Consider the following 43,361-nt stretch of genomic DNA (forward strand, 5'->3'; position numbering starts at 1 on the left):
CTGTTGCAAACCAGTGATGCGGTCTGCGCCCTATCGGAATCAGTCGTGCGCGACCACGTGAAGGCGAAGTTGCTAAAGACATTGCCTGTTCCGGTCGGCAGAGATCTGAAGGGCTTCGGCGTACTGACCCACTTGGCGACCCCATTGTCGGAAACGGCATCCGCATTTATTTCCCAGCTGCATCGATTCGCCCGCTCTCAGCGCGGCTCCTCCGGCATTGGCTAACTTCGATCCGCAATCAAATCTCAGGTCGGCCGTCTTTCGGTCAACCGACATGCGGATCATCTACTGGCTTGACGTGACGAGCCGATCCACTAGTTGACTTCCGTTCCGCACCAGGCCTGCATCGTTTCCATTTAGAGTCCTTGCAACGTCGGAGGTGAGCTTCGGATGGCTGCCTATGGCCGCACGCAGGCGGTCATTGCCTATTCATCGCGGAGTTCGAGCATGCGGTCTTCGACGCAATCTGCAAGTGTCTCCAATGGTTCAACCTCGCCGGCTGTCGCGGTGTCCACACGGAGTCGTCCAGCCGCGCAACCCGTCCATATCGACTCCTTCTTCAAACGAGTCGATCAACGCGAAAATTTCAGCCCGGCGATGCCGCATCGACTCATGACGCCGACCAAGGATCGCGATGTCGCCGGGACTTGGCCGGTCTTCTTGTACGAAGCGTAATCCTTGATCGTTTGAGAGGAGAACGCCTCGGCGGTGTCTTCGGTGATCTCATCGATCGACGGCTGAGTGCATTCGCAGAGTTTCGCGACGGCCGAACTGTCCGCGGTTGCTCCCCGCCCGTCATCGCCCCACTCCCTCACGATGAGCGGGCAGTTGGCCGGATAGCTGGCTTTAAGCCTGGGAACGGTGCACTGCGTGCTGGAGCGCTCCAAGAGTGCGGCCAACTCCTGTTCGCTTCCCTGACCGAGTAATTCGGGGGACATTTTTTTGACGGCCGTCTCGGCGAAACAGGCGCAATGCGCCGACCGGTCCGAGGTGCCATCCAACCACTGCACGATGGCAGGCATGGCCACTCCTGACTGCTGCCAGAACGTGGACATGAGTTGATGCGGTGCCCGACAGCTTGTTTCGAGTCTTGCACGTAGCTCTTCCAACGATTCACGCTCTGCCGGTGTGAATTCTTGAGCCGCCGCTCCGGTTGCCAGGAAGACCGCCATGATGGTCGCGAGTACTCGGCGCCCGCGAGCGCTTCTTGGGTTCATTGGAGAACGGTTTCGGTAATAGGTCATGGAGGAAACGCAAGCATTGCCTGCACGAAGACTTGCGCCGGAGCTTGCATCTTGGCGGCGGCTGCCAATGCTCAGTCCCTCACCGACGCCTTGAATGCCTCGTAGGTTTTCCACTCAGGGTCTCGCTCCGAGCGCACCTCGAGTGGAAGGCCGGGCATCTTCTGCAAGGTCACTTTCAGGCGATCGACAAATTCCTGCCTGGACTGCACGTAGTAGATCCACTGTCTCACGTTGTTCCCTGTCGAGACGATCACTGGGGTCACTGAACTGCCAGTTCCATCTGCTGTCTCCAAAGCATCCTCCATCGCGTCCATATGCTCCCGCTCGGCGATTGCGGGCATGCCTCGATTCCCTTGGTATTTCCAGACGATGGTGAATCGTTCCGGTTGGGTCGCCTTGTCAAAACCGGGAGCGAATTCCTTGAGGAAGCGATACACGATGACGCGATCGCCCTCGCGGCTCTTTGCAGTCGCCGTTGCCCAGATTTGGGCCGACGAAGCCAAAGACATCACGAGCGCTGCGGCCCCAATAAAGAGTCGATGTTTCATGGATTGCAAAGAAGCAGTGGTTGCCTGGTCTTGGCTGTGCGGTACGGCAATTTCTTTCCCTATGCGAAGCGGTCCCGGCGAGCTCAGGCCAAGCGCGCACGCTTGACGTCATGGGGTCCCAATCGGAAAGATGCCAGAACGCCTTGATGCCGACCTTCTCATAGAGAGCGAGCTCAGTGCTGTACAGGGGATAGACACCTGCGATGAAGCAATCGAACGAGTTCATCTTCACCAGCTTCTGGTCTCGGTCGAGATGCGGTGGGGCGAAGATCAGAAACGCATCCATGCCGGACTCGTCGCTTATCTGTTCGCGGAAGTTGATCGTGTTTCCGTAACTGAACGTGCAGTCTCCTCTCAGCCGACTCGCCAGATAGCCGATGGAGAACGGCCATGCTGGATCGAGTGACTCCATCGAGATCATCAGCTCGGCACGTCCATGCTTCCAGTCCGCGTGGGTAGCTAGCGACAGCCCGAAGGTGAAGCCGGTGATGAAGCCTGGGCGCGGCCAGTTCTCATAGGTAAACACTGCGATGTCCGCCAACGACGGATCTCCGGAAGGAACCTGGCGAATGACAGGCTCTCGTCCTTCTGTGATGTTGTCCAGGTGCGCCAGGTAGATCTCTGCGTCTGTCATCGAAGCTCCAATGTCCGCTCCCGGGCGACTGTAGTCGATGAGTTAACAGTCGCGAGGCTCGGGACGGGAGTCTCCCCTCCCCTCTTTTTTCGCTGCCACAGCGAGAGTGGATGCCATAGCGAGGCTTGCCGTTCGGTGGTCAATGCGCCATGACGGTCACTCCAAGATCCTGGTGATGTTGGCATTGGCTCCTGGGCCTGGATCTCCTCATCCCTGGCGGGTTCCGCAATGCGTTTGCCTTGCTGCGGGGTGCTGAGGTGCTGAGGTGCTGCAGGGATTCTTTCCAGGGCTGCACTGGTTTTTTTGTGTGTGGCGTCATGCGCGTCTCCGGCTTGGCCGGCCGCTGTGTCGTGCTGCGCATCGAGCCTGCGCTGCGCTTGTCTCGCCCTCTTCGACTTTGTCTCGGCTTCCGTCGCTGACGCCTTCGCACCTGCGGTGCTGCGCCCTTTCGGTTGCCTCCCGGGAGGCGGCTGGCGCCCTCTCCCGCCGCCCTGCGGTTGGCCCCCCACTGAATCCCCTCGACCAGCTGGTGCAGCTGCTCGAGCTGCGCGGCCGCGGTGCAGCCGCTGCGCGCTGCGCTTGCCTTCCTGATCAGGCGTGTCGTTGCACGCGGTGGCGCTCGCCGCGCGGCGGTGTGGTCCGCGATCGGCCGCCCCGTCCGGGCTCCCGCTCCCCTGACTCCTCTCGCTTCTTTCCGGTGACTTTGCTGCGCGCTGTCCCGAGACCGGCTGCGCCTGCAAGGGGGTGTTCATAACGCGGCCGCGTTACGAATTCTTCCTCCCTTGCTCTCCTGCCATCGCTTCGCTCCCGTTCACCGGGCGACAGGACTCAGGGGAACGGCGGCAGGGCTGAAAGGCAGGCCGATTGCGATCCACACCCTCATTGAGGGGCTTCTGGATCTTGGGGCCCGGCAGCTCTTCAACACTGAAAGGAATTCAATGCTCGCATCTCGTTTTGGCCGTAACTCTTGTGCATACCGCAGCCCGTCGCCGTTGACGGACGAGCAACTGCGAAAGGTTGCTCCCTCCATCTTTGCCGAGGCCGCGCATCAGAGCCGGTCGGAGCGCTACACCTACATACCAACATCGAACGTGCTGGCCGGCCTGCGCGCGGAGGGGTTCCAGCCGTTCATGGTGTGTCAGACGCGGGTGCGGGATGAGAGCAAGCGCGAGTTCACGAAGCACATGCTCCGGCTTCGACATGCATCGCAGATCGAAGACGGCGAGGCGAACGAAGTGATCCTGCTGAATTCGCACGACGGGACCAGCTCCTATCAGATGCTTGCGGGGATGTTCCGGTTCGTCTGCAGCAACGGGCTGGTGTGTGGCGACATCGCGTCGGACGTTCGCGTGCGTCACAAGGGGCCAGTGGTCGATGGGGTGATCGAGGGTGCGTTCGAGGTGCTGGAAGGCTTTGAGCTGGTTCGTGAGCGTCGGGATGCGATGCGCGCGATTGAACTCAAGCCCGATGAGGCGCAGGTGTTTGCACGTGCGGCACTGGCCTTGAAGTACGAACCCGACACGACGAAGCCTGCCCCCGTGAGTGAAGACCAGGTTCTGGCGCCGCGTCGCCGCGAGGACCTGAAATCCGACTTGTGGAGCACTTTCAACGTCGCTCAGGAGAACCTGGTGCGCGGGGGTCTTGTCGGGCGGAGTGCGAGCGGCCAACGCCGCCGCACCCGTGAGGTGCAAGGCATCGATCAGGGGTTGAAGCTCAATCGCGCGCTCTGGCTGCTGGCCGAAGGCATGCGGGCGCTGAAGGCCTGAGGATGCCGCCCGCCGGTGCTTCGCCCCGGCGGGCATCAGCACCGCATTTCAGATGAAAAAACGCATGGCCAGGACGCCACAGGCAGGCGCGGATGCGCGCAAGAAGGAATTGATTTCGCTGCTTCGCGACAACGCGCGGCCCCATCGCTTGCACGAGGTCTTCAGTGATTTCGTGGAGCTCAGTGCGCTCACGATAAGCAACGCGGTCGACCGAATCCAGTACGAGCCGCGAGAGGCTCGCTATCTGCAGATCGTGCAGCGCTATGAGCGCGAGGAAGTCGAGCGGTTCCCGCGCATGTTCGCCGCGCTGGTCGAATGGATGGAGGAAGGCTTTGCCGACAACCTCGGGGATCTCTTCATGTTCCTCGACATGGGTGACCGCTGGAAAGGACAGTTCTTCACGCCGTTTTCGATCGCCGCGTTGATGGCCCGGCTTTCACTTGGCGAAGTGCGGGCTCAGATCGAACGGGATGGGTTCGTCTCGATCAATGAGCCGGCCTGTGGGGCAGGGGGGATGCTCGTCGCCTGTGCTGAAACGCTGCACGAACAGGGCATCAACTTCCAGCAAGCGATGCACGCCACCGCTATAGACATCGACGCGACAGCGGTGCACATGACCTATCTGCAACTGTCGTTGCGGCATGTGCCGGCGATCGTGATTCACGGCAACGCGCTTGCGATGGAAGAGCGGGCGCACTGGGTTACGCCGGCGCACGTGCTGGGCGACTGGGACAGAAGACTGAGACAACGTGACGCAGCGCACGAAATGGCGACGCCGCCTTTTATGCCTCCGCGACTATCGGTTGAAGATGCACCGGTTGCTGCTTTGGACAGTGTGGCGCGGCAGATCGTTGCGCTGCGCGCCGAGCAGCTTGGATTGTTTTAAGGCGATGCAACATCCTGGCCTGCTGATCCACAGCCAGGACTTGCTGGACCTCAATGAGGAATGAAGAAATGCTCCCGGTCTTGATACTCATAGGCATCATTGTTGTGCTCTTTATCGTCGTCAATCTTTCGGCGGGCTCGGACGAGTACAAGGCGCGCAGGTACTTGGCTGACAAGTACGACGAGGAGAGGCGCTCGCGCGGCCGATGAGCGCGTCAGCAAACCGCAACTTCGGGATCTCTGCCGTCAGGTAGCGGACCTCTGACGCGTCGGTGTGTCGTGAACGCCTCAGATGCGCGAGGCTCTTTCGCTTCTGCCGTTGCACAGAGCGGACGTTACCGCTCGCGTTTCAGCAGGTATCGCCGAAGCGGCTCTGGAGAGATCGCTGCAGCAAAACAGGTCTATTCGGACGGATGCCGGGTTAGTCGGACATCAGCGGACCATGTCCGAGCAGCAATTGCTTGGCGGCTTCCATCGCGATCTCGTCTTCTTCAATGGGCAGCTTCTGCTGCGGGTCTGCCCGGAACCGGAACTCCAGGCTGGTCACACGGCGGCTTCCGGATCGCACGGGCTTCCATTCCACCAGCATGCCGGCCTTCGCGCTGATGGCTTGCACCGCTGGCTCTAGCACCCTGACCCGCAACGCCTTGAAGTCCTTGCGGCAACTCGGTGGAGCTTCCATGGCATCCCAGAAATCCTCGATCGCGGTCGTGTAGAAGCCTGTGCTCTGCCAGGACTTGAGCAGCTCGAAGAGGCGCCACGCGTAGACACTGTCGAAGGCTGCAGCCTGACGCAGCTTGTACGTCGTGAACTGGCTTCGAAGGCCCAGTAGGTGGGGTGCGATTTCAGGACTGAAATTGAGCTCCACGTAGCCTTCGCCAGGCGCGTAGTGAGCACCAGAGACCCAGCGGAATTTCTTCTGGTCGGTCTGGCCGCGGCGGCCGCGCACTTCGTAGCGCACGTACCGCTCGAAGAGTTTTTCCGAGGCTGACTTCAGCTGTTCGTAGGCGGTTGTGGGATCAACCTCGAATGTCGTCGCGTACTCCATGGCCGTCACCTTCATCTTCCAACCCGCGTTTGCGGCGAGCAAGAGGTGATTGAGGGGAACCGAATCGGTCCCTGCCAGGCCAAGTGCGACGAGACGCTTCTCGGCGAGGTTGAGACCTTGCGCCGAACGCGCGAGCCGATTGCTCATCGATACGTGACGAGCCTCTGCCTCTTCGGGCAAGACCATCGAGTGTTGTTTTTGTCGGGGAGGATTCTTGCTCATTCGGTCCGTTTGCGATGCCGCACATGGGCATCTGCCGTCCGGATGATGAGTGAACATGCCTGGACGACGCGGTCTCGATTGAAGAAACAAGCACAGAGCGCGGCATATGTCCGAGCCTCGGAAAGGGAGCAACCCGGCGTTTGTCCGAATGCGCTTTCGGGGCAACCCGGTAGCTGTCCGAATAGGGCCTGTGGATAACGACCGGTAGATGTCCGACTCACCCGGAAAACTGTCCGAATGCGACCGGTGGATGTCCGAATGGCGCGGAATCTATCCACAGGCGATGGCAAGGGATGGCGCGGCTTGTAGCCCGATTTTGGAAGAGCAGCGAGCTGTAAGAAAGAAAGAAAAGATTAAAAACCGCGCGCGCGTCGATGAGCCATCGATCGCGCTTCCGGACGCTTCGTCTTATCACTATGAGATGAACCCAACCCCCTCGCCCAGTCGCCGCCCGCCTTCTGACCGACGGACCACGGCGCGAAGCACAAATGGTCTCGCGCTGGTCAAACAATCGGTCTCGACAGCTCTTCGCTATCCCATCGGAACATTCAGAGACCCGACCTTTACACCCGAACGTCGCTGCGCCGCGCGTGTAGAGGTGTTTGGTATTCGTTTTAAAGTCAAATCAAAACTATTGATTTATTCACCTGCATCGACGTGCAGGAAGCCTCTTTTTTTGTATCTGCATTCGATGCGTTATGTATCGATACGAAGCGATCCTTCTTCCTAAACTGCAACGGCAAAAAATCGCAGAGCTCGCTGCGAGATCGAAGACGTTGCCAACTTCATTCGATTCCGTATCTCCCCGACTCTGCGATCACTTGTGGCGGCCCGTGCTCGGAAATATGAAAGTCGAGCCGACCGAGAGCAAGTCAATCTGCCCGCTGCAGTGGCGGTAAAAAAATAAACCAGGCGCTGCATCAACGCGTGCGCTTCGAGGAGGAATCGTGAACATCTATCGCCGAACCGCGGTCGCACTTGCTTTTCTTGCGACAGGATTGCTGGGCCTGCAAGGCATGGCGCGCGCAGAACCTGGAGACGAGATCTGCTTTCCGCGATATCAGCAAGCCGGAGCCGTCCCAGGGCAGCCCAGTTGCCCTGCGGCCGCTTCTGGCGCATCGGTGGGGCTTGGCAGTTTTTTCTGTACCGCCGAATCCGATCGCATCGCACGATATTGCGCCGGTGATCTCAATGGCGACAAGGAAGCGCCAGCCGAACCACAGAGCTGCCCCGCAGACGGGCAGCAAGCCGGTGCGCCGATCATTCCTTCGCGCGCCGAGAAGTTTCGCGAGGAAATCGACTGGTCCGATTCAGGGCCGGCCGCCTTGTCCCTCGTGCGCATCTACCGCAGCACCTGGGAAGGCGACACCCATCATGCGGACGTCGGCCTTGGCCAGGTCTGGGTCCACAACCACAGCACCCGCCTGAAGCTCAGTCCTGAGAACGCGCCCACGGAAGCGACCGTCTCCAGCGCCGAGGGCTACGAACGCAAGTTCGCCAAGAACTCGCAGAGCGGCGTGTGGGAGCCCAGGAACAGCAGCGACACACTGACTCCGAATGGCGCCGCCTGGGTCTACAAGCGCAGCGACGACGACAGCGTGCTGGTCTTCGATGCCGGCGGCAAGCCGCAAACCCGCACCGAGCGCAACGGCTGGACCACCACCTACACCCACGACGGTTCGGGGCGACTGAGCTCGGTGAGCAACGCCTTCGGGCGCACGCTCGGCTTCACCTACACCGGCAACCAGCTCGCCTCGGTACTTGCTGCCGACGGCCGTGTCATTGCCTACACCTACGACAGCCAAGGCCGCCTGATCGGTGTTGCCTATCCGGACGGCAAGCATCGGGATTTTGTCTACGAGAACAGTGCCCATCCCCATGCGCTGACCGGCATCCTCGACGAAGCCGGTGAGCGCTGGGGCATATTTGCGTACGACGGCCAGGGACGCGCGGTGACCACGGAACTGGCCGGTGGTGTGTCACGCTACCAGGTCAGCTACCCCTCGACGGGGACCGCCACCGTCATCGATCCGCTGGGCACCAGCCGCAGCTACGGCTATGCCACCAAAGCCGGCAGATTGGCCGTCACCAGTGGCAGCCTGCCCTCGGGCGAAGGCAACAGCGACGCGAGCAGCCGTGTGCAAGATGCCAACGGGCTCATCAGCCAGGAAATCGACTTCAAGGGCGCACGCACCGATTGGACATGGGACGCAGCCCGGCGCCTGCCCACCTCCGTCGCCGAAGCGGTGGGTACGCCCGATGCGCGCACCACGGCCTACCAATGGCATGCACAGTACAGCTTGCCGGTGCAGGTGAGCGAAGCTGGCCGCACCATTGCGTTGACTTATGACAGCGTCGGGAACCTGCTCAGCAGAGCCGTGACAGACACGGCGTTGTCGCCCCACACCACCCGCACCTGGAGCTGGACCTACAACGCCCAGCAGCTTGTCCAGACTGCGACCGAGCCCAACGGCGCGGTGACCAGCTATACCTACGACACGCGAGGCAACGTCCTCACCAGCACCAACGCCCTGGGGCATGTCACCAGCCATGCCTACGACAACGCCAATCGCGTCGTCAGCCGTACCGCGCCCAACGGCCTCGTCACCAGCTACGGCTGGGATGCGCGGGATCGATTGCTGACCCAGAGCGTGAACGGTGGTCCTGCAGGCACGCAGACCACTGCCTTCACCTACAAGCCCTACGGCAGCGTCGAGACCATCACGCTCTCCACCGGCCTTGTCCTCACCTACGACTACGACGTCGCCCACCGCCTCACAGGCTGGAGCAACAACCGCAGTGAGAGCGGCACTTACACCCTCGACGGCATGGGCAACCGTACCGCCGAGCAGATCAAGGACAGCGCCGGCAACATCGCGTGGAACGCGGCGCACACGATCAACAGCATCAACCGTCTCAGCGCGAGGACCGAAGGCCCCAACCAGACCAGTTCCTTCGGCTACGACGCCAACGGGGAACTGAGCCAGGAGACCAACGGCCTCAACCAGAGCACCCAGTACGGCCTGGACGACCTGCGCCGTGTCAGCGCCATCACCAACGCGGCCAGCGACTCTGCGATCTTGAAGTACAACGCCCTCGACGCGATCACCGAGGCAAAGGACTTCAAGGGCGTGGTCACCAACTACGCGCGTGACGCCCTGGGAAATGCCACCGCCGAGAGCAGCGCCGACACCGGTGGCGAGGCCACCCAGTACGACAACCTCGGCCTCCCATCCCAGATCACCGACGCCCTCGGCCAAGCGACGACGATCACGCGCGACGCCTTGGGTCGTCCCACCAGCCTCGTCTTCGCCGATGGCAAGACCACCACACTGCGCTACGACCTCACGGCCAACAGCAAGGGCTACCTCTCCGAGGTCATCGATCGCAGCGGCACCACGGAGTACACGCGCGATGCCTTCGGCCGCGTAGTCGTGAAGAAGCAGACCCTCGCCAACGGCAGCGTGCAGCAGGTCAGCTACGTGTACAACCCCAACGGCACGCTTGCGCGCTTCGCCTATCCCGAAGGTTCGATCCTCAACCACGCCTACGACAGCACCGGCCGCCTCACAGGCCTGAGCCTCAACGGCACCCCGCTCGTCACCAACATCACCTGGAACCCGCTGGGCCAGCCCACCGCCTGGACCTGGGCCTTCGCGTCTCCTGCCGTGGCCGCCAGCCGCAGCTACGACACCGCAGGCCGCCTGACCGCCACAGAGTTCAGCAGCTACGTCTACGACGCTGCCGGCCGCATCACCAGCCTCACCCAGAACCTTTACCAGCCCGGCGACGCCGACCCCACGCACAGCACCATCGGCAGCGGCAACGTCACCTGGACCGTCGGCTACAACACGGTGGGCCGCATCACCGGCTTCAACGCCACCGGCAACACCGCCGGCTTCGGCTACGACGCCAACGGCAACCGCTCGAGCAGCACGCGCGTGCTCGGCGGCCTGAGCACCAACCGCACCTACACCGTGGGCGCCACGAGCAACCGCCTCGCGGGCTTCACCCAGAGCATCAACGGCGCGAGCAACACCAGCGTCACCTACGGCTACAACGCCAACGGCGACCTCCTGAGCGATGGCCTTCGCAGCTACACCTACGACGCCGAAGGGCGCCTGGCAGCCTCCACCACCGGCGCCACCGACACCAGCCCGACCACGCGCTACGCGCACAACGCGCTGGGCCAGCGCGTCTTCAAGACCGAGCCGCTGTACCCACCCAGCCAGGGCGACGAGGCTGACCCGGGCTTCATGCAGAGCCTGATCGCGTTCTTCACCAAGCTGTGGAGCCCGTCGACCACGCAAGCCGAGCAACTGGGCTATGCGTATGTCTACGACGAGCAGGGCACCCTCATCGCCGAGGTGGGCAGCGGCGGCACGCAGAGTGCGGGCCAGGCGCAATACATCTACCTGCCCACGGCCAACGGGCCGATGCCGATTGCGGCGGTCATCGACGGCGCCACGTATGCGGTGCACAGCGATCACCTGAACACGCCGCGCAGGCTCACGAACGCAAACGGGCAAGCGGTCTGGCAGTGGAGCTACAGCGCGTTCGGGGAAGATAAGCCGACGCTGGCGACGAACCGGTTTGCGAACTTGGAGGCGACGCCGAATCCGGGCACAACCAGCATCTCCGAGGTGAAGTTCAACCTGAGGTATCCGGGGCAGTATGCGGATGAGGAGTCGGGACTCTTCTACAACTACTTCAGGAGCTATGACACGAGGACGGGGCGATACAGCCAGCCGGATCCGATCGGGCTCAATGGTGGATGGAATCGGTTTGGCTATGTGAATGGAAATTCGCTAACTGGATCTGATCCATTTGGACTTGACACGATTGTTGTAATTGGTGGCAGTACAGGTGGAAATCCATTCGGACATGCGGCTATTGGATTTACAGGACAAGGCGTATACAGCTACGGGACCGGAACACCATTGGGTGGCAGCCTTACCGACTACCTTGCTTCTCAAGCCGGATATAGAGATTCGACGGCTTACATCATAAAAACGACGCCTGAGCAAGAGGCAAAGATGCTGAAGGAGATACTAAAATACCGTAGCACCCCACTACCTGATCCGCGAAAAGATCCTTGGGGATCCGCAAATGACACATGCGCGACTCGAACACAAAATGCACTGGAGGCAGGAGGAATAAGCTCCTTGTTTTCTCCTTTTACCAGCCCATTTCCCTCGTACACAGCGGGAATCGCATCGCGCAACGCCACGTCGTCTGTACCTATTCCGAAAGGTGGGACTATTCCCAGTGATTTTTCTTCTTTTAACAGGTGATTGCGATGATGAGGAAAATTGTACTGGTTACTCTGGTTTTGTTAAGCGGATGCGATAAATCAGCAATGAACCACGACCTATCGAATAAAACGGAATACTCCGTGCTGCAGTATTACGAATATGAACTCAGAAATAGCGAACACAATAAGGAATACTTGGTATTCAACAATGCGCTGAGCACTAAATTTACCGTTCTGGCGTTTCCCATTAAGGGAAAATCGATAGGCTACGTCGCAGTACTTGTCAATTCGGAAGGCACTCCCGAAACGAAGGTTGTACCGCAAGCCGATTTCGTTGTCACCGAGAAGGCGTATATCGCGGTCAAAAAAGAAACTGTCCTCCCGTCGGAAATTGATAAGTTCATTGCTGCACACGTGCGATAGCGGTGTTAAATTCCACCGATTCTTACCCGAGGGGGTACGGATAAAAATCTGGACTGGTTTTATGTCGAAAGTCCGCGGCTCTTGCGGTCTCGATGGGGCTGAGAGAGCCAAGGGAGATCGTGATTCGCTTCGCAGCACGTGCTTTGGTGGAGGCCGATGCGTCGAAAATCGCGTTTTTATGCATTAAGAGCGAACGTGCGATTTACGGAGGCGATCTGCCCAAGAACAGGTAATGAGAACGTGTACGAAGCAGTTGCAGTTCCTGCCTTGCCTGCGACCAGCGACTCGCTCCCTTCTGATCTGGCAGTCCTAGCTGCGACGCTGAGGTTTTCGGGCCTGGTTTTTTCGGAGAGAAGTGACATAGACGTCCGCGCGTATTTGGAGTGCGTCAACTTGGAGGCGCCTAGCGCACCTTGATTTCCCAGAGGGGCTGTGGTGACACACCACGGTGCTGGCCGAACGCAGTTCGTCTATCCGCCGGCTGCCAACGGACCAATGCCGACGGCAGCACAATCATGTGGGCCACTCGACCCCAAAGGATGTGCGGTGGCGGTGTGGAGAGATGCCGTCATACGACCTCGACCACGCCCGGCAAAAGTCGCTCGTAACGTTTCATCTTTACCGGGTCGATGCCCAACCATCGAGCCACTTGGTCCGGTTGTGTCCCCCGGCGCATTTGCCGGAGCGCAAACGTGTGGCGCAGTCGGAACGACCCGCCTTCGCGCGAGTCGACGCCTGCTTCCTCAAGTACACGACTCGCGCACTCGTGTTGCGATGCTTTTCGCCACTGGTTGCCAGTGCGTGAAGACGGAAAAAGGTACGAACCCGATATACCCGCCTCCGCGCGGACGGTTAGCCAGTGCTGTAGCAACTCCGCGGCCCAAGGCGCCATCGGCGTCTCGCGCGCTGGCGAATTGCCGTTCCCAGGTACCTGAAGCTTCCACAGACGCTCGCGCACGCGGCCGCCTTGCGCGACGGGTGCGTCCAACGTCAATGCACGCACATCTCCCGGGGTGAGTCCCGCACCAAGCTGCAACGCGACCGAGGCTCGGTTGCGTACGTCCTGCCAGGTCAGGGCTTCCCGCGCGTGCCGCAAAGCGCCGGGGCGCGGTCGGGCTGCCGACAGAAAGGCAATCATCAGTCTGGCCTCGCTCGTCGAGAGGTACTCCGGCTTAGGGTCGGCGTGCGCGGCACCGGCAAAACGGACTTCTGGATTTGCGGTGATCCAGTCCGAAGCTGCAGTGTTGACTGTGATGGCAGTGCGCGCCGCATGGTGTCGGAGTACGCGATCGATCAACCTCGTCAAACGCAACGCGTAGCGATGCGTGAGCGAAAGATCGGCCGCTTTGCGGCCAAATCGCGCCGCCTGAAACGCTTGCAGATCAGCCAGATCGAGGTTCGACAGGGTGACAACAGGCGACTGCCCTAGACACCAGCCCTCGAATGTTTGCCACATGTCCTCATAGAGCGACACCGAACCATCCAGGCGCAAGAGGCCCGCAGCTCGCTGATCGGCCAGCCAAGCGTTGAAGGCTTGCTCGAACTCAGCAACGTGTCCCCCTATTGGCGGCTCATCGAACAGAGGAAGGGAGAAATTAGCCATAGACATACCGAACTAAAAATGGACTAACAGCACACGAATGATACTCTGTATGTTGCTGGGCAGGTAAACTAGAGCGGTTGCTTAGAGGGGGATTGTTTGGACTAATCCGATGCTGTTAGTCCATTTTTCAATTCGGCTTGCAACTCATGCCTATGAGCAGTGGCAGGGCTGTTAATGCAGCCCGCCAGATTGACAGCGTTGCGGCTTCTGCGGTTTTGCTTCGCTGTTCATCTCGCAGCCGGCAGTGACGCGATTGCTCGCCGACCTCGAAGAAAGCGTGGGCTTCCAGCTCTTCGAACGATCACGCGGGCGGCTGCATCCCACTGTGGAGGCGCATACGCTCTACGAAGAGGTCAACCGCTCGTTGATCGGCGTGGAGCGCATCGCACGCGCCGCCCATGAGATCAGGACGCAACAGCGCGGCGCGCTGCACGTTGCAGCGCCGCCGTCCATCGCGCTTTCCTTCATGCCGCGCGCGATCCCGCACTTCCTTAAGCGCCACAGAGGAATCCAGATCTCGCTGGGCGCCTATGACTCGCGCACGATCGTTGACATGGTGATCGGTCAGCGCTGCGACGTGGGCATCGTCAACCTCTCCATCCACAACACCGGCACACACGGCGGCAGCCTGCTCACGGTGGCGCACACATGCGCCGTTCCTGTGACGCACCGTCTGGCGAGCCAATCGGTGGTCGTGCCGGGCGACATCGAGGGTGAGCTGTTTCTCGCCCACCCAAACGAGATCGGCACGCGGCTGCTGATCGACACTACGTTTGCGGCGCATGGTGTGAAGTACAGTTGGCTCAAGTGGAGAGCTAGGTCTCGGCCGCGCTTTGCTAGCTCGTGGCGGCGGGTCAGGGCATCGCCCTGGTCGATGCGATCACCGCTATGGAATACAAAGGGCGCGACCTGCGCTTCATTCCATTCGAACCTTCGGTCCCCCTTGAGTTCTCGGTACTCACCCCCTTGCAGCGCGCACCATCCGAACTGGTTGACCCGCTCATTGCGCACTTGCGGGAGTTCGCCGTAGCAGAGTTGGATCCCCGGTTGGTGATGAAGTAATTTTTGGTGGAGCTGACAGCTAGCCCGCGCTGCGCACGTGCGAGTTTCGGCTTTCACCTACAAAGGCGGGGAAGCATTCGCGTGTCCGTCCGGCTAGCATGGCGTGCCCTTCAATGACCTACGCTGTATGCCATCCGCCGAAGCAGAACGAGTCCTTGCATTTTTTCGTCAAGAGTATTGGCCAAATGAGGAGCGTTCAGCAAACGCTCTTCAACTTAGCCGGCGAGTTGTCGGCTCCAGCATTGGCATTCAGCAACTCATGGACGAAGGGTTGCTGACGCAGTCTTTAGACAAGGCCTACTTCCGGCTGACGGACAAGGGCGTCGAAGCGCTGGGCTTTAACTTGAGAGATTGAACGCGAGGCGGCCGTGGCCTTCGCTAGAAGCTCTGTCCACTCGGTCAGGCTGTCAGTTCAGTGCGGTAGACGCTCGACGCCAGTTGTCGCGAACCAGGCTCGGTACGCGCGCGAAGTGCTTCGTGCTGTCCGTAACGACCACGGCGTCGACCGCCAGCGCGTGGGACGGCGCGGTCTTCCAGCGTCGCTGAAACCGCATGTGGTGCATGTCAAGTCCTGCACCATCTACGAAGATTGCCCTTGTCAAAATGGGCTCGCGCCCGCATACGTACCATCAGTAGATGAGCACATCTTCGATAGGTAATCGACCCCAGTTCGTCGACATTGGCGTAAATTTCCACTCGACGCAGCTAGCCTCGATCACGGAGGCAGTGCTGACCCGTGCAAAGGCGGCGGGCGTGACGCAAATTCTGGCCACGGGCACTTCGCTCACCTCCAGCCGCCTTGCCCTCGACCTCGCAAAAGCGAATCCCGGTGTTGTATTCGCGACCGCGGGTATTCATCCGCACGGGGCAAAGTCGCACGACTCAAACGCACTTCGCGCACTTGTAGAGCTTTGGAAGGTTGCCGAAGTCGTAGCTGTCGGGGAGTGCGGCCTTGACTACAACCGCAACTTTTCGACCCCACCGTTACAGCGCATCGCATTCGAGCAGCAGTTGTCGATGGCAGTCGAAACGCGCAAACCTCTCTTCCTCCACTGTCGCGACGCGTTTGCCGATTTCCACGACATGCTCACCGCTGTTGTTGCGGGCGGAATCCGTGGTGTCGTTCACTGCTTCACCGGCGACCGCGCGGAAGCGGAAGCGTTCCTCGACATGGGACTAGACATCGGCATCACGGGATGGGTGTCAGATCTCAAACGGGGCGGGGCGCTTCGCGAAGCTATACCGGCAATCCCCTTGAATCGACTTCACCTTGAAACTGACGCTCCTTATCTTCTTCCGAAAAACGCAGGAATCCGCAGCGGACGCAACGAACCCGCCAACCTGCCTTTGGTCGCTATCAGCGTGGCGGAGCTCATGAACAGGGATGTCGAAGAAATTGCTCGAGTCTGCAGCGACAACAGCCGCCGCATGTTCGGTCTTCCAAGCGCCTGAAACGGCCAGGAGTCGCATACTTTCTGCGGGACCCCGCGCGTTCGGAATGCCGGTACTTTTGCTGGTCGGACTCCATCGCCGAAGATGAAAGACTGGCCTTATCTGACACAGCGATTTGTCCTTTCGAAGAACATCCGGAGCCTTCTTGATGCAGCCCTCCAGCCGCCCTCTTCATGGCCGAAGTAGCGGGTTAGTCACAGTCGCGGCATCTGACCGTCCATTCTTGCAATCACATGGCGATATCGTTTCATGCATCGTTTCATAAAATGATGCAAAATTCGATTTTCTAGCAGGAAGAGGGCATAGATGGTAATTTTCAATATCGTTTCATATGGCTGCTGATCCCGTCGGAATTCTCCGCGCTAAAGGGCCGATTCAGGCAGGCGAACTTGCTGACGCGATGGGCGTGAGTCGTCCCACATTGAGCCGGGCCATCCGCGCTGCAGGAGCGGGCGTTATCGTGCGCGGAAACGCCAGACGCACGAAATACGCCGCACGCCGAGCGCTGAGAGGGGACAGCGATCCGATCCCGCTTTTTCGAATTGATCGCCTTGGAACTCAACACCAGGTTGCCTTGCTGGATTTGGTGTATCCCGATGGCACAGCCGCGGAGTTTTCCGAGGAGATTGGGTGGCCCTTGGACGATGAAATGAAGCAGGGCTGGTTCGAAGGTCTGCCGTACATGATGCAAGACATGCGGCCGCAAGGTTTTCTCGGGCGAAACTTCGCGCGACACCATGGGGCCCTGCTGAAGGTGAGCGATGACCCGGCGAACTGGTCAGACGACGACGTGCTGTACGCACTCTCGCTGCTTGGCAGTGACGCCCCAGGAGACCTGCTAGTGGGCGAAGCGGCGGCCAGGAAATGGCTCGAGCAAGTGCAGGCGTTGAATGACCGCGCAGGACCACATGGAATAGCTGACGACCAATTGGTCCAGTCGTACCCCAGGCTTGCGGCTCAAGCTCTAGAACTTGGAGTGGCGGGCTCATCGGCGGGCGGCGAATTTCCGAAGTTCACTGCCATGCGGAGCACCGCCGAAAGCAACAAACACGTGCTGGTGAAGTTCTCTGGATCTGATGATTCCCCGGGCACTCGGCGCTGGGCAGACCTGCTTGTCTGCGAGCATCTTGCTGCTCAAGCGCTGGCGGAGCGCGCAGGCATCGACGTGGCCAAATCCAGAGTCCTCATCCTTGCGAACCGAACGTTTCTCGAGGTCGATCGATTCGACAGGCATGGGGCCATCGGTCGTTCCCCGGTCGTCTCCTGGAGCACGTTGAACTCGACTTTCGTCGGTGCCGGCGGGCGCCCTTGGGTGGAGGGAGTCCGTCCCCTGGCCAAGATGGGATGGATCACCGACGATGATCTTGGTCGTATTGGTCTTCTTGGGCACTTCGGGCAGCTCATCGGCAATTCCGACATGCACGATGGCAATCTGTCCTTTCAGCCCGTCAAGGTTGGCGACCAAGCGAAGCTGCAATTAGCTCCGATCTACGACATGCTGCCAATGACCTATGCACCGGTGCGCGGCGTGGAACTGCCCCCTAGAACCTATGCACCGCGGCTGCCCTTGCCATCGGAGAAAGAGCGTTGGAAGCGAGTTGCAGTGGCTGCGGTCGCATTTTGGGACAGCGCGGCTGCCGATGATCGCATCAGCGCTGAATTCCGAGCGGTGTGCGCTCAAAACTCACGGACACTTCAAAAAACACGTGGTACGTGAAGGTTGACGAAGCAACGCATGGCGCAACTCGACGCCAAGCAGAAGACTTCACTGGATTTTTAGGAATTCTCGTTTCACAGTGAAATTCCTCCGGTTTTAATAAACCTTATGTTAAATAAAATGGTTTGAGTTCGTTTTTGCGTGCCCATAGCGCCCACATGTCTAACTTGCCTTTTCCCTCGTTTTCTTCACGGGAATAGGCTTGCCGGAAAGCGCTCGGCTTTGCCTTGGCATACACACCGACGCTGAGTTTGACCAACGCGCCCTTGCTCTGCAACTCGGCGAGCGCACGGCCCACCTGCGCCGGACTGCCGAAGCTCTCAAGGAGAGTGGCGCAGTTGTACCGGCGCGGCGTGGTTGTGGATTGTCCTATTCGTATCCTGTTAGTAGGCTTTAGAGAGAGATGTGGCACTGCTGCCACCTAGCGCTGCGGTACGCCATTCAGGCGACCGCTCGCCGCAAAGGACTGAAGCCGGAGCTTGGCTGGGCTACCTCAGGGACTGGAGCCTCTGCGCACGGGTGATTTGCGCATGAGCAAATCTGAAATGCATCGTTGCTGCAAGCCCTGGGGCCTTTCAAACTGCACGGCTTTGGTCGCGTTGCCACCATGCGCACTTTTTCCACCACAAACCCCGACGACGACGCACAGCAAGCACTCCGCCTGCTCGGCCCCGCGCCCGCCAACTGGGTGCCCTCGCACCCCGGCATCGATCACAACCTGCTCATCATCGGCGGCGGACAGACCGGCAGTGCTTTCGCGTTCGCGCTGCAGCGCGCAGGCATCGGCGGCGTCAGCGTCATTGATGCAGCAGCCGAGGCTTCCCAGTCCGGCGTGTGGCTTACGCATGCGCGCATGCACACGCTGCGCACGCTCAAAAACCTGGTTGGCCCCGAAGGCCCGGTCACGGCGCTGGGCTTCCAGGCCTGGTACGAATCGCGGCATGGGCAGGAGGCCTACCTAGCCATCGACCGCATTCCGCGCACCGCTTGGGCCGAATACCTCGACTGGTTCCGTGGCATCACGGGCACCGCGGTGCGCTACGGTACGCGGCTCGTTCGCTTCGAGCCAGTCGCGAGCACCGCGCTGCCGCATTTCAGGCTGCACCTTGAGGTGAACGGCGAGCCGCGCACTGAGACCGCACGCAAGCTGATCTTCGCAAATGGCGTGGCCGGCAGCGGTACGCCCTTCGTTCCCGACCTGCTGGCGACTGCCGTGAGCAAGGGCCTCGCGGCCCACACCGGCCATGCCATCGACTTCGCTGCACTCGCAGGTAAGACCGTAGCTGTGATCGGTGCAGCTGCTTCGGCTTTCGATGCGGCGGCGGTGGCACTCGAGAACGGTACCGCTGAAGTGCATTTGTTCGCGCGCCGCAGTCAATTGGCAGCCACGCCGGTGGCGCGCGTGCGTGGTTACCCAGGCCTCTACGACAACTACCTCGCTCTGCCCGATGCAACGCGCTGGCACCATGCGGCACGCTACCGGCGCCTAGGCACCACGCCGCCGCCGGACTCGGTGCAGCGCGTGCTGAAGTTTCCCAACTTCCACCTGCACCTCGCGGCTTCATGGCAGGGCGCGCAAGTGCGCGACGGCAAGGTGATCGCTTCGGTGCACGACGAGACCTTCCGCTTCGACTTCGTGATCGCCGGCACCGGCTACACACACGGGTTGTCGCAGCGGCCTGAGCTGGCCGGAGTGGCAGACCTGGTGCTGCGCTGGCGTGATCGCTTCGAGCCGCCGGCGCACGAGCGCGACGACGAACTCGGTGCGGCGCCCTATCTGGGCGCAGGGCTCGAATACCTCGAGAAGACGCCTGGCACTGCATCCTGGCTGCGCGACATCCACACCTACAACCCGGGCGGCTTCGCCAGCACAGGCCTGCCGCTGGGCGACGTGCCCAGCATCCGTGGCTACGTGCCCGCGGTGGTGCGCCGCATCAGCGAAGACCTCTTGCTGGCCGATCTCGCGCTGCACGAGGCGCGCACGCGCGCCGAGGTGCCGGTGGATTTCGACGAGACGCTTTACGCCGGAGCCATCTGGCAAGCCGGCGCGCAACGGCTCGAGGCCTGAGGCGCTCGGTCGCTACGTGCTGTCGGCAGTCCGCTGATGAGGGTGGGACGGCGGCACTCTGGACGCGCGGCGGGCTGACCACTATGCAGAAAACCTGGGCACAGCCGCCGCCAGCGCCGCCGTGTACGGGTGCCGTGGCTGGTCGAACAACTGGCGAGCGGGGCCTTCATCGACGATGCGGCCTTCGCGCATCACCAGCACGCGCTCGCACAACAGGCGCACCACTCCGAGGTCGTGCGAGACGAAGAGCATCGCCAGGCCCAGCTCGCGCCGCAGGCGGTCGAGCAGGGCCAGCACGCCAGCCTGCACGGACACATCGAGCGCGGCCGTGGGTTCATCGAGGATCAGCAGATCCGGACCGGGCGCGAGCGCGCGTGCGATGTTTACTCGGGCGGCCTGACCACCCGAGAGCTCATGCGGCCTGCGCTGCAGCAATTCGGGGCTCAGCTGAACCCGTCGAGCGGCTTCTAGGACGCACTGGTGCAGTGCATCTGCGCCCAGGCCGAGCAGATGACGCAGGGGCAGCGCGATCGTCTCGAAGACGGTTCGCCGTGGATCCAGGCTGTCAAAGGGGTCCTGGAAGACCATCTGGATGCGATGCCGCCACGGTGCATGCGCGGCGCTGGCGGCGGTGCGAGTGGCGAGTTCGGCGCCGTCGAACAGGATGCGCCCCGACAGCGGATCGCCCAGCCGCGCAATGAGCGTTGCCAAGGTGGACTTGCCGCAGCCCGATTCACCCACCAACCCCAGCGACTCGCCGCGCGCAATCTGAAAGCTCACGCCATCGACGGCCCGCAGCCAGCGCTGCCGATGGAACAGTCCGCCGAGCACCGGCGTGCCCGCGAGCGCATAGCGCGCGGCCAGGTCTTCGACGACGAGCAGTGGAGCAGTGGCCATTGCGGGTTCAGCGCAGCCCAATGCCCTGGGCCGTGAGCGCCTCGACCAGCCGGTGGCGTCCGCGCAGCTGGGCGGGGTCGCGCAGCCGCGCCAGCGAATGCGCGCTCCAGCGCGAGGCCGCCATGCCTTCGGCCGCATAGAAGGCCTGCATGGTCGCGTCGTAGCGCGCCACGTCGCCCGCGGGGTCGGCCGCCGCATAGCGCTCGCGCGAGAGCACCGCGCTCTGCGGCAGTCGCGGCTTCACGCTGGCCGGCCGCGAGGCGTCGGCGTACCCGACGCACAGACCGACCACCGCGAACGCGCCGGGCGGCAGGCCCAGCTCGGCCGACACGCGCTCGGGCTGGTTGCGGATCGCGCCCAGGTACACCGTGCCCAGGCCCAGAGAGGCCGCCGCCGTGACCGCGTTCTGTGCAGCGAGCACCGCGTCGATCACCGCCATCAGCGATGAATCGAGAAACTCCGTGCCCTCGACCGGCACCGCCGCATCGCGTGCCAGGCCGCGAAGCCGCGCGAGGTCGGCCAGCCATACCAGCACAAGCGGCGCCTCGCGCACCTGGGCCTGGTTGCCGGCATATTCGGCCAGCCGCGCCTTGCGTTCGGCGTCCTTGACCGCGACCACGCTCCAGGTCTGCAGGTTCGACGAACTCGGTGCCGACTGGGCCGCGGCCACCAGCCATTCGACGGTGCCTTCGGGCACCGGCTCGGGCGTGAACGCGCGCACCGAGCGGTGTGCGAGCAGGGTCTCAAGCACCGGGTTCGGCGCGGGCACGGGCAGCGCGGCCGGTGCTGCGTCGTCGCCGTAGCGGGTGCGCAGCAGTTGCCGCAGGCGATCGGCGTCGGGGTGAAGTTCGGGTGTGGTCATGCGGCGATGGCGAGGGGTTGCGGGTCGGTATGTCCGCCGGTGCGCGCGCGGGCGGGCACCCAGCAGCGCAGCACATGCTGCGCGCCGTGGCGTGTTGGTGCCGGCGCATGGGTATGGCAGCGCGCCTCGGCCTGTGCGCAGCGCCCGGCGAAGCGGCAGGCCGGCAGGTCGTTGCGCGACAGGTCAGGCAGCGCGCCGTCCACGCTGCGAAGGCCGCTCAGCGTCGACACCGACTGCGGCGTGGCGCGCAGCAGCTGCCGCGTGTAGGGATGCGCCGCGCCCTCGCGCAGCGTGCCGGCGGGCAGCGTTTCCACGAGCTGGCCCGCGTGCATCACTGCGATCCGTTCGCAGCGCTGCGCAGCCAGTGCCAGGTCGTGGGTGATCAGCAGCGTCGCCAGGCCGCGTTCGCGCGCCAGCCCGGCCACCAGGTCGAGCACGCGCGCCTGGGTGCTCACGTCCAGCCCTGTGGTCGGCTCGTCGGCGATCAGCAACTCGGGTTCGCCCGCCAGGGCGAGCGCAATCATCACGCGCTGGCATTGGCCGCCCGAGAGCTGATGTGCGAAAGCCTTCATGCGGCGCTCGGGGTCGGCGAGGCCCACGCGGTCGATCCAGCCCAGCGCGGCCCGGCGCGCCTCGGCGGCCGAGAGCTTTCGATGCGTGCGCAGCACCTGCTGCAACTGGTAGCCGATGCTGCGCAGCGGATGCAGCGCGCGCCGCGGGCTCTGGAACACGAAGCCAATGCGGCGCCCGCGCAGCCCCTGCCACGCTGCGGCATCGGGCCGTCCGTCGGCGGCCAGCAGGTCGCGGCCCTGAAACGACAGGCGTCGCGCCTGCAGGTGCGCCCCGCCATCAAGCAGGCCGGCCAGTGCGAGCGCGGTGACCGATTTGCCCGAGCCGCTTTCGCCGACCAGGCCCAGCGTCTCGCCGGCCCGCAGCGTGAAGCCGACCTTGTCGAGCGCATGCACCGCGCCACCGGGTGCGCCGAAGCGCAGGCTGAGGTCTTCGACTTCCAGCAGCGGCGTGCTCATGACCTGGCCGCCTCCGCTGCGCCGCGCGGATCGAGCCGGTCGCGCAGCGCATCGCCCAGCAGCGTGAAGCAGCCCACCGCGGCGAACAGCGCGAGGCCCGGAAAGAACGCCAGCCACCACTGCCCCGTGATGATGTAGGGCGCGCCTTCGCTCACCAGCACGCCCCATTCGGCCGTCGGCGGCCGCACGCCCAAGCCGATGAACGACAGCCCCGCGCCGTTCAGCAGCGCCCAGCCCAGGTTGATGGAGCCCTGCACCGCGAGCATCGGCAGCACGTGCGGCAGCAGCACGCCGAACAGCAACTGCGGCGCCCGCGCACCGCCCAGCCGTGCCGCGAGCACGTAGCCAGCGTTGCGCCGCACGGCCACTTCGGTGCGCGCAAGGCGGATGTAGAAAGGCAGGTTGATCAGCGCCGTCGCATACACGATGTTGACCACGCTGTTGCCCCAGGCCGCGACCAGTGCCATCGCCACGACGAAGAGCGGAAAGGCCATGAGCACGTCGACCAGCCGGCCCACGCCGCGATCGAGCGCGCCGCCGACAAAGCCGCAGAGCGCGCCGATGGCGCTGCCCGCCGCGAGCGACAACACCACCGCGCCGGCCGCCATGGCCAGGTCCAGCCGCGTGGCCACGAGCACGCGCGAGAGCAGATCGCGGCCCAGCGCGTCGGTGCCGAACCAGTGCGCGGCGCCGGGCGCCTGCAGCCGCGCGGGCACGTCGGTAGCCAACGGGTCGAAGGGCGCGAGCGCGGGGCCCAGCAGGGCGGCACCCAGGAACAGCGCGAGCAGCACCAGGCCCGCGATGCCGGCGGCATCCTTGCGGCGCGTGCTCATGCGCCGGCTCCAGCGCGTGGATCGATACGGCCGTGCAGCACATCGACCAGCAGGTTGACGAACACGAAGAGCAGCGCCACCAGCAGTACAAAGCCCTGCAGCGGGGCATGGTCGGCCGCCATCAGCGCGTCGAGCGCATAGCTGCCGATGCCGGGCCAGGCGAAGACCTTCTCGATCACCACGTTGGCGCTCAGCATGTACGAGAACACCATGCCGGCGCTGGTGACTACCGGCAGCAGCGCCAGGTGCAGCGCGTTCGCGAGCGCCGCGCGCGGCGGCAGTCCGAGCGCGCGCGCGGTGCGCACCGGGTCGCTGCGCAGCACGCCCAGGAGCGACGCACGCGTGAGCCGCGCCACCGGCGCGAGCGAAAAGAAGGCCATGGCCACGCTGGGCAGCAGCAGCCGTCCTGCGGCCGAGCCCAGCGCGTCCCAGCGCCAGGCCAGCAGCGCATCGACGAACATGAAACCCGTCACCTGCGGCGGCGGCGCGAGCATCGCGTCGATGCGCCCCGTGGGCTCCGGCGACCAGCCGAGCAGGAAGTAGAAGACGTAGATCAGCAGCAGCGCAATAACGAAGCTGGGCATGCAGCTGCCGCCCACGGTGAGCAGCGTGCAGGCGCGGTCCCAGATCGAGCGGGGCCGCAGTGCCGCGGCGGCGCCCAGCGGCAGCGCCACGGCCAGCGTAAGCGCGAAGGCGGCGAAGGTGAGTTCCAGTGTGGCCGGCAGCCGCTGCCACAGGTCGGTCAGCACGGGCTGCCCGGTCATGTGCGACTGGCCCCAGTCGCCGTGTACCAGCGCGTAGAGGTAGTGCTGCAGTTGCACCGCGAGCGGCTGGTCCAGCCCCATGCGCGCGCGGATCTGCGCGATCTCCTCCGGTCCCGCGCTGGGCCCCGAGGCCAGGAAAGCGGCGGGGTCGCCCGGCAACACGTGCGTGAGCAGGAAGGTGAAGACCACGGCGCCCAGCAACACAGGTACTGTGGCCAGCACCCGATTGGCGGCGCGTCCTGCAATGCTCATGCGCGAACGAGGGGCCGGAAATCGACCTGCCCATGGATGTAGTAAGTGAAGCCTTGCAGGTCGGGCTGCAGAGCGGCCTCGAAGGCGGGCAGCCACAGCGGAACCAGCGGCACCTGGTCGAACGCGATCTCGATCGCGCGCTGGATGCCGCGGTCATACTTCGCACGGTCTGTTTCCCATCGCGCTTGGTCCACCAGCTTGGCGAGCTCGTCGTTCTTGAACGAGCCGAAGTTCCAGCGCCAGTCGCCCTGGAAGAAGATGCGGAAGAAGTAGTCGGGATCGTTGAACCAGGCCGACGAACTGTCGATGAAGAAGGGCAACTTCTTCTCGGTCTGCAGCGTGCCCCACTGTGCGCTCGGCACCTTCTCGATGGACAGCTCGACACCGATCTTGCCCAGCGCTTCCTGGATCAGCAGCGCCGCGGGCTCGGCAAGCGTGGCGTCGCCCACGTTGTAGCTGAAGCTGGTCTTGAAGCCCTTGGCCAAACCCGCTTGCGCCAGCAGCTTGCGGGCGCGCAGCACCTGCGTCTCGTACGGGTAGGCCTGCGGAAAGCGACTGCTGGCCGGCTTGGCCGAACGCGCGCCATACAGCGGCTCGCCGCGTCCCAGATTGGCGCCACGCAACAGCGACGTGTAGGGCAGGGCGTAGGCCACGGCCTGGCGCACGCGCACGTCGTCGAAGGGCTTGGCCTGCGTGTTGAAGGCCACGAAACGGAAGCTGGTAGTGACCGGCACCGAGACCACCTTGGCGCGGGTGGTGTCTGTGAGTGCGTCTAGGTCCTTGGGCGGCAGCTGCAGCACCACGTCGGCATCGCCCTTGAGCAGCGCCGCCACGCGGTTCGATGCGGAGGGCACGACCTGGAACACTGCGCGCCGGATCTGCGGCTGCGTGCCGCTCTTCCACGCGTCGAAGCGCGCATAGATCACCTGCTGGCCAGGCGCGAAGTTCTCGATGCGGTAGGCGCCGCCACCGGCCTCGTTGCTCTTGACCCACTCGGTGGCCCACGGGTCGGCCGCGGTGGCGTGTGACCTGGCGAGTTCCGAATTGAGGATGGACGCGAAGGACAGCGCCAGGTTCGGCAGCGTGTAGCGGTCGGCGCGCGGCAGCGCGATGCGCAGCGTGTGCGTGTCCACCACGGTGAACTGCGCGGGATTCTCCAGCGAGCCGGTGGCCAGCTGGCGCTTGCTGGCCGGCAGCGCGACCGCGCGGTCCAGCGACCACTTGGCGTCGGCCGCGGTGACGGGCTTGCCGTCGTGGAAGGTCGCGTCGCGCCGCAGCTTGAAGGTGAGCGTCCTGCCGTCGGCCGATTGCTCGAAGCTTTCGGCCAACTCGCCGCGCAGGCGCGCGTAGTCGTACTTGAAGACGCCGGGCGAGATCTGCGTGCGGTCGAAGTTGATCAGCCGGTCGTACACGTTGGTGAAGAGCCCGAGCGATTCTCGACTCACGCCTTCCCCGTGCGGATCCTGTGAGTTCGGTGCGCCTTCGGCCAGCACGCGCACGGTTTCCTTGCGCGACTGCGCCAGCGCCGAGAGGGGCAGGCTGAGGCCGATGCTGCCGAGCGATGCGGCGGCACCGCCTTGTTGGATGAAGCGACGACGGTCCATGGAACTGCTTTCGTGAAAAAATCGGGGCGTTGCTTATAGCGAAGCGTGGCGCTGCGGCGTTGTGCCGTTGAGCCAGTGGTTGCCGACGGCATGCGGCTTCCATCGCACCGGGTCATGCACGGTGTGGGTGCGGGCGTTGCGCCAGTGGCGGTCGAGGTTGTGCTCGGACAGCGTCGATTGGGTGCCGCCGAGTTCGATCAGCGTGGTGGCCGCGCGCAGCGCGAATTCGGTGGTGAGCACCTTGGCTTCGGCCACGGCGATCGATGATTCGGTGACGTGCTCGGGCGTGGCCTCGTCGCGCGCGAGGTCTAGGCGCACGCCGGCGCGCTGCAGCAACGCCTCGGCCGCATGCAACTGGATCACCAGCTCCCCGACGCGGCTGAGCGTGAGCGGATCGTCCGCCGCGCGTGCCACGCCGCTGTCAGGCCAGGGCCGCGCACGCTCGCGCACCCAGGTGCGCAGGTCGGCCATGGCGGCGCGGCCGATGCCCAGGTCGATGGCCGCGTGCAGTAGCTGCGCGAATGGACCGTGGATGGTCGGCGGCTCGAACAGCTGCGCGCGCGGCAGCACATGCAGCGGGTCGACGGCCACGTTCTCCGCGGTGACGGTGCCGCTCGCGGTAGTGCGCTGGCCGAAGCCGGTCCAGTCGTCGAGCACCTGCAGGCCCGGGGCTTCGCGCGGCAAGTAGACCAGCACCTGCCGGTCTTCCTCGTCTTTGGCAGCCACCGGCACCCAGTGCGCAAAGATCGCGCCGGTGCTGTAGAACTTGCGGCCGTTCAGCCGGAGGCCCTCGGGCGTGCGCGAGAGGCGCGCCGTCACCACCTTGGCGTTGGCGCCGCCGCTCTCGGACACCGCGTTGCCGAAGCGGCGGCCTTGCAGCGCCTCGCGGAAGAAGAAGTCCTGCTGCGCCGGGTTGCCGATGAGGCGCACCGCATCGACAAGGCAATAGTGGTTCTGCGGAATTTGGCCGAGGGCCGGGTCGGCCTCGGAGACGAGCGCCGTGACCTCTGCGAGCGTGGCGTGCGAGACCGCCCCGCCGCCGAACGCGCGCGGCACGGTGATGCCCCAGAGGCCGCTCGCGGAGAAGCGCTCCACCTCGTCGAAGGGCAGGCGGCGTCCGCGGTCTCGCTCTGAGGCGCCCGGCGCGAACTCGTCGGCCAGCACGCGGGCCGCGGCAAGCGCCTCGGCGTCGTCGCGGATGACATGCGCGTGTGCGGTGCGCACGGGTGTGTATTCAAGGGTCATGGGGTCTGTTGTGAAAGGTCGCGCCATTGGGCGCCGGCATGCGTGGACGGCAGCCGCGCCTGGCCGGTGCCGAAGATCTTTTCGCGCCAGACGCCATTGGCGTACGCGGTCTTGTGCAGGCCGCGGCGCTGCAGTTCGGGCACCACCAGGTCAACGAAGTGCTCCAGCCCCTCGGGGCTCACCGTGCGCACGAGGTTGAAGCCGTCGACACCGGCCTCGTCGACCCAGGCCTCAATCTCGTCGGCGACCTGCGCCGGGCTGCCGACCACGGGCGTGTGGCGTCCGCCCAGTGGCATCTGCGCGAGCAACTGGCGCACCGTGGGCGAGGGCTTGCCGCCCTGGCCGGCCAGCGACGACACCGAACTCTGGATCGCATCGGCGCTGCCGCCCGACACCGGATCGTCGAGGCCGAAGCGCGAGAGGTCCACGCCGATGGCGCTCGAGAACTGCACGAGGCCGGCTTCGGGCTGTGCATAGCCGCGGTATTCGTCGAAGCGCTCACGCGCCTCGGTGTCGGTGCGGCCGGTGACCACCTGCAGCGTGGTGACGAAGCGCACGCTGTCGCGCGTGCGACCGACCGCGGTCAGCGCGGCTTCGAGTTTTCGGATGACCTGCGCGGTCGCCTTCAACCCCTGGTTGGGCACGAACACCACCTCGGCATGGCGCGCCGCGAAGGCGGTGCCGCGCGGCGACGCCCCGGCTTGGAACAACAGCGGCGTGCGCTGCGGCGAGGGCTCGCACAGGTGCATCGCATCGAGCCGGTAGGCCGGGCCTTCATGGCGAATGCGGCGCACTCGAGCCGGTTCGGTGTAGATGCCGCTCGCGCGGTCGGCCACCACCGCGTCGTCGTCCCAGCTGGTTTCCCACAGCTGGTAGACCAGGTCCATGAATTCGTCCGCTCGGTCGTAGCGCGCATCGTGGCTGAGCGGCGCGCTCTGCCCGAGGGCGCGCGCGGAACTGTCCAGAAAGCCCGTGACGATGTTCCAGCCGATGCGGCCTTCGCTCAGGTGGTCCAGCGTGGACATGCGTCGCGCAAAGGTGTGTGGCGATTCCGCCGAGATCGTCGCCGTGATGCCGAAGCCCAGGTGCCGTGTGACGCTGGCCATGGCGCTCACCAGCACGGCCGGGTCGTTGATCGGCACCTGGATCGCGTGGCGCAGCGCCGCGTCGGGGCTCCCGCCCCAGACGTCATACACGCCCGACACGTCGGCGAGGAACAAGCCGTCGAACAATCCGCGCTCCAGCGTGCGAGCCAGGTCGAGCCAGTACGGCATCCGCTTGTAGTCGATGGAGCGGTCGCGCGGATGCCGCCACAGCCCGTGCGAGATGTGGCCGACCGTGTTCATGTCGAACGCGTTCAGAAGGATGGGGCGGCGGGGGGCCATGGAGTATCCGGTGCTTTGGGTCCGGGTGGACTCGCGAGCGCCCGGCTGGCGGGTTCAGTACGGGCGGCTGCCCGAGAGGCTGATGCGCTTGAGCACACGCCGCTCGCCGTTGTCGAAGGCGCTGCGCGCGTGCAGCGTCGCCTGGTTGTCCCAGTAGACGATGTCGCCCACCGACCAGCGGTGCGTGTAAGCGAAGCGCGGCTGCAGCAGGTGCGCGCGCAGGCGGGTAATGAGCGCCGCGCCGTATTGCGGATCGACACCGACGATCTCAACCTCGGTCTTCTCGCCCAGGTGCAGAATGCGCCGGCCGCTGTCGGGGTGGGTACGTACCAGCGGATGCACCTCGAATGGCGTGAGCGGTTCGATATCGGGCGTGCGGTAGAGCGGAAAGCCCGTAGTGAGCGGCTTGAGCTTGCGCAAGAACGGGTTGTAGGTGATGAGCTTCAGGTCCGCGATCTCGCGCTGGGTGCCCGCGTCGAGCGCATCCCAGGCGGCCGCGAGGTTGACCCAAGTGGTGTCGCCGCCTTCCGAAGGCACCTCGATTCCATAAAGCAGCGAGCCCGACGAGGGCACCGGCGTCCAGTGGTGATCCGCATGCGCCGCGAGCTCGTCATGGCCGAGCACGCCGCCTGCGAGGTTCGACACCAACACAATATCGGGCGTGTTGCCGCCGTAGGGGTCGGAGCCGAGCACTGGCACGTTGGCGGGCGGGCGAAACACGCTGCCGAAGTAGCTGGCAAGCCGTTCGAACTGCCCGTCGGCGAGTCGCTGACGCTTGAAGACCAGCACGTGCCGTTCGAGCAACGCTTGCTTCAGCGCGAGTACCTGGCCAGCTTCAAGCGGCTGGGCGGCATCGAGGCCGGTGACTTCAGCGCCAAGTGCTGCTTCGATAAGTCCGATGTGAAGTGTTTCGGCGCCGCCATTTTCGGTGACGCGCAAGGGCGCGGTGTCTATCGACAGGGACATGGGAATAAGTTCTTGGGCGCGAATGCGGTGCGTCGGAATGCTAAGAAAGTTCGCTCCCCTCGCATGCGCCCATTGCGCATGTGCATATGCGCAAATCAGCCATCGGCGCGTTCAGGCATCGTTGCCCGCCGCAACCACCAAAGAATGAATCCGCTATGGATATGCACCGCGGGCGCTGCACGGAAAACAGAAGTGAAAGCGCGAATTTCGTGCTTGGGGCGCCGTGCCGGCGCTCGCAGAATCCGCTTGGTCAATCACCGACCACTTCTCCGGAGTCCATCGCATGAGCCTTTCCAACACAGACCGCCTGGTTCCGTCCGCACTCTCGGTGCTGCGCATCGTCTCGGCCTACCTGCTGATCCAGCACGGCTCGGCCAAGCTTTTCGGCGTTCCACATGTGGCCTTCTTCGACAACCTGCAGATCGTCTCGCTGATCGGGGTTGCGGGCATCCTCGAATTCTTCGGCGGCATCTTGTTGCTGGTCGGCCTGTTCACGCGGCCGGTGGCATTCGTGCTCTCGGGGCTACTGGCGTTCGCGTACTTCCTCGGGCACGCGTCCAAGGGCTCTGTGCTCGTACCGTTCCTGAACCAGGGCGAGGCCGCTGTGCTGTTCTCGTTCATCTTCCTGTTCATCTCAGCAGCCGGAGCGGGCTCCTGGAGCGTGGATGCATGGCGCCGGCGCCCGGCAACCACATCCTTGACTGCTGTGGCATAAGCTCACGACGAATCGTTCTTTGGCGCTTGCCCGGGTGCTCGGCCACACTCGGGCCCCATGTCTTCCGCACGCCTGCTCGACGCCTTTTCCCCAGCGGCCGAGGCCGGTTTCGACGGACAGGTCGACCGGGTGGTCGATTGGCTCCTGGGCAGCCTCGAATGGAGTGCCACGCTGTTCCATGTGGGTCAGTACTGCGGCCGCTGGCGCGCGTCGACAGCGGGCCGGGCACGAGCGAGCTTTCATCTGATCCTGGAAGGCCGCTGCTGGCTGCACAGGCCGGGGCGCCCATCAGTGCAACTGGCTCCGCGCGACGGCGTGTTCCTGATGCAGGACGTGCCGCACTTTCTCTCGCCCTATGCGGACCCGGCCATCGACTGTGCACCTCGCACGATGCAGCAGTTCTCGGGCACAGGCGCGCTCGGCGAAACCGGCTTGGCCTGTGGTTTCTTCTCGTTCGACGGGCCGTTCCGGGACGTCATCGCCAAGGCATTTCCCGAATGCCTCGTGCTGCGGGCGGACGATCTGGCCATGGCCTCGGCGGCCACCTTGTTCGACCTGATGCGCAGCGAGGCGCAACGCGCCGGCACCGAGCCTTCGGTGGCGATGGATCGGCTCGCCGGCCTTCTGTTCTTCTACGGCCTTCGGCACGCAGCACGCAGCGAGATGCATGCGCACGGGCTTTGGACCCTGCTGCGCAAGCGCGGCTTCGCACCTCTGCTGGCTGACATCCTCCAGGAGCCCGCGCGTGCATGGACGGTCACGGAGATGGCCGATCGGGTTCATCTGTCGCGCACGGCCTTCTTCCGCCAGTTCGGCGAAGCCTGCGGCCAATCGCCATTGCAGTTCCTGTTGCTGCTGCGCATGCAGGTCGCAGCACGGCGTATGGCACAGGGTGAATCGATCGGCCAAGCAGCCGAGGCCGTGGGCTATGCGTCCTATGCCGCGTTCTCGCGAGCCTTCAAGCGCGTGATGGGCGAGCAGCCCGGCGCCTGGCAGCGCGCGCGCCGGGACGAACCGGCATAGATGCGCGACCTCCGGTCATTGATACGCCGGGCCCGCACCTGAAGAATCGGCACCTCACGCCGAATCACTTCGAACCAAGCAACGCCATGACACGCCTGACCCTGCAGACCGAGACCTCCGCGCCCGACGAGAGCCGCCCCCTGGTGCAACGCGCCATCGCCAACAGCGGTTTTCTGCCGAACCTGATCGGCATCCTCGCCAACTCGCCGCAAGCGCTGGAAACCTACCTCGGCGTGGCGCAGGCCACGGCGCGTGGAGAACTGTCGTTGGCCGAACGCGAGGCGCTGCAGATCACGGCGGCACGCATCCACGGCTGCGATTTTTGCGTAGCGGGCCACAGCGCCGCTGCCTTGAAGCAGGCGAAGCTGCCGCTGGAGGCCGTGGGCAAGCTGCAACGTGGCGAAGCGAGCGGCGAGCCACGGCTCGATGCCGTTCGCGTCTTCACCGAAGCCGTGATCGCCACGCGCGGCAAGGTGGCCGACGACGCGCTCGCGGTTTTTCGCGGCGTAGGCTTTTCCGAACGGCAGGTCCTGGAGGTGGTACTCGGCGTGAGCTTGGCCACGCTGTGCAATTTCGCCAACAGCCTGGCGGGCAGTCCGGTCAATCCGCAGTTGCAACCGTACCTGCCGGAGAACCTGTTGGAAGCTCAGAGAGCTGCCGGCCATGCTGGCTGAGGCCGACCGTCGCTGGCTGGACGACAGCGCCGAGTTGCTCGATTCCGGCAATGCGCTGGCCTCCGAGGTCGTGCCGCGGTTGGCGGGCGCAGGCCTGTTCGGACTGGGTGTACCCAGAGACCTCGGCGGGCAGGGCGGTGACGTGCGCGATGCGGTCGAGGCGATTGCCACGGTAGCCGGCTACTCGCTGGCGGCCGCATTCACTTTCTGGGGACAGCGCGCATTCATCGAATACCTGCTGCAGTCTCCCAACGCCGGGTTGAGAGAGCGCTGGCTACCAGGCCTGCTCAACGGCTCGCAGGCGGGCGCCACGGGTCTCTCGAACGCGATGAAATATCTGGGCGGCATTGAGTCGCTGCAGATCACGGCCACGCCTGAGGGCGAGGGGTGGCGGCTCGATGGCGTAGTGCCGTGGTGCACTAACCTGCGACCTCAAGGCTTCGCGGCGGCCGTAGCGGTGCAGCGTGCCAAGGGTGGCGCGCCGCTGGTGGCAGTACTGACGGCGGGACAGTTGGGCGTCACGCGTAGCGACGACCTGGACCTGATCGCCCTGCGGGGCAGCAACACGGCGTCGCTGCACATCGAGGGCGCGCGATTGGAGGCGGCCGAGGTGATCCACGAGGAAGCAAACCGCTTTCTTCCCGCGATACGGCCGGACTTTCTGGGCCTGCAATGCGGCCTGTCGATCGGACTCGCACGCGCCGCACTGGCCACGGCGGCCGAACGCAGCGGTGCGGGCCGGGCGGTGCTCGAGGGCCCCATTGCCGCACAGCAGGAGCGATTGGCCGCCACTGTCGATGCGCTCTACGAAGGGCTGGCCGACAGACGCTTTCGCACACAGCCGGAGGCCTTGTTCCGGGCGCGGCTGGCATTGGCGGATATCGCACAAGGCGCCGTGCAGTTGGAACTGCAGGCCAGCGGCGGCCGCGGCTACCACCGGGACCAGCCGTTGACCTTCGCGCGTCGCTGGCGCGAGGCAGCTTTCATTCCGATCGTCACACCAAGCGTCGTTCAGTTGCAGGGCGAGCTGGCCAAGCGCGCGGCCCAGCAGGCTGCAGCGGCCGCCAGCGCACCGTGAACGCAAGCGACACGACCGCCGCGGACCTGCGGCACCCGGTGCTTCAGGCGCGCGATCTCGCCTTTGGCTACGCCAAGGGCAAACCGGTGTTTACCGGCGTGTCGCTCGAGGTGGCGCCACGCGAGATCGTCTGCCTGCTCGGCGGCAGCGGCTGCGGCAAATCCACGCTCCTTCGCACGCTCGCGCATCTGGAGCCGGCGCATGCGGGGCAGACCTCGGGGCAGATCCGTTTTCTGGGAGAGCCGCTGTCCGCGCCGCATCCCCGCGCGGCGATGGTGTTCCAGCAACCTGGCCTTCTGCCCTGGCTTGACGCCGCGCGCAACACCGGTTTCGGCTTGGACTTCGCACGGCAGCCGCTGTTGCAACGCGCCCAGCGCGCGCAACGCGTACAGGAAGCCCTGGAGGCCGTGGGCTTAGCGGGGCAGGGTGGCCTCTACCCCGCAGAGCTTTCGGGCGGCATGGCACAGCGCGTGGCGTTGGCCCGGGCGCTCGCGCGCGAGCCGGTGCTGTTGCTGGCTGACGAACCCTTCTCCGCGCTCGACGCGATAACGCGGGCCGAAATGCAGGAACTGCTGGTCGACGTCGTGCACCGCTGGCAAACCGCCGCGCTGCTGGTCACGCACGACATCGACGAGGCGATCCTGGTCGGTGACCGCATCCTGCTCATGGGCGGCCGGCCGGGACGCATCGTGCGAGAGTGGCGGGTGGACATTGCGCGGCCGCGCATAGCTGATGCCGCGGCCTTCACGGCCCTGCGCCTGGACCTCCTCGCTGCGCTGCACGCCGCCCGCGCGCCGGGCGGCATCACCGCTTCTGCCCGCTTGCCGGCTGACGCAACCCTCATTTGATCTCCCGAAAGCATTCCCGATGACTGACCGAACGCCCGTTGCTGCACACTCCGTTCGCAGCCCCCACGTCTGCGCTTCGCCGGCCTGCGATTGCGGCCTGACGCGGCGCGACATGCTGCGCCTGTCGGCATTGGCCGGTGCCGGCGTGGCCGCACCGTTTCTCACGGCGGGCGACGCGATGGCGCAGGGCTTCAAGGGCGACGACCAGCCCGTGAAGATCGGCTACCTGCCCATCACCGACGCTACACCGCTCCTGATCGCCCACGCGCGTGGCCTGTTCGACAAGGAGGGGCTGCGTGCCGAGACGCCCCGCATGTTCCGCTCGTGGGCACAGATCGTCGAGGCCTTCGTCGCCGGCCAGGTCAACGTGATCCACCTGCTCACGCCGGCCACGTTGTGGGTGCGCTACGGCTCCAAGTTCCCCGCGAAGATCGTGGCCTGGAACCACGTCAACGGCTCCGCGCTCACGGTGTTGCCCGAGGTGAACAAGCTCGCCGACCTGGGCGGCAGGACCGTGGCGGTGCCGTTCTGGTATTCGATCCACAACGTGCTGCTGCAGGACCTGCTGCGCACCGAAGGGTTGACCGCGGTGACGCGCGCGGCCAGCGGGGCCATCGGGCCCAAGGAGGTCAACCTCGTGGTGCTGGCGCCTGCCGAGATGGTGTCGGCGCTGGCGGGGAAATCGATCGCCGGCTTCATCGTGGCGGAGCCCTTCAACGCGGCGGCGGAGATCGCCGGCGTCGGCAAGGTCCTGCGCTTCTCGGGCGACATCTGGAAGGACCACGCCTGCTGCGTGACCTTCCTGGCCGAGCGCGATATCGCGGAGAAACCCGAGTGGGCGCAGCGCGTGACCAGCGCGCTGGTGAAGGCACAGCTCTGGATACGCGACAACCGGCTCGATGCGGCGCGCCTGCTTTCCAGCGCGGGCGAGCGCCGCTACACGCCGCACCCGACGCAGACCCTGGCGAAGGTGCTTGCATCGACCGACTACGCCAGCTACGAGGCCAGCGGCGTGGTGCGTCACAAGGGATGGACCCAGCGGCGTATCGACTTCCAACCGTACCCTTTCGCCTCGTACACAGAGCAACTGGTGCGTGCGGTACAGGGCACCAAAGTCGAGGGCGACAACACATTCCTGCGCGCGCTCGATCCGAAGTTCGTGGAGCGAGACCTCGTCGACGACCGGTTCGTGCGCAAGGCCATCGAAAGCGTCGGTGGCCCCCAGGTATTTGGCGTGGCGGCGGACTACAGCCGCCGCGAAACCATTGCGGCCTGAGGTGCGGCAGCGCTGGTCACTGTCGCTTGCCGGCCCTGCGTTGGTGCTGGCGCTGTGGTGGGCCGGCAGCGTGCTGCTTACGCAGCGCACGCCGGTGGCCGCGGCGTTCGCGCCAATGCCTTCGCTGACTGCGCTAGTCCACCTGCTGGCAGCACCGGACATCTGGTACCACGCGTTGCTGAGCCTGCAGCGCGTGGCCGTTGGGCTTCTGCTGGCCATCGGTTTCGGCGTGCCGCTGGGCGTGCTCACCGGCTTGTCGCGCGGGTTCGCACAGGCCTCCACGCCGATGTTCCAGTTCCTGCGGATGATCTCGCCGCTGTCGTGGATGCCGATCGCCGTGATGGTGCTCGGCGTGGGCGACCTGCCGGTGTACTTCCTGCTCGCCTTTGCGGCGGTGTGGCCAATCCTGCTGAACACAGCTGCAGGGGTGGCGCAGATCGATCCGCACTGGCTCATGCTGGCGCGCGGCCTTTCGGCCACGCGCCGCGAGATGGTGCTGCGGGTGATCCTGCCGGGCATCACCGCCCACATCCTCACGGGCGTGCGCCTAGCCATCGGGATCATCTGGATCGTCTTGGTTCCGGCCGAGATGCTGGGCGTGTCGGCTGGACTCGGCTACTTCGTGCTGGACACACGCGATCGCCTGGCGTACTCCGAGCTCATGGCCGTCATCGTGCTGATCGGAGCCTTCGGCTATCTGCTGGATGGCTTGGCGCGGTGGTTGCATGCGCGGTGGCTTCACGCCCGCTAGAGCGCGCTTCTTCGCTGCGCGAGATAGCTTCCTCGAAAACTTTCCTTCTCCGCCGCGCGCCATCCTTTGAAGATCGGCGGCCTGCGCATTCCGCGCAAGGATCAGAGAGAGAAAAAAGAGATGCAGAACCGCAATGTGTTGCGCGCCTTGTGCGCGATGTTCCTAGCCTCGACGGCCTTATGGGCCCACACCGCCGCCGTGGCCCAGCCCTCGACACTGCGCGTGGGCGTGCGCGGCGGCGTCGACGAAGAAATCTGGGAAGTAGTCGCCAAGGTCGCCAAGCAGAATGGCCTCGACGTCAAGCCCGTGGTCATCACCGGATCGGCCAGCCCGAACGAAGCGCTGAACAACGGCGACCTCGAAGCCAATTCGTTCCAGCACATTCCCTTCCTGAACGACCAGGTCAAGCAGCGCGGCTACAAGCTGGTCAACGTGGGCAGTACCTACATCTCGCCCATCGCCTTCTATTCGAAGAAGTTCAAGGCGTTCAAGGATTTGCCGGATGGCGCCAAGCTCGGCATCCCGGACGACCCAAGCAACCAGACGCGCGCGCTCGTGGTGCTGCGCGACCAGGGCGTGCTCACGCTGCGCGACGGCTTCGATCCCTTCGCCGGCACTGCCACGTTGAAAGACGTGACCGGCTACAAGAAGAAGGTGCAGCTCGTGGAGGCCGCCTCGGTGGTGCTCGCGCGCTCGCTGGAAGACGTGGACGCGGCCGCCATCGTCAACACCTTCGCCTATCAGGCGGGTCTGATCGCCACGCGCGACGGCATCGCGGTCGAGAAAAAGGAGAACAATCCCTACGTCAACATCATCGTCGTTCGCGAGCAGGACAAGGGCGCCGCGTGGGTAAAGCAACTGGTCAAGTCCTACCAGTCGGAGGAAGTCCGCAAATTCATCCAGACCAAGTACCAGGGCTCGGTCCTGCCGGTTTTCTGAGCACCGAATCGACAACCGCGGGGCCAGCCCACATCGTCTTCGATCAGGTCCGCAAGGACTACGCGGGCTCGGCAGGGCCGGTGAGGGCGCTGGAGGCGGTGTCTTTCTCGGTCGCGCGCGGCGAGTTCTTCGGGATCATCGGGCGCAGTGGGGCGGGCAAGTCGACCCTGTTGCGCACCATCAATGTGCTGGAGGGGGCCAACGACGGTAGCGTGCACGTCGATGGCGTCGACGTGGGCAGCCTGGACGAGGACGGGCTGGTTCTTCTACGCCGCCGCATCGGCATGATCTTTCAGCACTTCAACCTACTGTCGGCCAAGACAGTGCGCGACAACGTTGCGCTGCCGCTGAAGGTGGCGGGCAGTGCGCCGGCACGCATCCGGGAGCGCGTCGACGAACTGCTGGACCTCGTGGGGTTGAGTGACAAGGCCGAGGTCTATCCGGCGCAGCTCTCAGGCGGTCAGAAGCAACGCGTGGGCATCGCGCGCGCTCTGGTGCACAAGCCGCAGATCCTGCTGTGCGATGAGGCGACCTCGGCGCTGGACCCCGAGACGACACAGTCCATCCTTGCGCTGCTGCGTGACATAAACCGCAGATTCGGTCTGACGGTGGTTCTCATCACACACGACATGGGGGTGATCCGCGAGGTGTGCGACCGCGTGCTCGTGCTTGATGGGGGGCGCCTAGTCGAACTGGGCGAAGTCTGGCGCGTGTTCGGCAAGCCCGAGGCCGAGGCTACGCGCGCGCTGCTGCAGCCGCTGCTGCACGACCTGCCGTCCGATCTGGCCGCAGCGCTGGTGCCCGACTTCGCGGGCTTGGCAGGGCGACCGGGCAAGGCGGTACTGAGCCTGGGATTCGACGGCGCCTCGCGTCCGCAGGGCGTGTCTTTCGAGGCATTGGCAGCGCTCGGACCCGGCGCGACATGGCTGCACGGCGGGCTGGACCGCATCCGGGGCCACGCGCAGGGCCGGCTACTGGTGGCCGTACCGGCTGCCGCGGACCGTCCGTTTGACAAGGAAGTTGCGCGGCTGGCGCTCGCGGCCGATCGCATCGAGGTATTGGGCTATGTCCACACCGCTGATTGACAAGTACATCCAGGCGTTCTTTCAGACGCTGGCGATGGTGAGCGTGTCGGCCTTCATCGCCATCGCGCTAGGCCTGGTGCTGGCCGTGGTGCTCACAGTGACCGCGCCGCGCAACCTCTACCCGAGGCCGCGTTTTCACCGGATGCTGTCGATCGCCGTGAACGTGTGCCGAGCGATTCCTTTCATCATCCTCTTGATCGCGCTGCTGCCCGTCACGCGCTTCATCGTCGGCACGACGCTGGGCACCTGGGCTGCCGTGGTGCCGCTGGCAGCCAACCTGATTCCGTTCTACGCACGCATCGCGCAGGTGAGCCTGAACGATGTCGACGGCGGGTTGATCGAAGCCGCGCGTGCCATGGGTTGCAAGCGGTGGCACATCGTGCGTCACGTGCTGCTGCCCGAGGCACTGCCAGGCATCATCGGCGGCATGACGGTCAGCGTGATCGCCATGGTCAACGCATCAGCGATGGCCGGCGCGGTGGGCGCGGGCGGACTCGGCGACCTGGCGATCCGCTATGGCTACGAACGCTACGAAACCCGGGTGATGTTCGAGGTGATCGTGATCCTGATCGCGCTGGTCTCGGTGATCCAGTTCGGTGGCGAGTGGCTGGCGCGCAGGGTCGATCACCGGCGTTGAGGCTGGCGCCTGCCGAATCCTTGGCTCCGCGAACCGACGTGCGTTCCTAGGCTCGTCGGCCCCCTTGTCGAGCGCATTCCTCGCTCCTTGCGGCCGAGCGGAATCCCTTGTCCTCCTTTTCTTCTTGTACCTCCCTTGCCGAGCCGTTCGCGGAAGACTTCGGCGACCTCTCCTCCATCGTCTAGACGCTGGCTGACGCGCTCGCTGCTGCGCCAGAGCGGCCTGCTGACGCTCGCCATTTCTTGCGCCCTTGGCGGGCAGCAGGCGCGATGGCTGGGGACCTTCCGCATCCTGCGGCGGCTCGCGCGAGCCGACAGTTCGCTCGTGCACCTGTTCAGCTTCCAGTACGCGCAGGTGGCGAGCATCTTGCTCTTCAGCTCCGAGGCGCAGCAGGCGCTCTGGCTGGGGCAGGCGGTGAAGCACCGCTGGTTCTGGGGCAATGCGGTGAATGCGCAAGACACGCGCCTGCATGCGAACCGCACGCCCGACGGGCTGGAGATCGACGGTATCAAGGGCTTCTGTTCGGGCGCATCGAATTCGGACGGGCTCGACGTGTCGGTGTCGGTCTCGCTCGGCTCGCCCGGCCTGGCCTCAAGCCCGCGCGCCACGCTGCGCAACCTCATCGCCAGGTCGTCCTCACCGATCTACCTGGTAACGCGCTCGACGCCCTGCGGGAGGCCATCGACTACTTGATGCGGGACATGCGGTGACAGGGCTTTCTCGGGCTCGGCTTCGCGCAACATCATGCAGCCCTGCTGAGGATGAGCGACGACCCGGTGAACTGGTCCGACGACGATGTGCTGTATGCACTCTCCCTGCTTGGCAGCGAGGCTCCGGGACACCTCCTGGTGGGCGAAGCGGCGGCCAGGAAGCGCCTCGAGCACGTGCAGACGTTGAATGACCGCGAAGGACCGTATGGAATAGCCGATCACCAATTGGTCGAGGCATACGCCAGGCTCGCGGCTCAAGCGCTGGAGCTTGGAGTAGCTGGCTCATCGGCGGGCGGCGAATTTCGGTCGCGCTCCGGTCGTCTCCTGAACTCGACTTTCGTCGGTCCCGACGGGCGCCCTTGGGAGGAGAGTGTCCGTCCCCTGACCAAGATGGGATGGATCACTGGCGGTGATCTTGGCCGCATCGGTCTCCTTGGGCATTTTGGACAACTCATCGGCAATTCCGACATGCACGATGGCAACCTGTCGTTCCAGCCAACCCAGGGTCGGCGGCCGGCGCATCTGCAACTGGCTCCGATTTACGACATGCTGCCGATGACCCGGTGCGCGGCGTGGAACTGCCCCCACACGGACCTATTACCCACGGCTGCCCTTGTCATTGGAGAAAGACCAGTGGAAGCGGGTTGCAGTAGCGGCGGTCGCATTTTGGAACAGCGCAGAATTCTGAGCGCCGGGCGCTCAAAACTCACGGACCCTGCGAAAACATGTGGCGATGCCCAAGCCGTTGATGTTCGGGCATGACGACGCATCCGATTCCCTGCACATGGAGCCCTCTGTGTTCGCCTCACCCTGGTGTTGCCAGAAGCGATGCCGCTCGGGCATCAGTCCTGCGCAGTAAGGCGGCCCGTTTCAGGCTTCCCGATCGAGGGGGATCATCTGGTCTCGATGGCGCCGAAAGACGCTTGCGAACCTTCCCTTCACTTCGGGTTCTCCAACGACACTTCGTTGACTGGACCCGGCCCGCGGACCACGGCAAGACATGATTCGTCCTGATCGTGCTTGCCTGCTGATCGGGAACGGCCTGCTCTGCCGCCTGCGTATTCGAACATAGCAGAGATCAAATAGTCGCCTCGGCTCTTCAGAAGGACTCCCGTCATGTTCAATCGCGTCGCTGGTAACTCCGATCGTCCTCCCGAGCGTGGGTCGCTAAACCACGCATCGCAGCCAGTGACGCGTTCATCCGTCTCCCGCGCGTCGCACGATGACATGCCTGACCGCCGAAGCTCGCGCACGGTCGCTGGCCAGTCCGCCCCGCGCCGCCATAGCCCGACTAGCAGCAGCGGAGCATCGCGCGCAGTCTTCGGCGCCTCGCAGCACGCCCCGCGCCCGTCCAACCACTTCGACGAAGAGGCCATGTACGCCGCCTTCTCGCGCTCGACAGAGGCTCTGTCGCTGGAGCGCAAAGTCGGCCAGATGGGCTTTCGTTACGCGGGCGACACTAACTCGCAGTCCAAGGCCAACACCCACTTCGGACGACGCGAGATATGCATCAACGCCAACCTAACGCACGAGGAGGCGGCCCTGAGTTTCGCCTACGAGCTTGCCAACGCGTCGCAGCGCACCGCGTTTGAAGCCGGCCCCCTGGCCTTGTGGAGCCATGGCCCGGCGACACGCCAAGCGGCCGAGCTATACGCGGAACTCACTCTTCGCAAGGAGGCGAACTCGGTGCTGATGCGATCAAAGGTCGCAATCGCGATCGGCCGCGCCGACCTGATCGCGAACCAGAACTACAACGCCATTGCAGGCCTACCGGAACTGGATGGTACGCAGAGAGCCGAACTGGCATTCCAGGAAATGAAGGCTAACGGGCGCGTCAACCGTGGCCAGACGGCGGCATGGAACCATTACGTCGCCCAATACCTTGCGCACAAGGGAATAACCTGAGGCGTGCGCAAAGCGCATCGGGAGAACGGAGCCTCCATGTCCTCGCCCACTATCGTGCGCGCGCCTGCGCACACGGTGTTCTCAAAGAATGAGCGCGCCAATCCTAGCTTGGACTTTGGCGACGCCCTGGTTCAGGGCTGCACTTGCAGTTCGGGCAGTGGTTATCGGGAACGCTGTCTGCGCGCACGCCGGCTCGTCTCCAGCCCAGATCGGCGCACGCGACGTGTAGAAGCTCGCCGGGCTGATTCGATGCACCGTTTGGATGATTCGTGCCTGCGACTTACCCTCTGCGTCCGATCCGAGCGATGGTCAGTGAAGACTGCTGAAGATGGACTGCCTGTTCGCAGGCATGTATGAGGCTGACGTCAAGAGAGGGCGTCCCGCCATCGCTCCTGAGAGGTGCTGCGCGCGATGCTCTTGCACATCTTCTTCAGCGTCCACTTGGAGCGCCATCTCATCGAAGATGCGGGCTGGGTGCCCAGCGTCTTCCAAGGAACCAGGAGCGGCTGATCGCACCCAGAATGCGTTGAAGGGCTGGCACCGTGAGTACGAACGGCGACTCGACCTACGAGAACGATGAACTCGCCGCTGAGGCGATCGGCGAGGCAGTTGGGCGCTCCACCATGCGGTTCATCGCAGCCAAGACGATCGACCGGTCAGCGATTCTTGTCTTTTCATCGCGTGTTGACTGAAGTGTGGAATGGTTCGGGATTTAGGCAGATGTTCCTATCTGCGAGAAATTGCGGCAGCAGCGAGCCGGCCACCATGCCCGTGAACGCGGCCAGCACACCCGCCAACTGGGACGGGAACACGGCGCCCCAGGGCATGGCCAGGAACAGCAGCCAGGTACCGATGCCCAGCAGGATCGACGCGACCGCCCCCTGCGTGGTGGCACGGCGCCAGTACAGCCCGCACACCAGCGGCACGAACGCCCCCACCAGCGGCACCTGGTAGGCGCCCGAGACCAGCTCATAGATCGGCGTGCCCTGCATGCGGATGGCGTAGGCCAGCACGGCGGCGCTGAACAGCAGCACCGTGATGCGCATGGTCCGGAGGTTCTCGCGGTCGGTACCCGCGGGGCGGAACTGGCGCCAGATGTTCTCGGTGAAGGTGACGCTGGGCGCCAGGAGCGTGGCCGAGGCGGTCGACTTGATGGCCGACAGCAGCGCACCGAAGAACAGCACCTGCATCACGAACGGCATCTTCTGCAGCACCAGCGTGGGCAGCACCTTCTGCGGATCTTCCTTCAGCAGCACGGCCACCTCCTCCGGCATGATCAGGAGCGCGCTGGCCACCAGGAACATCGGCACGAAGGCGAACAGGATATACGCCACCCCGCCGATCACCGGCCCGCGCGTGGCGGCCTTGACGCTGTTGGCGGACATCACGCGCTGGAACACGTCCTGCTGCGGAATGGAGCCCAGCATCATCGTGATGGCCGCCGCGAAGAAGAACACCATGTCGTGCCAGTTGGGCTCGGGCCAGAACTTGAAGAGGTCCTTGCTGACCGCGAAGGCCACCACCTTGTCGGCGCCGCCGGCCATGTTGCCGGCGAACATCGCGATGATCGCCAGACCCGCGACCAGGATGATCATCTGGATGAAGTCGGTCACCGCCACCGACCACATGCCGCCGAAGAGCGTGTAGGCCAGGATCGAGACCACCCCGATCACCATGCCCAGCGGAATGCTGATGGCACCGGCCGACAGCACGTTGAACACCAGCCCGAGCGCCGTGACCTGGGCCGAGACCCAACCCAGGTAGCTCAGCATGATGATGAGCGTGCAGGCCACCTCGACACTGCGGCCATAGCGCTCGCGGTAGTAGTCGCTGATGGTCAGCAGCGTCATGCGGTAGAGCTTGCCCGCGAAGAACAGGCCCACCAGGATGAGGCAGGTGCCCGCGCCGAACGGGTCCTCGACCACGCCGTTCAGGCCGCCTTCGATGAACTTGGCCGG

At 64.3% G+C, this 43,361-nt stretch carries 40 protein-coding genes and 1 pseudogene (1 of these 41 cut by a window edge); 26 read left to right on the top strand and 15 right to left on the bottom strand.

Translation table 11 applies throughout. The features are described from left to right. Positions 1 to 225, top strand: partial view of a LysR family transcriptional regulator gene (locus BM133_RS31545; protein ID WP_093442986.1) — the 3' end only. It extends 747 nt beyond the left edge of the window; only the last 225 of its 972 coding nucleotides appear in the window; its start codon lies beyond the left edge, outside the window; its stop codon occupies positions 223 to 225. A 347-nt stretch (positions 226 to 572) separates the two neighbouring features. On the opposite strand, the gene BM133_RS31550 is transcribed toward BM133_RS31545, so the two are convergent. The 3 genes from BM133_RS31550 to BM133_RS31560 all read right to left on the bottom strand — a co-directional run bounded on the left by BM133_RS31550 (position 573) and on the right by BM133_RS31560 (position 2,426). Continuing rightward, on the bottom strand, positions 573 to 1,022 hold the full coding sequence (locus tag BM133_RS31550; protein ID WP_143100265.1) for a hypothetical protein: 450 nt from the start codon (positions 1,020 to 1,022) through the stop codon (positions 573 to 575). Positions 1,023 to 1,315: 293 nt separating this feature from the next. Then, positions 1,316 to 1,753, bottom strand: coding sequence for a DUF695 domain-containing protein (locus tag BM133_RS31555; RefSeq protein WP_256219414.1), 438 nt, complete (start codon positions 1,751 to 1,753; stop codon positions 1,316 to 1,318). Beyond that, the gene (locus BM133_RS31560; protein WP_093442992.1) at positions 1,644 to 2,426 is read right to left on the bottom strand and encodes a suppressor of fused domain protein; all 783 of its coding nucleotides are present in this window, start codon (positions 2,424 to 2,426) and stop codon (positions 1,644 to 1,646) included. Before BM133_RS31560 ends, BM133_RS31555 begins: the two co-directional genes overlap by 110 nt. Positions 2,427 to 3,364: 938 nt before the next feature. On the opposite strand from BM133_RS31560, the gene BM133_RS31565 reads away from it, so the two are divergent. Both BM133_RS31565 and BM133_RS31570 read left to right on the top strand, forming a co-directional pair. Continuing rightward, positions 3,365 to 4,192: a DUF932 domain-containing protein gene (locus BM133_RS31565; protein ID WP_093443063.1), complete on the top strand. Its 828-nt coding sequence runs from the start codon at positions 3,365 to 3,367 to the stop codon at positions 4,190 to 4,192. A 52-nt stretch (positions 4,193 to 4,244) separates the two neighbouring features. Further along, on the top strand, positions 4,245 to 5,078 hold the full coding sequence (locus tag BM133_RS31570) for an N-6 DNA methylase (protein ID WP_093442994.1): 834 nt from the start codon (positions 4,245 to 4,247) through the stop codon (positions 5,076 to 5,078). Positions 5,079 to 5,498: 420 nt separating this feature from the next. Here the strand turns inward: BM133_RS31570 and BM133_RS31575 are convergent, their stop codons facing one another. Further along, a complete protein-coding gene (locus tag BM133_RS31575) occupies positions 5,499 to 6,347 on the bottom strand; it encodes a replication initiation protein (protein WP_256219415.1) in 849 nt (282 codons plus the stop codon). A 208-nt stretch (positions 6,348 to 6,555) separates the two neighbouring features. Between BM133_RS31575 and BM133_RS34970 the strand changes: the two genes are divergently transcribed. From BM133_RS34970 to BM133_RS34975, 3 genes are all read left to right on the top strand, one after another. Continuing rightward, a complete protein-coding gene (locus tag BM133_RS34970) occupies positions 6,556 to 7,077 on the top strand; it encodes a hypothetical protein (RefSeq protein WP_143100266.1) in 522 nt (173 codons plus the stop codon). Positions 7,078 to 7,294: 217 nt separating this feature from the next. Next, a complete protein-coding gene (locus tag BM133_RS31580) occupies positions 7,295 to 11,641 on the top strand; it encodes an RHS repeat-associated core domain-containing protein (protein ID WP_143100267.1) in 4,347 nt (1,448 codons plus the stop codon). A gap of 65 nt (positions 11,642 to 11,706) precedes the next feature. After that, complete coding sequence (locus BM133_RS34975) at positions 11,707 to 12,024, top strand: hypothetical protein (RefSeq protein ID WP_177225008.1); 318 nt, start codon at positions 11,707 to 11,709, stop codon at positions 12,022 to 12,024. A 568-nt stretch (positions 12,025 to 12,592) separates the two neighbouring features. Here the strand turns inward: BM133_RS34975 and BM133_RS31585 are convergent. Further along, positions 12,593 to 13,627 (bottom strand): tyrosine-type recombinase/integrase, encoded by a 1,035-nt coding sequence (locus tag BM133_RS31585; protein ID WP_093443065.1) that lies wholly within the window; start codon positions 13,625 to 13,627, stop codon positions 12,593 to 12,595. A gap of 253 nt (positions 13,628 to 13,880) precedes the next feature. Here BM133_RS31585 and BM133_RS31590 point away from each other — a divergent pair, with 253 nt between their 5' ends. The 5 genes from BM133_RS31590 to BM133_RS31615 all read left to right on the top strand — a co-directional run bounded on the left by BM133_RS31590 (position 13,881) and on the right by BM133_RS31615 (position 19,926). Further along, on the top strand, positions 13,881 to 14,657 hold the full coding sequence (locus tag BM133_RS31590; protein ID WP_256219416.1) for a LysR substrate-binding domain-containing protein: 777 nt from the start codon (positions 13,881 to 13,883) through the stop codon (positions 14,655 to 14,657). 159 nt (positions 14,658 to 14,816) lie between these two features. Next, complete coding sequence (locus tag BM133_RS34980) at positions 14,817 to 15,044, top strand: hypothetical protein (RefSeq protein ID WP_143100269.1); 228 nt, start codon at positions 14,817 to 14,819, stop codon at positions 15,042 to 15,044. Positions 15,045 to 15,325: 281 nt separating this feature from the next. Further along, positions 15,326 to 16,141 (top strand): TatD family hydrolase, encoded by an 816-nt coding sequence (locus tag BM133_RS31600; protein WP_093442999.1) that lies wholly within the window; start codon positions 15,326 to 15,328, stop codon positions 16,139 to 16,141. Positions 16,142 to 16,472: 331 nt separating this feature from the next. Beyond that, complete coding sequence (gene yjjJ, locus BM133_RS31605) at positions 16,473 to 17,858, top strand: type II toxin-antitoxin system HipA family toxin YjjJ (RefSeq protein WP_093443001.1); 1,386 nt, start codon at positions 16,473 to 16,475, stop codon at positions 17,856 to 17,858. Between the two features lie 607 nt (positions 17,859 to 18,465). Continuing rightward, complete coding sequence (locus BM133_RS31615; RefSeq protein WP_093443003.1) at positions 18,466 to 19,926, top strand: SidA/IucD/PvdA family monooxygenase; 1,461 nt, start codon at positions 18,466 to 18,468, stop codon at positions 19,924 to 19,926. Positions 19,927 to 20,007: 81 nt separating this feature from the next. Here BM133_RS31615 and BM133_RS31620 read toward each other — a convergent pair whose 3' ends face one another. The 9 genes from BM133_RS31620 to BM133_RS31660 are packed head-to-tail and all read right to left on the bottom strand — an operon-like array spanning position 20,008 to position 29,762. Continuing rightward, complete coding sequence (locus tag BM133_RS31620; RefSeq protein WP_093443005.1) at positions 20,008 to 20,823, bottom strand: ATP-binding cassette domain-containing protein; 816 nt, start codon at positions 20,821 to 20,823, stop codon at positions 20,008 to 20,010. A gap of 7 nt (positions 20,824 to 20,830) precedes the next feature. Further along, positions 20,831 to 21,685, bottom strand: coding sequence for a nitroreductase family protein (locus BM133_RS31625; RefSeq protein ID WP_093443007.1), 855 nt, complete (start codon positions 21,683 to 21,685; stop codon positions 20,831 to 20,833). Beyond that, positions 21,682 to 22,713 (bottom strand): ABC transporter ATP-binding protein, encoded by a 1,032-nt coding sequence (locus BM133_RS31630; RefSeq protein ID WP_093443009.1) that lies wholly within the window; start codon positions 22,711 to 22,713, stop codon positions 21,682 to 21,684. Before BM133_RS31630 ends, BM133_RS31625 begins: the two co-directional genes overlap by 4 nt. Continuing rightward, positions 22,710 to 23,546, bottom strand: a complete 837-nt coding sequence (locus BM133_RS31635; protein WP_093443010.1) for an ABC transporter permease — start codon at positions 23,544 to 23,546, stop codon at positions 22,710 to 22,712. The genes BM133_RS31630 and BM133_RS31635 overlap by 4 nt, the downstream gene beginning before the upstream one ends. Next, positions 23,543 to 24,562, bottom strand: a complete 1,020-nt coding sequence (locus BM133_RS31640) for an ABC transporter permease (RefSeq protein WP_093443012.1) — start codon at positions 24,560 to 24,562, stop codon at positions 23,543 to 23,545. The genes BM133_RS31635 and BM133_RS31640 overlap by 4 nt, the downstream gene beginning before the upstream one ends. Next, positions 24,559 to 26,166 (bottom strand): ABC transporter substrate-binding protein, encoded by a 1,608-nt coding sequence (locus tag BM133_RS31645; protein ID WP_093443014.1) that lies wholly within the window; start codon positions 26,164 to 26,166, stop codon positions 24,559 to 24,561. Before BM133_RS31645 ends, BM133_RS31640 begins: the two co-directional genes overlap by 4 nt. 33 nt (positions 26,167 to 26,199) lie before the next feature. Continuing rightward, positions 26,200 to 27,411, bottom strand: coding sequence for an SfnB family sulfur acquisition oxidoreductase (locus BM133_RS31650; RefSeq protein WP_093443016.1), 1,212 nt, complete (start codon positions 27,409 to 27,411; stop codon positions 26,200 to 26,202). Continuing rightward, a complete protein-coding gene (locus BM133_RS31655) occupies positions 27,408 to 28,796 on the bottom strand; it encodes an LLM class flavin-dependent oxidoreductase (protein WP_093443018.1) in 1,389 nt (462 codons plus the stop codon). The genes BM133_RS31650 and BM133_RS31655 overlap by 4 nt, the downstream gene beginning before the upstream one ends. 54 nt (positions 28,797 to 28,850) lie before the next feature. Next, positions 28,851 to 29,762 (bottom strand): TauD/TfdA dioxygenase family protein, encoded by a 912-nt coding sequence (locus BM133_RS31660; RefSeq protein ID WP_093443020.1) that lies wholly within the window; start codon positions 29,760 to 29,762, stop codon positions 28,851 to 28,853. Between the two features lie 283 nt (positions 29,763 to 30,045). On the opposite strand from BM133_RS31660, the gene BM133_RS31665 reads away from it, so the two are divergent. From BM133_RS31665 to BM133_RS35300, 15 genes and pseudogenes are all read left to right on the top strand, one after another. Next, a complete protein-coding gene (locus BM133_RS31665; RefSeq protein WP_093443022.1) occupies positions 30,046 to 30,477 on the top strand; it encodes a DoxX family protein in 432 nt (143 codons plus the stop codon). A 57-nt stretch (positions 30,478 to 30,534) separates the two neighbouring features. Continuing rightward, positions 30,535 to 31,500 carry an AraC family transcriptional regulator gene (locus tag BM133_RS31670; RefSeq protein WP_093443024.1) on the top strand — a complete coding sequence of 322 codons (966 nt, stop codon included), beginning with the start codon at positions 30,535 to 30,537 and terminating at the stop codon, positions 31,498 to 31,500. Positions 31,501 to 31,586: 86 nt separating this feature from the next. Further along, positions 31,587 to 32,174 carry a carboxymuconolactone decarboxylase family protein gene (locus BM133_RS31675; protein WP_093443026.1) on the top strand — a complete coding sequence of 196 codons (588 nt, stop codon included), beginning with the start codon at positions 31,587 to 31,589 and terminating at the stop codon, positions 32,172 to 32,174. After that, positions 32,164 to 33,252, top strand: coding sequence for an acyl-CoA dehydrogenase family protein (locus BM133_RS35660; protein ID WP_093443028.1), 1,089 nt, complete (start codon positions 32,164 to 32,166; stop codon positions 33,250 to 33,252). Before BM133_RS31675 ends, BM133_RS35660 begins: the two co-directional genes overlap by 11 nt. Then, positions 33,249 to 34,100 carry an ABC transporter ATP-binding protein gene (locus BM133_RS31685; protein ID WP_256219417.1) on the top strand — a complete coding sequence of 284 codons (852 nt, stop codon included), beginning with the start codon at positions 33,249 to 33,251 and terminating at the stop codon, positions 34,098 to 34,100. Before BM133_RS35660 ends, BM133_RS31685 begins: the two co-directional genes overlap by 4 nt. 19 nt (positions 34,101 to 34,119) lie before the next feature. Continuing rightward, positions 34,120 to 35,376: an ABC transporter substrate-binding protein gene (locus BM133_RS31690; RefSeq protein ID WP_093443029.1), complete on the top strand. Its 1,257-nt coding sequence runs from the start codon at positions 34,120 to 34,122 to the stop codon at positions 35,374 to 35,376. A gap of 1 nt (position 35,377) precedes the next feature. Further along, positions 35,378 to 36,127 carry an ABC transporter permease gene (locus BM133_RS31695; protein ID WP_256219418.1) on the top strand — a complete coding sequence of 250 codons (750 nt, stop codon included), beginning with the start codon at positions 35,378 to 35,380 and terminating at the stop codon, positions 36,125 to 36,127. A gap of 120 nt (positions 36,128 to 36,247) precedes the next feature. Further along, positions 36,248 to 37,066 (top strand): MetQ/NlpA family ABC transporter substrate-binding protein, encoded by an 819-nt coding sequence (locus BM133_RS31700; RefSeq protein WP_093443071.1) that lies wholly within the window; start codon positions 36,248 to 36,250, stop codon positions 37,064 to 37,066. Next, positions 37,063 to 38,151, top strand: coding sequence for a methionine ABC transporter ATP-binding protein (locus BM133_RS31705; protein WP_093443073.1), 1,089 nt, complete (start codon positions 37,063 to 37,065; stop codon positions 38,149 to 38,151). The genes BM133_RS31700 and BM133_RS31705 overlap by 4 nt, the downstream gene beginning before the upstream one ends. Further along, the gene (locus BM133_RS31710) at positions 38,132 to 38,788 is read left to right on the top strand and encodes a methionine ABC transporter permease (protein WP_093443031.1); all 657 of its coding nucleotides are present in this window, start codon (positions 38,132 to 38,134) and stop codon (positions 38,786 to 38,788) included. Before BM133_RS31705 ends, BM133_RS31710 begins: the two co-directional genes overlap by 20 nt. Positions 38,789 to 38,923: 135 nt before the next feature. Then, positions 38,924 to 39,481, top strand: a complete 558-nt coding sequence (locus BM133_RS31715; protein WP_256219419.1) for an acyl-CoA dehydrogenase family protein — start codon at positions 38,924 to 38,926, stop codon at positions 39,479 to 39,481. A gap of 68 nt (positions 39,482 to 39,549) precedes the next feature. Next, positions 39,550 to 40,260 carry a hypothetical protein gene (locus BM133_RS31720; protein WP_093443035.1) on the top strand — a complete coding sequence of 237 codons (711 nt, stop codon included), beginning with the start codon at positions 39,550 to 39,552 and terminating at the stop codon, positions 40,258 to 40,260. Between the two features lie 612 nt (positions 40,261 to 40,872). After that, entirely contained in the window at positions 40,873 to 41,403 is a 531-nt protein-coding gene (locus tag BM133_RS31725; protein WP_093443037.1) for a hypothetical protein, read from the top strand. 269 nt (positions 41,404 to 41,672) lie between these two features. Next, positions 41,673 to 41,915 (top strand): annotated as a pseudogene (locus tag BM133_RS31730) (IS5/IS1182 family transposase); the annotation flags it as partial. 30 nt (positions 41,916 to 41,945) lie between these two features. Further along, entirely contained in the window at positions 41,946 to 42,095 is a 150-nt protein-coding gene (locus BM133_RS35300) for a hypothetical protein (RefSeq protein WP_177225009.1), read from the top strand. On the opposite strand, the gene BM133_RS31735 is transcribed toward BM133_RS35300, so the two are convergent. Next, positions 42,078 to 43,361, bottom strand: a 1,284-nt coding sequence (locus BM133_RS31735) for a high affinity choline transporter 1 (protein WP_093443039.1), incomplete at its 5' end; no start/stop codon positions are given. The two genes, BM133_RS35300 and BM133_RS31735, sit on opposite strands and share 18 nt — an antisense overlap.

Origin of the sequence: Variovorax sp. 770b2 (genome assembly GCF_900115685.1) — a bacterium.
Classification (GTDB): domain Bacteria; phylum Pseudomonadota; class Gammaproteobacteria; order Burkholderiales; family Burkholderiaceae_C; genus Variovorax.

Bases quoted from the DNA above. Each gene is read 5' to 3' on its own strand.
- BM133_RS31650 (WP_093443016.1), bottom strand. From the start codon at position 27,411: ATGACCCTTGAATACACACCCGTGCGCACCGCACACGCGCATGTCATC.
- BM133_RS35660 (WP_093443028.1), top strand. From the start codon at position 32,164: ATGCTGGCTGAGGCCGACCGTCGCTGGCTGGACGACAGCGCCGAGTTG.
- BM133_RS31570 (WP_093442994.1), top strand. From the start codon at position 4,245: ATGAAAAAACGCATGGCCAGGACGCCACAGGCAGGCGCGGATGCGCGC.
- BM133_RS31720 (WP_093443035.1), top strand. From the start codon at position 39,550: ATGAGCGACGACCCGGTGAACTGGTCCGACGACGATGTGCTGTATGCA.
- BM133_RS31675 (WP_093443026.1), top strand. From the start codon at position 31,587: ATGACACGCCTGACCCTGCAGACCGAGACCTCCGCGCCCGACGAGAGC.
- BM133_RS31555 (WP_256219414.1), bottom strand. From the start codon at position 1,753: ATGTCTTTGGCTTCGTCGGCCCAAATCTGGGCAACGGCGACTGCAAAG.
- BM133_RS31575 (WP_256219415.1), bottom strand. From the start codon at position 6,347: ATGAGCAAGAATCCTCCCCGACAAAAACAACACTCGATGGTCTTGCCC.
- BM133_RS34980 (WP_143100269.1), top strand. From the start codon at position 14,817: ATGCCATCCGCCGAAGCAGAACGAGTCCTTGCATTTTTTCGTCAAGAG.
- BM133_RS31660 (WP_093443020.1), bottom strand. From the start codon at position 29,762: ATGTCCCTGTCGATAGACACCGCGCCCTTGCGCGTCACCGAAAATGGC.
- BM133_RS31670 (WP_093443024.1), top strand. From the start codon at position 30,535: ATGTCTTCCGCACGCCTGCTCGACGCCTTTTCCCCAGCGGCCGAGGCC.
- BM133_RS31620 (WP_093443005.1), bottom strand. From the start codon at position 20,823: ATGGCCACTGCTCCACTGCTCGTCGTCGAAGACCTGGCCGCGCGCTAT.
- BM133_RS31635 (WP_093443010.1), bottom strand. From the start codon at position 23,546: ATGAGCACGCGCCGCAAGGATGCCGCCGGCATCGCGGGCCTGGTGCTG.
- BM133_RS31725 (WP_093443037.1), top strand. From the start codon at position 40,873: ATGTACGCCGCCTTCTCGCGCTCGACAGAGGCTCTGTCGCTGGAGCGC.
- BM133_RS31665 (WP_093443022.1), top strand. From the start codon at position 30,046: ATGAGCCTTTCCAACACAGACCGCCTGGTTCCGTCCGCACTCTCGGTG.
- BM133_RS31625 (WP_093443007.1), bottom strand. From the start codon at position 21,685: ATGACCACACCCGAACTTCACCCCGACGCCGATCGCCTGCGGCAACTG.
- BM133_RS31645 (WP_093443014.1), bottom strand. From the start codon at position 26,166: ATGGACCGTCGTCGCTTCATCCAACAAGGCGGTGCCGCCGCATCGCTC.
- BM133_RS34970 (WP_143100266.1), top strand. From the start codon at position 6,556: ATGTCCGACTCACCCGGAAAACTGTCCGAATGCGACCGGTGGATGTCC.
- BM133_RS31560 (WP_093442992.1), bottom strand. From the start codon at position 2,426: ATGACAGACGCAGAGATCTACCTGGCGCACCTGGACAACATCACAGAA.
- BM133_RS34975 (WP_177225008.1), top strand. From the start codon at position 11,707: ATGAACCACGACCTATCGAATAAAACGGAATACTCCGTGCTGCAGTAT.
- yjjJ (WP_093443001.1), top strand. From the start codon at position 16,473: ATGGCTGCTGATCCCGTCGGAATTCTCCGCGCTAAAGGGCCGATTCAG.
- BM133_RS31690 (WP_093443029.1), top strand. From the start codon at position 34,120: ATGACTGACCGAACGCCCGTTGCTGCACACTCCGTTCGCAGCCCCCAC.
- BM133_RS31615 (WP_093443003.1), top strand. From the start codon at position 18,466: ATGCGCACTTTTTCCACCACAAACCCCGACGACGACGCACAGCAAGCA.
- BM133_RS31655 (WP_093443018.1), bottom strand. From the start codon at position 28,796: ATGGCCCCCCGCCGCCCCATCCTTCTGAACGCGTTCGACATGAACACG.
- BM133_RS31565 (WP_093443063.1), top strand. From the start codon at position 3,365: ATGCTCGCATCTCGTTTTGGCCGTAACTCTTGTGCATACCGCAGCCCG.
- BM133_RS31700 (WP_093443071.1), top strand. From the start codon at position 36,248: ATGCAGAACCGCAATGTGTTGCGCGCCTTGTGCGCGATGTTCCTAGCC.
- BM133_RS31710 (WP_093443031.1), top strand. From the start codon at position 38,132: ATGTCCACACCGCTGATTGACAAGTACATCCAGGCGTTCTTTCAGACG.
- BM133_RS31550 (WP_143100265.1), bottom strand. From the start codon at position 1,022: ATGCCTGCCATCGTGCAGTGGTTGGATGGCACCTCGGACCGGTCGGCG.
- BM133_RS31640 (WP_093443012.1), bottom strand. From the start codon at position 24,562: ATGAGCATTGCAGGACGCGCCGCCAATCGGGTGCTGGCCACAGTACCT.
- BM133_RS31585 (WP_093443065.1), bottom strand. From the start codon at position 13,627: ATGGCTAATTTCTCCCTTCCTCTGTTCGATGAGCCGCCAATAGGGGGA.
- BM133_RS31630 (WP_093443009.1), bottom strand. From the start codon at position 22,713: ATGAGCACGCCGCTGCTGGAAGTCGAAGACCTCAGCCTGCGCTTCGGC.
- BM133_RS31600 (WP_093442999.1), top strand. From the start codon at position 15,326: ATGAGCACATCTTCGATAGGTAATCGACCCCAGTTCGTCGACATTGGC.